This window comes from Mesorhizobium sp. M8A.F.Ca.ET.207.01.1.1 (assembly GCF_004794715.1).
Taxonomy (GTDB): domain Bacteria; phylum Pseudomonadota; class Alphaproteobacteria; order Rhizobiales; family Rhizobiaceae; genus Mesorhizobium.
The window spans coordinates 169,663-225,545 of record NZ_SRUS01000002.1; the positions used below are offsets into that span (position 1 = coordinate 169,663).

The 55,883-nt window shown below is 63.1% G+C and carries 52 protein-coding genes, 1 tRNA gene, 2 rRNA genes and 1 pseudogene (1 of these 56 running past the window's edge); 24 read left to right on the forward strand and 32 right to left on the reverse strand.

Annotated features, from left to right (window positions below; genetic code table 11):
* Nucleotides 1-351 precede the first annotated feature (351 nt).
* The 3 genes from EN850_RS05700 (at nt 352) to EN850_RS05710 (ending at nt 3,734) form a co-directional block, all read left to right on the forward strand.
* Nucleotides 352-3,161 (forward strand): 23S ribosomal RNA (locus EN850_RS05700).
* Between the two features lie 203 nt (nt 3,162-3,364).
* Nucleotides 3,365-3,479, forward strand: a 5S ribosomal RNA gene (rrf, locus tag EN850_RS05705).
* A gap of 178 nt (nt 3,480-3,657) precedes the next feature.
* Nucleotides 3,658-3,734: transfer RNA gene (locus EN850_RS05710), tRNA-Met, on the forward strand.
* 366 nt (nt 3,735-4,100) lie between these two features.
* Here the strand turns inward: EN850_RS05710 and EN850_RS05715 are convergent.
* Entirely contained in the window at nt 4,101-5,018 is a 918-nt protein-coding gene (locus EN850_RS05715; protein ID WP_127279803.1) for a LysR family transcriptional regulator, read from the reverse strand.
* A gap of 140 nt (nt 5,019-5,158) precedes the next feature.
* On the opposite strand from EN850_RS05715, the gene EN850_RS05720 reads away from it, so the two are divergent.
* Nucleotides 5,159-5,797: a DsbA family protein gene (locus EN850_RS05720; protein WP_136090808.1), complete on the forward strand. Its 639-nt coding sequence runs from the start codon at nt 5,159-5,161 to the stop codon at nt 5,795-5,797.
* Nucleotides 5,798-5,837: 40 nt separating this feature from the next.
* On the forward strand, nt 5,838-6,449 hold the full coding sequence (locus EN850_RS05725; RefSeq protein ID WP_127872303.1) for an NAD(P)-dependent oxidoreductase: 612 nt from the start codon (nt 5,838-5,840) through the stop codon (nt 6,447-6,449).
* Nucleotides 6,450-6,669: 220 nt separating this feature from the next.
* Here EN850_RS05725 and EN850_RS05735 read toward each other — a convergent pair whose 3' ends face one another.
* On the reverse strand, nt 6,670-8,115 hold the full coding sequence (locus EN850_RS05735) for an ROK family protein (protein ID WP_135914939.1): 1,446 nt from the start codon (nt 8,113-8,115) through the stop codon (nt 6,670-6,672).
* Nucleotides 8,116-8,149: 34 nt separating this feature from the next.
* Nucleotides 8,150-9,058, reverse strand: coding sequence for a tagatose-bisphosphate aldolase (locus EN850_RS05740; RefSeq protein ID WP_135914940.1), 909 nt, complete (start codon nt 9,056-9,058; stop codon nt 8,150-8,152).
* 280 nt (nt 9,059-9,338) lie between these two features.
* Here EN850_RS05740 and EN850_RS05745 point away from each other — a divergent pair, with 280 nt between their 5' ends.
* The 4 genes from EN850_RS05745 (at nt 9,339) to EN850_RS05760 (ending at nt 13,566) form a co-directional block, all read left to right on the forward strand.
* Nucleotides 9,339-10,244, forward strand: coding sequence for a sugar-binding transcriptional regulator (locus EN850_RS05745; protein ID WP_135914941.1), 906 nt, complete (start codon nt 9,339-9,341; stop codon nt 10,242-10,244).
* A gap of 431 nt (nt 10,245-10,675) precedes the next feature.
* The gene (locus tag EN850_RS05750) at nt 10,676-11,653 is read left to right on the forward strand and encodes an ABC transporter substrate-binding protein (protein ID WP_136090809.1); all 978 of its coding nucleotides are present in this window, start codon (nt 10,676-10,678) and stop codon (nt 11,651-11,653) included.
* A gap of 103 nt (nt 11,654-11,756) precedes the next feature.
* Entirely contained in the window at nt 11,757-12,818 is a 1,062-nt protein-coding gene (locus EN850_RS05755; RefSeq protein ID WP_127279899.1) for a ribose ABC transporter, read from the forward strand.
* A complete protein-coding gene (locus EN850_RS05760) occupies nt 12,811-13,566 on the forward strand; it encodes an ATP-binding cassette domain-containing protein (protein WP_127279898.1) in 756 nt (251 codons plus the stop codon). Before EN850_RS05755 ends, EN850_RS05760 begins: the two co-directional genes overlap by 8 nt.
* 37 nt (nt 13,567-13,603) lie before the next feature.
* On the opposite strand, the gene EN850_RS05765 is transcribed toward EN850_RS05760, so the two are convergent.
* From EN850_RS05765 to EN850_RS05790, 5 genes are all read right to left on the reverse strand, one after another.
* A complete protein-coding gene (locus EN850_RS05765; protein WP_136090810.1) occupies nt 13,604-14,380 on the reverse strand; it encodes an ATP-binding cassette domain-containing protein in 777 nt (258 codons plus the stop codon).
* Complete coding sequence (locus EN850_RS05770) at nt 14,377-15,225, reverse strand: ABC transporter ATP-binding protein (protein ID WP_189591010.1); 849 nt, start codon at nt 15,223-15,225, stop codon at nt 14,377-14,379. The genes EN850_RS05765 and EN850_RS05770 overlap by 4 nt, the downstream gene beginning before the upstream one ends.
* Nucleotides 15,222-16,052 (reverse strand): ABC transporter permease, encoded by an 831-nt coding sequence (locus EN850_RS05775; RefSeq protein WP_136090811.1) that lies wholly within the window; start codon nt 16,050-16,052, stop codon nt 15,222-15,224. Before EN850_RS05775 ends, EN850_RS05770 begins: the two co-directional genes overlap by 4 nt.
* On the reverse strand, nt 16,049-17,035 hold the full coding sequence (locus tag EN850_RS05780; RefSeq protein WP_136090812.1) for an ABC transporter permease: 987 nt from the start codon (nt 17,033-17,035) through the stop codon (nt 16,049-16,051). Before EN850_RS05780 ends, EN850_RS05775 begins: the two co-directional genes overlap by 4 nt.
* Before the next feature lie 262 nt (nt 17,036-17,297).
* Nucleotides 17,298-18,908 carry an ABC transporter substrate-binding protein gene (locus EN850_RS05790; protein WP_136090813.1) on the reverse strand — a complete coding sequence of 537 codons (1,611 nt, stop codon included), beginning with the start codon at nt 18,906-18,908 and terminating at the stop codon, nt 17,298-17,300.
* A 368-nt stretch (nt 18,909-19,276) separates the two neighbouring features.
* Here EN850_RS05790 and EN850_RS05795 point away from each other — a divergent pair, with 368 nt between their 5' ends.
* Nucleotides 19,277-20,467, forward strand: a complete 1,191-nt coding sequence (locus EN850_RS05795; protein WP_136090814.1) for a Xaa-Pro peptidase family protein — start codon at nt 19,277-19,279, stop codon at nt 20,465-20,467.
* 175 nt (nt 20,468-20,642) lie between these two features.
* On the opposite strand, the gene EN850_RS05800 is transcribed toward EN850_RS05795, so the two are convergent.
* Genes EN850_RS05800 through EN850_RS05810 form a run of 3 tightly spaced genes read right to left on the reverse strand, consistent with a single transcriptional unit; the run spans nt 20,643 to nt 23,138 of the window.
* Nucleotides 20,643-21,059 carry a cupin domain-containing protein gene (locus tag EN850_RS05800; protein WP_127279966.1) on the reverse strand — a complete coding sequence of 139 codons (417 nt, stop codon included), beginning with the start codon at nt 21,057-21,059 and terminating at the stop codon, nt 20,643-20,645.
* 6 nt (nt 21,060-21,065) lie between these two features.
* Nucleotides 21,066-21,932, reverse strand: a complete 867-nt coding sequence (locus tag EN850_RS05805; RefSeq protein ID WP_136090815.1) for a phosphoenolpyruvate hydrolase family protein — start codon at nt 21,930-21,932, stop codon at nt 21,066-21,068.
* Nucleotides 21,933-21,941: 9 nt separating this feature from the next.
* Nucleotides 21,942-23,138, reverse strand: a complete 1,197-nt coding sequence (locus EN850_RS05810; protein WP_136090816.1) for a Tm-1-like ATP-binding domain-containing protein — start codon at nt 23,136-23,138, stop codon at nt 21,942-21,944.
* Between the two features lie 100 nt (nt 23,139-23,238).
* Between EN850_RS05810 and EN850_RS05815 the strand changes: the two genes are divergently transcribed.
* The 7 genes from EN850_RS05815 (at nt 23,239) to EN850_RS05845 (ending at nt 29,946) form a co-directional block, all read left to right on the forward strand.
* Nucleotides 23,239-23,922 carry a TetR/AcrR family transcriptional regulator gene (locus tag EN850_RS05815; protein ID WP_136090817.1) on the forward strand — a complete coding sequence of 228 codons (684 nt, stop codon included), beginning with the start codon at nt 23,239-23,241 and terminating at the stop codon, nt 23,920-23,922.
* 359 nt (nt 23,923-24,281) lie between these two features.
* Complete coding sequence (locus tag EN850_RS05820) at nt 24,282-25,598, forward strand: ABC transporter substrate-binding protein (protein WP_127279271.1); 1,317 nt, start codon at nt 24,282-24,284, stop codon at nt 25,596-25,598.
* A 69-nt stretch (nt 25,599-25,667) separates the two neighbouring features.
* Entirely contained in the window at nt 25,668-26,573 is a 906-nt protein-coding gene (locus EN850_RS05825) for a sugar ABC transporter permease (RefSeq protein WP_015315632.1), read from the forward strand.
* 1 nt (nt 26,574) lies between these two features.
* On the forward strand, nt 26,575-27,534 hold the full coding sequence (locus tag EN850_RS05830) for a carbohydrate ABC transporter permease (protein ID WP_127279270.1): 960 nt from the start codon (nt 26,575-26,577) through the stop codon (nt 27,532-27,534).
* Nucleotides 27,531-27,761, forward strand: a complete 231-nt coding sequence (locus tag EN850_RS05835; protein ID WP_127279269.1) for a hypothetical protein — start codon at nt 27,531-27,533, stop codon at nt 27,759-27,761. The genes EN850_RS05830 and EN850_RS05835 overlap by 4 nt, the downstream gene beginning before the upstream one ends.
* Complete coding sequence (locus EN850_RS05840) at nt 27,758-28,861, forward strand: ABC transporter ATP-binding protein (protein WP_136090818.1); 1,104 nt, start codon at nt 27,758-27,760, stop codon at nt 28,859-28,861. The genes EN850_RS05835 and EN850_RS05840 overlap by 4 nt, the downstream gene beginning before the upstream one ends.
* Nucleotides 28,861-29,946 carry an ABC transporter ATP-binding protein gene (locus EN850_RS05845; protein WP_127872317.1) on the forward strand — a complete coding sequence of 362 codons (1,086 nt, stop codon included), beginning with the start codon at nt 28,861-28,863 and terminating at the stop codon, nt 29,944-29,946. Before EN850_RS05840 ends, EN850_RS05845 begins: the two co-directional genes overlap by 1 nt.
* Nucleotides 29,947-29,953: 7 nt before the next feature.
* Here the strand turns inward: EN850_RS05845 and EN850_RS05850 are convergent, their stop codons facing one another.
* Nucleotides 29,954-30,385 carry a DUF4437 domain-containing protein gene (locus EN850_RS05850; RefSeq protein WP_127279574.1) on the reverse strand — a complete coding sequence of 144 codons (432 nt, stop codon included), beginning with the start codon at nt 30,383-30,385 and terminating at the stop codon, nt 29,954-29,956.
* Between the two features lie 117 nt (nt 30,386-30,502).
* Nucleotides 30,503-31,474 carry an AraC family transcriptional regulator gene (locus tag EN850_RS05855; RefSeq protein ID WP_127872318.1) on the reverse strand — a complete coding sequence of 324 codons (972 nt, stop codon included), beginning with the start codon at nt 31,472-31,474 and terminating at the stop codon, nt 30,503-30,505.
* 182 nt (nt 31,475-31,656) lie between these two features.
* On the opposite strand from EN850_RS05855, the gene EN850_RS05860 reads away from it, so the two are divergent.
* A complete protein-coding gene (locus tag EN850_RS05860; RefSeq protein ID WP_136090819.1) occupies nt 31,657-32,871 on the forward strand; it encodes an MFS transporter in 1,215 nt (404 codons plus the stop codon).
* Nucleotides 32,872-32,911: 40 nt separating this feature from the next.
* Here the strand turns inward: EN850_RS05860 and EN850_RS05865 are convergent, their stop codons facing one another.
* On the reverse strand, nt 32,912-33,490 hold the full coding sequence (locus EN850_RS05865; RefSeq protein WP_245520978.1) for a TetR/AcrR family transcriptional regulator: 579 nt from the start codon (nt 33,488-33,490) through the stop codon (nt 32,912-32,914).
* 97 nt (nt 33,491-33,587) lie between these two features.
* Between EN850_RS05865 and EN850_RS05870 the strand changes: the two are divergent.
* A pseudogene (locus EN850_RS05870) lies at nt 33,588-34,495 on the forward strand (SDR family oxidoreductase).
* Between the two features lie 12 nt (nt 34,496-34,507).
* Here the strand turns inward: EN850_RS05870 and EN850_RS05875 are convergent.
* On the reverse strand, nt 34,508-34,855 hold the full coding sequence (locus EN850_RS05875; protein WP_136090820.1) for a GFA family protein: 348 nt from the start codon (nt 34,853-34,855) through the stop codon (nt 34,508-34,510).
* Between the two features lie 115 nt (nt 34,856-34,970).
* Here EN850_RS05875 and EN850_RS05880 point away from each other — a divergent pair, with 115 nt between their 5' ends.
* Nucleotides 34,971-36,260, forward strand: coding sequence for an amidase (locus tag EN850_RS05880; RefSeq protein ID WP_136090995.1), 1,290 nt, complete (start codon nt 34,971-34,973; stop codon nt 36,258-36,260).
* 21 nt (nt 36,261-36,281) lie between these two features.
* On the opposite strand, the gene EN850_RS05885 is transcribed toward EN850_RS05880, so the two are convergent.
* The 5 genes from EN850_RS05885 to EN850_RS05905 are packed head-to-tail and all read right to left on the reverse strand — an operon-like array spanning nt 36,282 to nt 40,537.
* Nucleotides 36,282-36,707 carry a hypothetical protein gene (locus EN850_RS05885; RefSeq protein ID WP_246689151.1) on the reverse strand — a complete coding sequence of 142 codons (426 nt, stop codon included), beginning with the start codon at nt 36,705-36,707 and terminating at the stop codon, nt 36,282-36,284.
* A complete protein-coding gene (locus EN850_RS05890) occupies nt 36,704-37,684 on the reverse strand; it encodes a hydroxyacid dehydrogenase (protein WP_136090997.1) in 981 nt (326 codons plus the stop codon). The genes EN850_RS05885 and EN850_RS05890 overlap by 4 nt, the downstream gene beginning before the upstream one ends.
* Nucleotides 37,685-37,698: 14 nt before the next feature.
* Nucleotides 37,699-38,418, reverse strand: coding sequence for a FadR/GntR family transcriptional regulator (locus tag EN850_RS05895; protein WP_127281234.1), 720 nt, complete (start codon nt 38,416-38,418; stop codon nt 37,699-37,701).
* Between the two features lie 2 nt (nt 38,419-38,420).
* Complete coding sequence (locus EN850_RS05900) at nt 38,421-39,590, reverse strand: mandelate racemase/muconate lactonizing enzyme family protein (protein WP_135881447.1); 1,170 nt, start codon at nt 39,588-39,590, stop codon at nt 38,421-38,423.
* Between the two features lie 59 nt (nt 39,591-39,649).
* A complete protein-coding gene (locus EN850_RS05905; RefSeq protein WP_136090821.1) occupies nt 39,650-40,537 on the reverse strand; it encodes a sugar phosphate isomerase/epimerase in 888 nt (295 codons plus the stop codon).
* A gap of 400 nt (nt 40,538-40,937) precedes the next feature.
* Between EN850_RS05905 and EN850_RS05910 the strand changes: the two genes are divergently transcribed.
* The 3 genes from EN850_RS05910 (at nt 40,938) to EN850_RS05920 (ending at nt 44,314) form a co-directional block, all read left to right on the forward strand.
* Nucleotides 40,938-41,993, forward strand: a complete 1,056-nt coding sequence (locus EN850_RS05910; RefSeq protein WP_127277894.1) for a sugar phosphate isomerase/epimerase — start codon at nt 40,938-40,940, stop codon at nt 41,991-41,993.
* Between the two features lie 50 nt (nt 41,994-42,043).
* A complete protein-coding gene (locus EN850_RS05915; protein WP_136090822.1) occupies nt 42,044-43,231 on the forward strand; it encodes a Gfo/Idh/MocA family oxidoreductase in 1,188 nt (395 codons plus the stop codon).
* A 231-nt stretch (nt 43,232-43,462) separates the two neighbouring features.
* The gene (locus EN850_RS05920) at nt 43,463-44,314 is read left to right on the forward strand and encodes a sugar phosphate isomerase/epimerase (protein ID WP_136090823.1); all 852 of its coding nucleotides are present in this window, start codon (nt 43,463-43,465) and stop codon (nt 44,312-44,314) included.
* Between the two features lie 162 nt (nt 44,315-44,476).
* Here the strand turns inward: EN850_RS05920 and phnE (EN850_RS05925) are convergent, their stop codons facing one another.
* The 12 genes from phnE (EN850_RS05925) to phnG form a co-directional block, all read right to left on the reverse strand.
* On the reverse strand, nt 44,477-45,844 hold the full coding sequence (gene phnE / locus EN850_RS05925) for a phosphonate ABC transporter, permease protein PhnE (protein WP_136090824.1): 1,368 nt from the start codon (nt 45,842-45,844) through the stop codon (nt 44,477-44,479).
* Between the two features lie 3 nt (nt 45,845-45,847).
* Nucleotides 45,848-46,804: a phosphonate ABC transporter, permease protein PhnE gene (gene phnE, locus EN850_RS05930; protein ID WP_136090825.1), complete on the reverse strand. Its 957-nt coding sequence runs from the start codon at nt 46,802-46,804 to the stop codon at nt 45,848-45,850.
* Nucleotides 46,805-46,859: 55 nt separating this feature from the next.
* The gene (gene phnD, locus EN850_RS05935) at nt 46,860-47,768 is read right to left on the reverse strand and encodes a phosphonate ABC transporter substrate-binding protein (RefSeq protein ID WP_136090826.1); all 909 of its coding nucleotides are present in this window, start codon (nt 47,766-47,768) and stop codon (nt 46,860-46,862) included.
* Between the two features lie 110 nt (nt 47,769-47,878).
* Nucleotides 47,879-48,736 (reverse strand): phosphonate ABC transporter ATP-binding protein, encoded by an 858-nt coding sequence (gene phnC, locus EN850_RS05940; protein ID WP_127277888.1) that lies wholly within the window; start codon nt 48,734-48,736, stop codon nt 47,879-47,881.
* Nucleotides 48,737-48,865: 129 nt separating this feature from the next.
* Nucleotides 48,866-49,576: a DUF1868 domain-containing protein gene (locus EN850_RS05945; protein ID WP_136090827.1), complete on the reverse strand. Its 711-nt coding sequence runs from the start codon at nt 49,574-49,576 to the stop codon at nt 48,866-48,868.
* Between the two features lie 146 nt (nt 49,577-49,722).
* A complete protein-coding gene (locus EN850_RS05950) occupies nt 49,723-50,340 on the reverse strand; it encodes a DapH/DapD/GlmU-related protein (RefSeq protein ID WP_135865817.1) in 618 nt (205 codons plus the stop codon).
* A complete protein-coding gene (phnL, locus tag EN850_RS05955) occupies nt 50,337-51,044 on the reverse strand; it encodes a phosphonate C-P lyase system protein PhnL (RefSeq protein ID WP_127277885.1) in 708 nt (235 codons plus the stop codon). The genes EN850_RS05950 and phnL overlap by 4 nt, the downstream gene beginning before the upstream one ends.
* 319 nt (nt 51,045-51,363) lie before the next feature.
* Entirely contained in the window at nt 51,364-52,140 is a 777-nt protein-coding gene (phnK, locus tag EN850_RS05960; protein ID WP_015315654.1) for a phosphonate C-P lyase system protein PhnK, read from the reverse strand.
* The gene (locus tag EN850_RS05965) at nt 52,137-53,048 is read right to left on the reverse strand and encodes an alpha-D-ribose 1-methylphosphonate 5-phosphate C-P-lyase PhnJ (protein WP_136090828.1); all 912 of its coding nucleotides are present in this window, start codon (nt 53,046-53,048) and stop codon (nt 52,137-52,139) included. The genes phnK and EN850_RS05965 overlap by 4 nt, the downstream gene beginning before the upstream one ends.
* Nucleotides 53,045-54,157 carry a carbon-phosphorus lyase complex subunit PhnI gene (locus EN850_RS05970; protein ID WP_136090829.1) on the reverse strand — a complete coding sequence of 371 codons (1,113 nt, stop codon included), beginning with the start codon at nt 54,155-54,157 and terminating at the stop codon, nt 53,045-53,047. Before EN850_RS05970 ends, EN850_RS05965 begins: the two co-directional genes overlap by 4 nt.
* Nucleotides 54,158-54,159: 2 nt before the next feature.
* Complete coding sequence (gene phnH / locus EN850_RS05975; protein ID WP_135865809.1) at nt 54,160-54,771, reverse strand: phosphonate C-P lyase system protein PhnH; 612 nt, start codon at nt 54,769-54,771, stop codon at nt 54,160-54,162.
* Complete coding sequence (gene phnG / locus EN850_RS05980; protein WP_127279888.1) at nt 54,771-55,232, reverse strand: phosphonate C-P lyase system protein PhnG; 462 nt, start codon at nt 55,230-55,232, stop codon at nt 54,771-54,773. Before phnG ends, phnH begins: the two co-directional genes overlap by 1 nt.
* A 109-nt stretch (nt 55,233-55,341) precedes the next feature.
* Here phnG and phnF point away from each other — a divergent pair, with 109 nt between their 5' ends.
* Nucleotides 55,342-55,883, forward strand: partial view of a phosphonate metabolism transcriptional regulator PhnF gene (gene phnF / locus EN850_RS05985; RefSeq protein ID WP_136090830.1) — the 5' portion only. 208 nt of this gene lie beyond the right edge of the window; only the first 542 of its 750 coding nucleotides appear in the window; the start codon lies at nt 55,342-55,344; the stop codon falls past the right edge of the window.

The window sequence follows — 55,883 nt, forward strand, 5'->3', positions numbered from 1 at the left end:
TAGAGATGGTGAGAAAAAGTCATTCGTAATAAGAGTTTGCGGCGAGCGTCATGCTCACCGCCTGTTCTGTTTGACATCGTAAAGAGAAGATTTGTTCGAACTTCATGATCTGAAAGGATCGTGATTTGTCGCAAGGGACGCTCAATCCCTTGCATATGATGGGTTTGCCTAACCGCACCCTCGAACCGATCTCGAGAAGCTGGTCTTTTTGTGCCAATGACATCGAATTGGATCCCGCACAGGATCCGGTTCAGGCGACAATTCCTTCGGAATTGCGCGGACGCTAACCCCTCAAGGGTGGCTGAAGCGACAATCCTTCGGATTGCGCGGGTGGGCATTGGCAATGAGAACGATCAAGTGTCTTAAGGGCAATTGGTGGATGCCTTGGCATGCACAGGCGATGAAGGACGTGATACGCTGCGATAAGCTACGGGGAGGTGCGAATACCCTTTGATCCGTAGATTTCCGAATGGGGAAACCCACCTAAGGTACTTGGAAAATCAGAGCAGCCAGAAGGTCGCAAGGCCGACTTGCTGCTGTGGTTTCCAAGTATCGTTAATAGGTAACTTATCCTGAATACATAGGGATAAAGTGGCGAACGCGGGGAACTGAAACATCTAAGTACCCGTAGGAAAGGACATCAACCGAGACTCCGGAAGTAGTGGCGAGCGAACCCGGACCAGGCCAGTGGCGATTGAGAGACAAGCGGAACCTTCTGGAAAGTAGGGCCATAGTGGGTGACAGCCCCGTACGCGTAATGCAATCAATCGTCCTCGAGTAAGGCGGGACACGTGAAATCCTGTCTGAAATTGGGGGGACCACCCTCCAAGCCTAAGTACTCGTGCATGACCGATAGCGAACTAGTACCGTGAGGGAAAGGTGAAAAGCACCCCGACAAGGGGAGTGAAAGAGTACCTGAAACCGATTGCCTACAAACAGTGGGAGCCCGCAAGGGTGACCACGTACCTTTTGTATAATGGGTCAGCGACTTAGTGTGACGAGCAAGCTTAAACCGCTAGGTGTAGGCGCAGCGAAAGCGAGTCTGAACAGGGCGTTCAGTTCGTTGCATTAGACCCGAAACCGAGTGATCTAGCCATGAGCAGGTTGAAGGTAAGGTAACACTTACTGGAGGACCGAACCCATAACTGTTGCAATAGTTCGGGATGACTTGTGGCTAGGGGTGAAAGGCCAATCAAACTCGGAAATAGCTGGTTCTCCGCGAAATCTATTTAGGTAGAGCGTCGACCGAATACCCCAGGGGGTAGAGCACTGGATGGGCTAGGGGTCCTCACCGGATTACCAAACCTAACCAAACTCCGAATACCTGGGAGTACTAGTCGGCAGACACACGGCGGGTGCTAACGTCCGTCGTGAAAAGGGAAACAACCCTGACCTACAGCTAAGGTCCCCAAGTTATGGCTAAGTGGGAAAGGATGTGAGGATCCCAAAACAACCAGGATGTTGGCTTAGAAGCAGCCATCATTTAAAGAAAGCGTAACAGCTCACTGGTCTAAATAAGGGTCTTTGCGCCGAAAATGTAACGGGGCTAAAGCCATACACCGAAGCTTAGGGTTCGTAGCAATACGAGCGGTAGCGGAGCGTTCTGTAAGCTGATGAAGCCATACCCGTGAGGGGTGGTGGAGGTATCAGAAGTGCGAATGCTGACATGAGTAACGTAAGGGGAGTGAGAGACTCCCCCGCCGAAAGACCAAGGGTTCCTGCTTAAAGCTAATCTGAGCAGGGTTAGCCGGCCCCTAAGACGAGGCGGAAACGCGTAGTCGATGGGAACCACGTTAATATTCGTGGGCTTGGAGGTAGTGACGGATCATTGAGGTAGTCCAATCTTATCGGATTGAACGGGCTGCTGCGTGGTTCCAGGAAATAGCTCCTCCTTATAAACCGTACCCGAAACCGACACTGGTGGTCTGGTAGAGTATACCAAGGCGCTTGAGAGAACTATGCTGAAGGAACTCGGCAAATTGCACGCGTAACTTCGGAAGAAGCGTGACCCTTTTCCACGCAAGTGGAGGAGGGTGGCACAGACCAGGGGGTAGCGACTGTTTATCAAAAACACAGGGCTCTGCGAAGTCGCAAGACGACGTATAGGGTCTGACGCCTGCCCGGTGCTGGAAGGTTAAGAGGAGGGGTGCAAGCTCTGAATCGAAGCCCCAGTAAACGGCGGCCGTAACTATAACGGTCCTAAGGTAGCGAAATTCCTTGTCGGGTAAGTTCCGACCTGCACGAATGGCGTAACGACTTCCCCGCTGTCTCCAGCATAGACTCAGTGAAATTGAATTCCCCGTGAAGATGCGGGGTTCCTGCGGTTAGACGGAAAGACCCCGTGCACCTTTACTATAGCTTTACATTGGCATTCGTAGTGGCATGTGTAGGATAGGTGGTAGGCTTTGAAACCTGGGCGCCAGCTCAGGTGGAGCCACCCTTGAAATACCACCCTTATTACTATGGATGTCTAACCGCGGCCCGTTATCCGGGTCCGGGACAATGTATGGTGGGTAGTTTGACTGGGGCGGTCGCCTCCTAAAGAGTAACGGAGGCGCGCGATGGTGGGCTCAGAACGGTCGGAAATCGTTCGCTGAGTGCAATGGCATAAGCCTGCCTGACTGCGAGACTGACAAGTCGAGCAGAGACGAAAGTCGGTCATAGTGATCCGGTGGTCCCGCGTGGAAGGGCCATCGCTCAACGGATAAAAGGTACGCCGGGGATAACAGGCTGATGACCCCCAAGAGTCCATATCGACGGGGTTGTTTGGCACCTCGATGTCGACTCATCGCATCCTGGGGCTGGAGCAGGTCCCAAGGGTATGGCTGTTCGCCATTTAAAGCGGTACGTGAGTTGGGTTCAGAACGTCGTGAGACAGTTCGGTCCCTATCTGCCGTGGGTGTAGGAATATTGAAAGGATCTGTCCCTAGTACGAGAGGACCGGGATGGACGGATCTCTGGTGGACCTGTTGTGGCGCCAGCCGCATAGCAGGGTAGCTATATCCGGACGGGATAACCGCTGAAGGCATCTAAGCGGGAAACCCACCTTAAAACGAGTATTCCCTGAGAACCGTGGAAGACGACCACGTTGATAGGCCGGGTGTGGAAGAGCGGCAACGCTTGAAGCTTACCGGTACTAATAGTTCGATCGGCTTGATCGTTCTCATTCCTTATGTCCATCTGACTTCGTCAGATGGTTTGTTCTCACTCACGCTTGTTCCGCCCTTCGGGCGGCGCTACGTGGGTGCGGCGCACAAGCGCCGACGGTCGGTCGACCTTGCGAAGCTTCGCTTCGAAAGGCGCCAGGCTAAAAGAACTCCAAAGGCACAAAAAACAGCTTCTCGAATAACGTGCGTTTTGCCGACCTGGTGGTTATGGCGGAGCGGCTGCACCCGATCCCATTCCGAACTCGGCCGTGAAACGCTCCAGCGCTGATGGTACTTCGTCTCAAGACGCGGGAGAGTAGGTCGCTGCCAGGTCTGCTAAACGCACGTTTTATGTGTCACATCCTACTTTCCAAAAATCGAAGCCGGTTTTTGGGTCGAGGCGATGAAATCTTCTCTGAACATGGCCCGCCAACGGGAAACACGGGCCGCGTAAGCGGCCCTTTCATTTGGCGGACAAACCTCTCGCAAGCTCTCGCTTGCAAATCGGTGGCGCGGGGTGGAGCAGCCCGGTAGCTCGTCAGGCTCATAACCTGAAGGTCACAGGTTCAAATCCTGTCCCCGCAACCAAATACAAATGAGCCCGCCATCGTGCGGGCTCTTTTGTATTTTGCCGTGGTCGCCGGCGATTCGAACCTGTCATCAGCGGCCCGCAAGCAGGCCTTGCCGACGCAGCAGGACAAAAAACCAAATCCTCTCCCCGCAACCAAATTAAACCGCCCGCCTGGATCAAACCCGGCGGGCCGTTTCGCGTTCGCACCAGAGATCAATCCGCCCCCCAGGCGAGAACAAGCCCGCGACGCACAACAAACAAATCCCACCGACCAAAACAATCCATACAAACGCCCGTAGCAATCGCCGCGGGCGTTTTGTTTTTGGGAGATGGCATAACCGCTTTAATGTAAGTCATTCCTGACCTTCCGCGGCGGTCACATCTCACAGCATCGCGCTGCCGCGCGATCGTTTTTTCTCGGCGGCGGCGAGCAGGTCTACAAATACGCGTACCTTGGCGGGCCTGAACCTTGCCGGCGGAAAGACGGCGTGGATGCCGCCGGTGGGCAAGGCCCATTCGGCAAAGACCGGCACCAGCCGTCCTTCGGCGATATCATCGCTGACGCTGTAGTCGGGAAACACACCCAGCCCTATGCCGGCAAGCACGCAGGCGTGGGCGGCCGGGCTCTTGTCGCATGTGATGACCGGATTGAGCTCGGTCAGCACCTTGTCACCATTCCTGGAAAACAGCCATTGGCCGACACCGCGAAGCTGGGCGTTTCCGACCCAGGCCAGCGATCGCGCCTGGCGCGGGCTCACACCCTGCGGCAGGCTCGCGGCGAGGGCAGGACTTGCCACCACGATCTGCCGTATCGTGCCCAGGCGCCGCGCCTGGTTCGAGGAATCGGCAAGCCAGCCGACGCGGATGCCGAGGTCGATCTGCTCGTCGACCAGATTGCTTACCGCATCGTCGAAGATCGCCTCGACGCGCATATGCGGATAGGTTTTCAGATAGGCGGCGATGACCGGCGCAACGATCTTCGTGCCGTAGTCGAGCGGTGCGGTCAGTCTCAGCATTCCCGCCGGTTCGACGCCACCGCGCGAAATCTCGCCATAGGCGGCTTCCGCTTCCCGCAGAATGATCATTGCACGGTCATAGAAGAGGCGTCCCTCTTCTGTCGGTGTGACGCGGCGCGTCGTGCGTCGCATGAGAGACGCGCCCAGTTCTTCCTCGAGCTTGCCAATCTGATGGCTGACCACGGCTTTGGCGACGCCAAGTCGGTCGGCTGCCGATGTGAAGGACCCGGTCTCCATCACGGTGGTGAAGTAAATGAGTCGATTGAGGTTCAGCAGGTCGGCCAAAGTGATCGCTTTTGTCTGATTGGATCAGACAGTTTGTATTATTGGTAGCCATTTATCGCAAGACCGCCCGCTGCCACATATGGGCCAGGACATTTGACGGTCAGGTCGCGGGGAGCCCCGCCAACGGACATCAGGCAATCATGCGCAACTCAGGCGTGACTTACCTTTTCGATCCGCTCTGCGGTTGGTGCTACGGCGCCACCCCAATGCTGGACAAATTGATGGCAGGCGGCGTGCGCGTCGAATTGCTGGCGACCGGCCTGTTTTCCGGCGCCGGCGCGCGTCCGATGGATGAGGGGTTTGCCGCCCATGCCTGGGCCAACGATCAGCGTATCGAACGTCTGACGGGACAGCCGTTCACGCAGGCTTATCAGCGCAACGTTCTAAACGTTCGTGGCACTCTGCGGGACTCCCATACCGCCACGCTCGCCATCAGCGCCGCAGGCCTGGAAGATCCCGGCCGGCGGCTGACCGCGCTGAAGGCGATCCAGCGGGCACGCTATGTCGACGGCCGCGATATCGTCACCGCCGGCGGTGTCGCCGAGGTGCTCTCCGCCGCTGGCATGGCGGATGCGGGCGAGTTGCTGGCGGCGCCAACGGAGCGGCTGCTGACGGCTCACCGCGAACTGGTCGGTCGCGGCCGCGCGTTGTTCCAGCGCTTGCATGCCAATGGCGTGCCTTCGCTGGCGGTCATCCGCAACGAAGCGCCCCGGCTCATCGGTTCGAACGCGCTGTTCGGCAGCTTCGACAATCTCGTCGCCCATATCGCTGCGGCCTGATCTCCACCCAATCAGCCTCCAACAGGAAATGGAAGAAGACATGGCAAAAGTTGCTCTTATCGGCGCCTCCGGCGCCGTCGGTTCGCGCCTGCTCAAGGAACTCTCCGACCGTGGCCATACGGTCACCGGCATCGCCCGCAGCCCGGAAAAGATCGCGGCGCTGCCCGGCGTGACCGCCAGAAAAGGCGATGTCTTTGACAGGCAAGGTCTCGCCGATTTGATCCGCGGACACGACGTGGTGATCAGCTCGGTGCATTTCCTGGACAGCGACCCCGATACGTTGATCGCTGCGGTGCGTGACTCCGGCGTGAAGCGGTATCTCGTCGTGGGCGGCGCGGGCAGTCTCGAAGTCGCGCCCGGCAAGCGGCTGGTCGACACTCCCGAATTCCCCGAGATCTACAAGGCCGAAGCACAGAAGGGCGCCGACTTCCTGGATAAGCTCAAGACGGTCGGCGATCTCGACTGGACGCTCCTGTCGCCTTCGGCCCTGTTCGTCCCAGGCGAGCGCACCGGCAAATACCGTCTCGGCAAGGACACGCTTCTCGCCTCGGACAAGGGCAGCAGCATTTCCTTCGAGGACTATGCCATCGTCCTGGTCGACGAGATCGAGAAGCCGGCGCATGTCAGGCAGCGCTTCACCGTCGGCTATTGATACAGCGCTGCGCAAGTGACGAGCGTCGCAAAGTGACCGCTCGTCATCTTCGCTAGTCCTCAGGCTGGAAACGCGGGCCGGCGATTGCCGTGATGACCGAGATCATGGATGCCATGAGGCTGAAGCGGCGGCGCGGCGGCATGTCGAATCCGCTTGGCAGATCGCCCACACGACGCTTCGGTTGCCGCCGGCGGTAACCGGCGCCAGTACGGGAAGTGGTTCAGGCGTCGCTGGCCAAGGTCGCGCGCAGCCATGCGGTGATGGCATCGAAGTCGATCGGCCGCGTGGTGTCGACGTCGAACAGCGGTCCGCGCCGCAGCGGTTCGGCGCGTTTGGCCAGTTCAATCAGTTCAGGGATATAGGCAGCGCCGGGATGGCCGGGGAGGCGCTGGCCGAGCCTGGCGCCATAACGTTCGGCCAGAACCTCGCCGGGCGCGTGGCACCAGATCTCGACGGTGTGTTCGACGCCGGCCTTGCGCAGATGATCCTCGAGCACTTGCCGGGGCTGGAAACCGAACCAGGCGTCGACGATGAAGGTGCTGCCGGCCGGGGCGTCGCCGACGACCGACCAGATTGCCTGGTAGCTGGCGCGGCCCAGCGTGCGGTTGAATTCGCGATCGGCGCCGCCGAGCACTTCGAGGAACGGGTTTTTGACCGTGTCGAGTGCAAGCAGCGGCCATCCCATGCGGTCGGCGATGCCGCGTGACACGGTGCTCTTGCCGCTGGCCGGGATGCCGTTGACGAGCACGGCGCGTCTGGCGCGACCAAGGTTAACGGAAAGCGATGTCGATGCCGGGGCCGAAAGCGCCTGGAGCCCGGCGCCGATCACACCGGCATCGTCGCCGAGCTGTGCCGGCTCGACCGGGCATTGGTACCAGGGCGCCAGCGCCGGCGCGTGGCCGAGCGCTCTGTGTGCCGCGAGGCCAAGCCCACCGCCAAGCAGAACGAGGTCGGGGTCAAACATGGCGACGGTGGTATCGATCGCCGCGCGCAGCGGCCTTGCCCAGGCTTCCAGTATGCTGCGCGCCTCGATATCGCCGGCCACGTCGCGAGCAAAGAGCTGGTCGACCGAAACGTCAGGCCCAAAGCCGGCGCGCGCGATGTGGCGGCCAAGCGCCGTGCCGGAACTGGTGGTTTCGACACAGCCGCGCCGCCCGCAGGCACAGACCTCGCCGTCGACGTCGACGGTGATGTGGCCAAGTTGTCCCGCCGTTGCCCGGCCGCGCATGATCCGTCGGTTCTGGACCACGGCGCCGCCAATGCCGGTGCCGATGGTGAACATGGCGATGTTGTCGTGGCCCCGGCCGGCGCCAAGAGCCATCTCTGCGGCCAGCGCCATGTTGCAATCATTGTCGAGGATAACAGGCTTGCCGGTCATGCTTTCCAGCCGCTGCGCCAGCGCGACCGAGGCAAGGTTGACATAGCCACCCGACAGGACCGTGCCGCGCCGCGCGTCGACGCGGCCGGGAACACCGACGCCGATGGCCGCCACGTCGGGCGTATCGAGAAGGCGCACCATGTCGGCGATCCGGCCAAGCACCAGTTCCGGGTCGGGCGCGCTCTTCTCGCTGAGGCGTTTGAGGATTTCACCCGTGCGCGATATGCGGGCGGCACGCAAATTGGTGCCGCCGATATCGATCCCTATGGCCATCGATTTTTGTGGCATGATGTCCTGCACGTGCCGGTGATCCAACGGGATATCAGGCGGCGGCCTTCTGCCGATAGTGCCCGATCACCGCCTGGATTTCTCGCAGTCGCGGCACCGCGATGGTCTTAAGCCTTTCGCGCTGAATGTCACGGTCGAGCGAGATGCAGTCCTTCCAGAGCGAACGGCCGGCGATCACACCGGAGGCGCCATTTTGCATGGCGATCTCGACCTGGCCGAGGAAGGTAGCGTGGTTGACGCCTGCCGAAAGCACCGCCCACGGCACTTCGCCAGCCATTTTTGTGATGTTGGCACAGGCTTCCGGCGTTCCGGGGTAGGGAAGCTTCAGCACCTTTGCGCCGCATTCCAGCGAAATCCTTGTGCCTTCCTCGACCAGCCAAGGCGTCTTGGCCGCATAGTCTTCCGGACTTTCTCCGTCGAGCTGATAGGTCAGGAACTCGACGACGAGCAGCAGATCCTCTTTGCCGAAGTCGGTGATGCACTGGCGCAGGATGGCGATGTTGTGCTCGTTGGCCTGCGGCTTGTCGGCCCTGAGATAGACCATGATCTTGCCGCCCGTGCCGCCGAGTTCGCGCACGCGCCGCGCGTCGATGCCGGGAACCAGCCGCGACAGGCGGTAGCCTTCCGGCGAAACGTCGAAACCGGAGGCGTCGAGGCCGATGAGGAGTGCGGTATCCCGGTTCAGCACGCCCTCGTCGACCACCCTCGGCACCGCGCAGAGCGGGTCGAGCAGCACGCAGGACGCAGCGCTTGCTAGGTAGCGCGTGATGTCGGCCTTGGTGTCGCCGAGCATGTCGTTGGTGATCCTGGCCTGGTCCGCGGGGTCTGATGCCAGCAAGGTGCGCATGCCGCCGCGCTGGTCGCAAGCGATGGCCACCATGGCGCCGTCCCTGCCGCATATCTGCTGGTAGCCGCGCAGTTCCGCGGTGGTCATCTTCGTCATGGTTTTCTGTCCGATGTTGGCGCTCTCTCGCCGAGGCGCTGATCCCGTGGAAACAATGGTCAGTTTGCCTGCCTGCCGGCAGGAAGATTTTGCCGCCTGATGCATCGCCGGCTGCCAGCACAAGCAGCCTTGCCGGCGCGTGGCCTGGTATGGCCCTCAAGTTGCGAGTTCACCCGATTTGCGCGATAACTCCCATCGGCGTATACGTGTGTAACACGTTGCTGAAAGGAATTGCAAGCTGTCTGTTCCCTCCGTCCAGGACGCGACCGCATCGCGCACGATGCTGCACACGGTTGCAAAGCTGCACTATGTGGAGGAGATGTCGCAGGTCGACATAGCGCGGCAGCTCGGTGTCTCCACCGCGACGATTTCGCGCTTGCTGCAGCGGGCGCGGGCCGAGGGCATCGTGCGCATCGAGGTCATCGACCTGGCGACGCCGGAGGATATCACCAGGCAACTGGTCGACGGGCTGAAATTGCGGGATGCCGCGGTTGTCGAGACGCCGGCGGCGGGTGGGTTGACGGCGCTTTCCGCCCCGCTTGGCGCTTTGCTCAGGCAGGCGCAGCTGGTGGCCGGCTCCGTGGTCGCCATCGGCTGGGGGCGCGCCGTGCGCGAGGTCATCCGCGCCGGCCTGCCGCGCATGCCGGGCGTGCTGACAGTGGCCGCAACCGGCGGCATGCAGCAGCACGCGGCGCATTTCCAGGTCAATGAATTCGTGCGGCTTGCCGCGGAGGAGTTCGGTGGCACGCCGCGCTTCATCCATGCGCCCTATTTGCCGTCGAGCGAGCTGCGCGAGGTCTTCCTGCGCGACGCCGCCATCCGCGACGCCGTCGCCTTGTGGGAGAGAACCGATGTGGCGATCGTCGGCATCGGCCTGCCGCACGCCATAAACGCGCCCGAGGCGAGCGCAGCCACGCCGAGCGAGCAGGCGCTGGTTCACGCGGCCGGCGACGTGCTGCGTCATTACTTCGATGCGGAAGGCGCCCTGATCGCCTGGGAAGGGGAGAGCCGGATGATCGCCATGTCGCCGGCGCAGCTTCGCGCCGTGCCGCTGGTGATCGGCGTCGCCGCCTCGCCTGAGAAGGCGACGGCAATCATCGGCGCCGTTCGTTCCGGGCTCATCAACACGCTGGTGACGGATACCAAGACGGCGCAGGCCATCCTCGCGGTTCTTGCAACGCGATAGCGGCAGATATGCCGGACGGATGCCGCGCCGTGGCGCGGAGAGAAGCCGTTGCGAAATCGATTGTATCGCCGGGGAGTCGGGACGATAGTTCGCCTGGGCTCCGAGGAGCAGTCGGATGGTGTCTGGAAAAGCCGGCGTTGCCGTCCCGGAAAAACCGGGTTGCAATTTATTTCTGCAAAGTGTTACAAAATACGGACCCGGCGTGCAGGCATGCCGGGCGCTGTGTTCCCTGACCTGGCGGAGGCGAGGAAAGCGAGCACGGCGATTGCGCCGGTCGGCTGGACCGGCTGACAGACTGGAGGGCGCTTGGGAGGAGCTGCCCGCGAAAGGCAAACAGGCGTTCCCGGCCGTCGGCATCCTGCCCCCGCGCGGATGACGGCCATTCCAATGTCACCGCAAACGGCAGAATTGCCAACAATGAGGAGGATGTCATGAAGAAGATCGTTGCCGCGCTCGCGGCGCTTGCCGTCAGCGCGACGGTGCTGATGGCGCCCGCGCAGGCACAGGACAAGAAATACACCATTGCGCTCATTCCGGGCCTCACCACCGATGGCTTCTACATCACCATGCGCAAAGGTGCTCAGGCGGCTGCCGATGCGCTCGGCGTGAACCTGGTCTTCCAGGGTGCTCCGGACTTCAATCCGGTCACCCAGGTGCCAGTGCTCGACGCGGTCATCGCCAAGAAGCCGGATGCTATCCTGATCGCGCCCACCGACAAGGTCCAGCTGGTGGAACCGCTGCGCAAGGCCAATGATGCCGGCATCCCGGTCATAACCGTCGATACTTTCATCGGCAGCAGCGCCTACCAGACGGGTGCCGGCGACGCCGATTTCCCGCTGGCCTACATTGCCTCGGACAATGTGCTGGGCGGCGAGATCGCGGCTAGGGCGCTGGCCACGTCCATCGGCGACAAGGGCAAGGTCTATGTGTCGAACGTCAAGCCCGGCATTTCGACCACCGATCAGCGCGAAGAAGGCTTCAAGAAGGAGATGGCCAAGCATACCGGCATCACCGTTCTGGAAACCCAGTTCAATGACGACGACGCCAACAAGGCGGCCTCGCAGCTGCAGGCTGTCTTCGCGCGCAATCCCGATCTCGTCGGCGTGTTCGGCGCCAACCTGTTCTCGGCGCTCGGCGCCGCCAACGGCGTCAAGCAGGCGGGGCAGACGGGGACCGTCAAGGTGGTTGCCTTCGATGCACCGACCAGCATCGTCGACAACATCAATACCGGCCTCGTGGACGTGGCAATCGCCCAGCATCCGGCCGAGATCGGCTATTACGGCGTGGTTTCGGCCTACGCCCACCTGACCGGCCATTCGATCCCGGTCACGATCGGCACCGGCTTCACGATCATGGACAAGTCGAACATCGCGGACCCGAACATCTCGAAGTATCTCTACTCCGAGTAAGCCCAGACGAGCTTGGCTCCCTCCCGGTTTTGCCGGGGGGAGTTCGCGCCGGGTCCCGCAAAAGGCGGGGCCTGTTTGAAGGCAGCCGCGCCGCGGAGTATTCATGACCTCGACATCACCAGCCCAGCCTGCCGAGAAGCATGTCGCCCCCCAGGCCGATCATGGCGATCCGGCCAGGAGCCTGATCGGACGCATCGCCGAAGGGCGCGCCTGGCTGTTCCTTGCCGGCCTGATCATCTGTTTCGAGATATGGTCGAGATACGCCTTCGGCGCGACGTTCGTGCTCAACCCGTTCAACCTGCAATCCATTGCGATCTTCGCGATAGCGCCGCTGCTGCTGGCGACCGGCCAGACCTTCGTCATCATTTCAGGCGGCATCGACCTGTCGCTCGGCTTCATCATGGGCCTTGCCGCAGTCGTTGCAGCGCATGCCACCAATATGGCGGGCGCCGCCATTCCCTTGCCGCTGGCCATGCTCGCGGGCATCCTCGCCGCCGTGATCGTTGCCGGTGTGCCCGGCATCATCAATGGTCTGCTGATCTCACGCCTCAGGGTGCCGCCGTTCATCGGTACGCTCGGCATGTTCGGCGTCGCGCGCGGCGTTGCCTTCCTGCTTGCCGGCGGCACCACGGTGCCGGTGCAGAATTCTTGGTTCGCGCTGCTCGGCAACGGCAAGTTCTATGGCGTGCCCTATCTGGTCATGATCGCTGCCGTCTTCGTCATCGGCATGCACTACCTGCTCAGCCAGACGCGGTTCGGCCAGCACAATTATGCCATCGGCGCCAATGTGCAGGCGGCGCGGCGCGCCGGCATCGATATCAGGGGCCACATATTGCGGCTCTATGTGCTGTCGGCGATGTGCGCCGGCCTTGGCGGGGCGCTCTACGCAGCGCGCTTCACCGCCGGTGCGGCACAAGCCGGCGAGCCGCTGCTGCTCGACAGCGTCGCGGCGGTGGTGATCGGCGGCGCCAGCCTGTTCGGCGGCTCCGGCACGATCCTGGGCACGGTCGCCGGCGCGCTGGTGATCGCGGTCATCCAGTACGGGCTGGTCTTCGTCAATGTCGAGCCGTTCTGGCAATTCATCGCCGTCGGCGTCGTCATCATCATTTCCGTGCTCATAGACCAGGCGCAGCGCCGGTTCAGTGGAGGCCGCCAGGATGAATAGCACCGACCAGAACACTCCCTTGCTCGAAGTCCGCAACCTGTCCAAGCATTTTGGCGCCGTGCGTGCGCTCAGCGATTTCTCCATGGCCGTGCGGCCGGGCGAAGTGGTGGCGCTTGCCGGCGACAATGGCGCCGGCAAGACGACGCTGATCAAGGCGATCTCGGGCGTGTTCCAGCCGACGGGGGGCGAAATCCTGCTCGGTGGCCAGCCAGTGGCTTTCGCGACGCCGCAGGAGGCGCGCGAAAAAGGCATCGAGACGATCTACCAGGATCTGGCTCTGGCCGACAATCTGTCGATCGGCGCCAACATCTTCCTTGGCCGCGAACCGATGCGCAAGGCGTTCGGCTTCCTGCCGGTGCTCGATCGCAAGGCGATGGCAGAGGCCGCCAGGGAGACGATGAAGCGGCTCGATTTCCATGTCAGCCGGATGAACGCCCCGGTCAGCAATTTCTCCGGCGGCCAGCGCCAGGCCGTCGCCATCGGCCGCGCCGTCTACTGGGATGCGCAGATCCTGATCATGGACGAACCGACGGCGGCATTGGGCGTGCCGGAGCAGCGCAAGGTGATTTCGCTGATCCACCAGCTCAAGGCGCAAGGACGCGGCGTGATCTTCATCTCGCACAATTTGCAGGACATCTTCGCGGTTTCGGACCGCATCGTCGTGCTGCGGCGCGGCGTCCAGGCCGGCGAGCGCAAGATCTCCGAGACCAATCATGACGAAGTCGTCAGGCTGATGGTCGGGGGATAGGCGGGTTCTCTCGGTGTGATCTTGCTCGAAGACCGGATCATGGTCTGCTTCTGTCCAATCTGGGCGCGGCCGCCACCAGCGCCTTGCCGACGGCCGATTGCGGTGCGTCGATAACGGTTCGGGCATCGCCGCTCTCGGCAATCCGCCCGCCATCGAGAAGGATGACGCGGTGGGCGATCGCGCGCACCACGCCGAGATCATGCGAAATGAAGAGATAGGCGATCCGTTCCTGGTGCTGCAGGTCGAGCAGGAGATCGAGGATCTGGCCGCGCACCGAGACATCGAGCGCCGACACCGCTTCATCAAGCACGATCAGCGACGGCTTGGTGGCGATGGCGCGGGCAATCGCCACGCGTTGCCGCTGGCCGCCGGAGATTTCATGGATGGCGCGCGGTGCAAGACCGGCCGCAAGGCCGACCCGCTCCAGCAAGGCAGCGATGCGGCGCGGCCGCTCGGAGCGCGAGGCGACGCCATGAATGCGCAAAGGGTCGTCGAGGACGCGCGCCACGGTGGCGCGTGGGTTGAAGGCGGCGAGCGGATCTTGGAACACCATTTGCAGGCGGGCGCGGCGCACACGCAAGGGCGCGCCGCGCAGCGCCAAGAAATCATCGCCTTCGAATTCGATGCCTCCGCCATCCGGCTCGATCAAGCGCAACACCAGTCGCGCGATCGTCGATTTGCCGCTTCCGGACGGCCCGGCCAGCGCCAGCGTTTCGCCGGGCTCGACATGAAAGGAGACATCGTCCACCGCAGCGAGGGTCTTGCCGGCGCGACCATAGCGTTTGGTGAGATTAGACACCGTCAGCAGGCTCATCCATTCAGCCCGCTTCGGTTCAGCAAGGGTTGGGCGTCGAGGCCGATATGGGCGTCGAGCAGCGCGCGCGTGTAGGCTTGGGCGGGTGCGTCGATCATCTGCGCCGTCTTGCCAAGCTCCACCAACTGGCCATGTCGGAAGACCGCGATGCGTTCGGCAAGTTCGGCGGCGAGCGCGATGTCATGGCTGATGAACAGCAGCGTCATGCCGTCCTCTGCCACCAGCCGTCGGATCAGCGCGACGATCTCGGCCTGCACGATGGTGTCGAGCGCGCTGGTTGCCTCGTCGGCGATCAGCAGTTTCGGCCCGGCGACAATCGCGGCGGCAATCGCCACACGCTGCTTCTGGCCGCCGGAAAGCTGGTGCGGGAAGGCGCGCAGGGCGGAGTCAGGGTCGGGCAAGCGGACGCGTTCGAGGAGGGTTCTGGCCTTGGCGTATGCCTGCTGCCATGTGAGGCCGAGATGGGTGCGGGCGACTTCGGCGATCTGCTTGCCGATGGTCATCACGGGATCGAGGCTTGCGGAGGGATCCTGAAAGACGAAGCCGATGTCGCGGCCGAGGAGGGGTGTCAGGTTTTGTCCGGAGTGAGACTTTGGCGTTCTGCGTTCTACGGCATCCAACGTTGGTAGAGAGAACCACTCGATGCTGCCTTCAATTTTCGAAGACAGTGGCAACAACCCCGCGATCGCCAGCGCCAGGGTGCTCTTGCCCGAACCGCTTTCACCGATGATCGCAAGCCGTTCGCCTGCGTGGAGATCGATAGTGATGTTCTTCAGCGCCGTCACCTCGATGCCATCGCCGCGGTAGGTCACCGAGAGATCGCGGATCGACGCCAGCGCGGTCACGACAGGCCCCTGCGCACGGCCGTCGTCTCGACGATGCCTTCGCCGGCGAGATAGACGCTCAATACCGTCAACACCAGCGCAATGCCCGGGACGATCGACAGGAACGGCGCGGTGCGCAGGACAGTGCGGCCTTCCGCGATCATGCCGCCCCAGGTGACCCGGTTGGGATCGCCGAGGCCAAGGAAGGACAGGGCCGCTTCGGTGAGGATCGCGGCGGCGACGATCACCGATGACATCGCCAGCACCGGCGGCAAGGCGTTGGGCAGCACTTCGCGAAAGGCGATCTCCAGTGGATGCATGCCGATGACGCGGGCACCGGCGACATAGTCGCGCTCGCGGATCGACAGCACTTCCGCGCGGGCAATGCGCGCCGGTCCAGTCCAGGTGCCGAGCGCTATGGCCACGACGACGACGCCGAGCGAGGGGCCAACCACGCTGACGAAGGCTAGCGCCAGCAGGAAACCAGGCACGGTCTGGAACGCGTCGGAAATGCGCATCAGCACTTCGTCAACGAGGCCGCCGGCAAAGCCGGCCAGCGTGCCGACGACCGCGCCGACGACAAGGGCCGCGGCGGCTGCAGCGAGGCCGACAGCCAGCGAGGTGCGGGCGCCGTGGAACAGTTCGGCCAGCACGTCACGGCCGAGCCGATCGGTGCCGAGCGGCAGCGACCAATCCTGGAATGGCGGCAGCAGCGCGGGGCCGGCAATGGCTTGCGGATCCCCGGGAAACAGTAGCGAGGCCGACAGCGCCATGGCGAACAGCACCGCCAGAAGGATAGTGCCGACAACCGCCTCGGGCGTGCGCAGGAAGCGGCGCAGACGGCTCATGCGCCGGCCTCGCTGGCGCCGACGCGCGGATCGAGGAAGGCATAGGCGATGTCGACGAGCAGGTTGATCACGATGACCAGCACGGCGCTGACGAGGATGATGCCGAGCAGCAGGGGCGTGTCGCGCGCGGCCACCGCCTCCTGCGCCAGCCGGCCGAGGCCGGGCACGGCAAAGACGCTCTCGATGACGACACTGCCACCGAGCATCTGCGCCGACTGCAGGCCAAGCATGGTGACCAGCGGCAGCAGCGCGTTGCGGGCAATGTGGGCGAGCACGATGCGGTGGCGCGAAAGCCCCCTGGCGCGGGCGGCCAGCACAAAATCCTGCCGCCAGACCTCGGCCATGCCGGCACGCATCATGCGCAGATAGAGCGCGAGATAGATGAAGCCGAGCGCGGAAACCGGCAGGACGAGATGGATGGCGATGTCGGCGGCGCGGTCGAGGCCGATCTTGTCCGAGGCCAGGGTTTCGATACCGCCGATCGGTAGCCAGCGCAGGTCGACGGCGAAGGTTACGATCAGCACCAGGCCGAGCCAGAAGCCGGGCACTGCGTAGAGCGCCAGCGAGGCGACAGAGAGAAAACGGTCGCGGAAGCTGCCGGGCCTTGCGCCGGCATAGATGCCGAGCGCCGAGCCGAGGCCGAAGGAGAGCGCGGTGGCGCTGACCATCAGGACGAGCGTGGTCGGCAAGCGTTCCAAGATGACATCGCGGATCGGCCGGGAGAAAGTGACGGACTGGCCGAGGTCGAGATGCAGCAATGCCCAGAGGTAGTTGGCGAGCCGCGTCAACTCCGACTGGTCAAGGCCCCAGCGATGGCGCAAGAGCTCGATCATGCCGGCGTCGCCGCCGGTCGAGACGATATAGGCGTCGACCGCGTCGCCGGGCGCGGCTTCAAGGAGAAGGAAGGTGCCGATGACGACGATAAGCAGAACGAAGATGCTGCCGATGAGGCGACGACGCAGGAGGACGAGGGCGCGAGTCATAATGATGGGACGCCGCTTGTAAACTTCTGAGGCCGTGCTCCACGGCGCCCCCCTCTGTCCTGCCGGACATCTCCCCCACTTGGGGGGAGATCAGTTGTCATCGCGGCTTTCGCCAATCGCCAACGTTGCAGGGAAGTGCGAGGCGCGGAAACCGCCAATCCCCCCCCTTGTGGGGGAGATGTCCGGCAGGACAGAGGGGGGTGCGAAGGAACTCTCATTCTCCGAATCTGAGCACCCCAAACTTCGATCCGCAAGTGCGGGATCAGCCCGCCAAATAGGTGTCCGCCCAGTTCGACACCGCCCAGCGCGGGTTGTTGGCGATGTTGCCCACCTTGTCACTGGCGACGCTGATAAAACTCCATTCGGCGACGTTGATCAGCGGCAGGTCGGCCGTGACTTGCCTCTGGAACTCCTTGTAGAGGTCGGTACGCGCCGTGGTGTCGAGCGTTTCCGATGCCTTGGTGATCAGCGCGTCGAGCGCAGGGTTTTTGTAGCCGCCCTGGTTGGAGAACGGCACGCCATCCGGAATGCCGCTCTGCACCAGGATGGTAGTCGAGATCGCCGGGTCGCCGCGGAAGACCGGCGGGCCGACCGCGAGGTCGAAGGCGTGGTCGGTGTAGACTGCCTTGATGTGGGCGGCCGAGTCGTTGTTGACCAGTTGCGCGTCGATGCCGATAGCCGCGAGCGCTTGGCGCAGATAGTCGCCGAACTGTTTGGTCTCGTTGAAATAGGGGGCCGGCAAGAGCTTGAGCGAGAAGCGGTTGCCGTCGGCGCCTTTCTTGTAGCCTGCCTCGTCGAGCAGGGCGTTGGCCTTGGCGACATCGAAGGCATAGGTCGGCACGTCGGCGGTGTAGAATTGCGGATCGTTCTTCGGCACCGGGCCGGTGGCGGTGGCGGCATAGCCGAGGAACACAGTCTTTACGACGAAATCCTTGTCGATGGCGTGCGCGATCGCCTGGCGCACCTTCACGTCGGCCAGTTCCTTGCGGCGATGGTTGATCTCGACGACGAGCTGGTAGGTCAGGCCCTCATAGCCCTTGGTGATGACCTTCAGGCCGGGAACCTTGGAGATGCGGTCGAGGTCGGCCAACGGCACGGCCGAGAAAGCCGCGAGCTGGATTTCCTGCGCTTCCAGCGCCGCAGCGGCGGAGGTGCGGTCGGGCAGGACCTGATAGATGATCTCGTCGAGATAGGGCTCGTCCTTGCCCCAATAGTCCGTGTTCTTCGTCAGCCGGTAATACTGGCCGGCCTTGTACTCGCCGAACTTGAACGGACCGGTGCCGATCGGCGCGTTGTTGGCCGGGTTGTCCTCGATCTTGCCGACCTCATAGACGTGCTTCGGCACAACGCTCGACAGCGCCGGCAAGGCGTTGCGGACCAGCTGGAACGGTGTCGGCTTGGCGAATTTGAACACGGCGGTCAGATCGTCTGGTGTGTCGACCGCGCTGAGGTCCTTGAACACGGTGCGGCCGAGATTCTGCAGCGGCTTCCAGATCTGCAGCGCCGAGAAGGCGACGTCGGCCGAGGTGAATGGCTTGCCGTCATGCCATTTGACTCCTTCGCGCAGCTTGAATGTCGCCGACAGTCCGTCGGCGGCCCCTTCCCAGCTCACCGCCAGCCGTGGCGCAAGCCCGTCCTTGCCGTCGAAGGAGGCTTCCGCCAGCGTCTCGACGATCTTGCTGGAGATGAAGAAAATGCCGTTCGAGGCGACGATCGCCGGGTTGAGATTGCGCGGCTCGGAGTCGGCGGCAAGCACGAGCCGGCCACCCTTCTTCGGCGTCTGTGCCCAACCCAGCACCGGCATGGCCGTGGAGGCCAGCAGCATCGCCGAGCCGGTAAGGATGGTGCGTCTGGAAATGGTGAAACCTGACATGATCGAACTCCGTCCTCTCCGCGCGACCCGACCCGGGCGCGACACCCCTAGAACGCCGGCGTGCATCGGCATCCTTGCGGCGGGGATTATGAGCCTTGCGAAGGGTTTCGCCAGAGACGGAATTGGCGCATCCTGCTTGGCTTTGAAATTTTCGTCCGCTGGACCAGTTTGGCATAAGTTCATTCAATTCCTTTGTCTGGTAGGACCAGATATCCGGATAGCTGGACCGAATACCGGCTTGATGCCGCATGGACGGGCATTCATAACGTTTCTGGCTGGACCAGAGTGAGCAAAATAGTGCAGATTTGATCGCGAGCCAGCGGATCGCTGCTAAACAGCGACGATCCCGGCAATTCAGGGAGAGAGTGATGAACATTGCGCCGGGCAAGGGTGCCGTCAGCAATATCCCGTTCGACCAGGCACGGGTCGACCGGCTGATGGAGGAGGCCGGCATCGACGTGCTGCTCGCGACCTCCAAGCACAACACGCAGTACCTGCTGGGCGGCTACAAGTTCATCTTCTTTGCCGCCATGGATGCGATCGGCCACAGCCGTTACCTGCCGATCGTCGTCTACGAAAAGGGCGGGCCGGATCATGCGGCCTATATCGGCAACCGCATGGAGGGCGGCGAGCACCAGAACCATCCGTTCTGGACGCCGACGCTGCATGCCGCCTGCTGGGGCACGCTCGACGCCGCGAACCTTGCCGTCGAGCATGTCAGGAAGATCGGCAAGGAGGGCGCGCGCATCGGGATCGAACCCGGCTTCCTGCCGTCGGACGCCTATGCGCTGATCCGCAAGGCATTGCCCGACGCGAAATTGATCGACGCGACCGAGATGCTGGAGCGCATGCGTGCCATCAAGACCGATGCCGAGCTCGAAAAGCTGCGCACCGCCTCCGAGTTGATCACCGATTCCATGCTGGCGACCATTGCCTGGGCGCATGAAGGCACGACCAAGGCCGAGATGATCGAGCAGGTCAGGCGCGAGGAGACCAATCGCGGCGCGCATTTCGAATATTGCCTGCTGACGCTTGGCTCCAGCCACAACCGCGCCGCCTCGCCACAGGCGTGGAAGAAGGGCGAGGTGCTGTCGATCGATTCCGGCGGCAATTATCACGGCTATATCGGCGACCTCTGCCGGATGGGCATTCTGGGCGAACCCGATGCCGAGTTGGAGGATCTGCTGGCTGAGGTCGAGACGGTGCAGCAGGCGGCGTTTTCGAAGGTCAGGGCAGGTGTGCTTGGCGGCGACATGATTGCTTACGCCGAGGGCGTGCTGAAGAAATCCAAGGTCGCGCCCTATACGGATTTCTTCGCCCACGGCATGGGCCTGATCACCCATGAGGCGCCGTTCCTGATGACCAACCATCCGGTGACCTATGAAGGCACCTATGCGGCCAAACCGCTTGAGAAAAACATGGTGCTGTCGGTGGAGACCACCATGCTTCACCCGACGCGCGGCTTCATCAAGCTGGAGGACACGCTGGCGGTGACCGAGGCGGGATATGTGATGTTTGGCGATCGCGGGCGGGGTTGGAATCGGGGTGGGATTTCATGATGCCCAAGGCTGGCGCTGCCCCTCATCCGCCTGCCGGCACCTTCTCCCCGTAGAACGGGGAGAAGAAGGCAGCTTCGGCGATTGGCGAAAGCGGCGATGACAGCATATTTCTCCGTCACTATACGGGGAGAAATGTCCGGCAGGACAATGAGGGGCGGCGCGACCCTCGAAGGGTTCACTCCCCCGCCGGCACCAGCCTGAAATCCGGAAGCTCCCTTAGCACCAGCTCCGGCCCGGCCGGCGAATAGACCACAAACAGCTGCATCGGCCCGTCACCAGTGTTGAGCGTCGAGTGGAACCGGCTTTCCGGCACATAGATTGTGCAGCCGGGGCCAACCTTTTCGACCACCGGATTGCCCTTCTCGTCCTCGACCATCTGTTCGCCGTGGCCCGAAATGACGAAGATGATTTCCTCGGCGCCCGGATGGTTGTGGCGGGTATGGCCCTTGCCCGAGGGCAGGTCGACGACGCCGCCGGAAAAGCGGGTCGCGCCATTCACTTCGGGCGCAACGGTCAGGGACAATTTCCCCCAGTCGAAGCCGAAGGCGCTGACGTCCTTCGGATAGACAAACACCTTGCTCTTGTCGGTCATCTCCCATCATCCCTTCTTTTTCTTCGCGGGCGCTCTGTCGTCGCCCAGTGTGACGGCCTTGAAATCCGCCGTCTGCCTGGCGATCGCGGCTTCCGCCGGCAGCCGTTCCATCGAGCTCGCGCCATAGAAGCCGTGCAGGCCCTTGGCCTGGGAGAGGATGTAGCGCGCATCGTCCGGCATCGAAATCGGGCCGCCATGGCAAAGCAGGATGACATCCTTGCGCACCGAGCGCGCCGCCTCGGCAATGGCGTCGATGGCAACGACGCAGTCGTCGAGCGACCTGGCCGAGGTGGCGCCGATCGAGCCGCCGGTGGTCACGCCCATATGGGCGACGACGATGTCGGCTCCGGCCTTGGTCATGGCACGCGCTTCTTCGGGGTTGAAGACATAAGGCGTGGTCAAGAGGCCGAGCTCGTGCGCCTCGGCGATCATGTCGACCTCGAGGCCGAAGCCCATGCCGGTTTCCTCGAAACTCTGCCGCATGCTGCCGTCGAACAGGCCGATGGTCGGAAAATTCTGCACGCCGGAAAAGCCCATCGTCTTCAGTTCCGCCAAAAGCAGCGGCATGATGACGAAGGGATCGGTGCCGTTGACGCCGGCCAGCACCGGGGTCTTCTTGACCACCGGCAAGACCTCGTAGGCCATCTCCTTGACGATCTCGTTGGCGTTGCCATAGGCGAGCAGGCCGGCGGCTGAGCCGCGACCCGCCATGCGGTAGCGGCCGGAATTGTAGATGATGATCAGGTCGATGCCGCCGGCTTCCTCGGCCTTGGCCGACAGGCCGGTGCCGGCGCCGCCGCCGACGATCGGCACGCCCTTGTCGATCATTCCCCTGAACTTCTTCAATATGTCCTTGCGCGGTATGGCTGGCATGTCTGGGTCTCACTGTCTGGCAATGTCGAGGAAGGCGGCGGTTGCCGCTTGGGCGAATTTGGGGTCGTTGATGTGCAGCGGCAGGCGGGTGACGCGGCGCGTCGCATTCGGCCTGATGGTGCGCTCGATGGCGTCGAACAGGACGGCGTCGGCTTCCGGATCGAAGAAGGCGCCGCCTTCGATGTCGAGCGCGGAGACGCCTTTTTCCGGGATCAGAAAATGCACCGGACCTTCGCACTGGGCGAGCCTGGTGCCGATCCATTCGCCGATCGCGCGGCATTCCTGCGCGGTCGTGCGCATCAACGTGACGTTGGGGTTATGCTCGTAGAACAGCCGGTCGCGATGCTGTTCCGGGATGGTCGAAGGCGCCCAGAAGTTGATCATGTCGAGGGCGCCGACCGAGCCGACATAGGGCAGGCCGGTGCGGGCGATGGCACCGAAACGATCCTGCGTCGCAGGCAGAACGCCGCCGAACAGCAGGTCGCAGACCTCCGTCGTGGTGATGTCGATGACACCTGACAGCAGGCTGCTGTCGGCCAATTTCTCCATGCTGCGGCCTCCGGTGCCGGTGGCATGGAAGACCATGCAGTCGTAGACGTCGCGCAATCGATCGGCGATTGCGGTCACGCAAGGCGTGGTGACGCCGAACATGGTGAGGCCGATCGACGCCTTGCCGTCCGCTGCCGGCGCTGGATTGCCTGCCATGCCCGCTATCGCCTGGGCGGCGTTGTGCAGCACGACACGCGACAGCCGGTTGAGGCCGGCCATGTCGGTCACCGATGGCATCATGACGATGTCGGAGACGTCGACATAGGGAGCGGTGTCGCCGGAGGCAAGCGTCGAGACCATGATCTTAGGCAGGCCGAGCGGCAGCGCGCGCATGCCCGCGGTGACGATCGAGGTGCCGCCGCCGCCGCCGATGCCGATCACGCCGGCAATGTCATTTCGCGACTGGATGAATCGGGTGAAGGCGACGCCCATGGCGGCGACCGCCGCGCCACGGTCATTGCCGCCGAGCACGGCCGTGCTGCCGCCGGGATGATGCGCCGCGACATCGGTGGCACCGATGTCGACAGATATTGTTGCCTCTCGCGTTCCGACATCGACACGGCAGACTACTGCGCCGGTGGCAGCGATGGCATCGGCCAGGAAGCCGAGTTCCTCGCCTTTCGTGTCGGTCGTGCCCACCACATAGACGCGCTTCATCAAGGGTCCCCAATCCTGGCGGCTGCGATGCGTGTGTCTCATCGCCAGGGTCGCGCTGGGCTGCCATTGCAATTTTTTGAGACGCGCGTATCGTATTGGTATGGATGTCTCACGTCAACAACCCGCAACGAACGACGATACCGGTGAGAGAGCCGAGCGCGGACCTCGTGCGCGTACGAAACGGCTGATGCTGGAGACGGCGACAAGGCTGATGCAGGCGGGTGTCACCCCCTCGGTCAGCGAAGTGGCGGAGGCGGCGCAAGTGTCCCGCGCCACCGCCTATCGCTATTTTCCGAGTCAGGCAGCGTTGGTGCAGGCGGTCGTCGACGAGGGGCTCGGGCCGATCCTCACCTGGAAATCCACCGCCACCGATGCCGAGCGCCGCGTGGCCGAACTGTTCGATACGGCCATGCCGCGCATCGAGGCCTTCGAGGCCACATTCAAGGCAGCGTTGAAGTTGTCGCTTGATCAATGGGCGCGGCGCCAGGCGGGCACGCTGGGCGGCGAACCGGCCTTCACGCGCGGCCATCGGGTCGAATTGCTGAAGGAGGCGCTGGCGCCACTCAAGGGCCGCTTGTCGCCGCGCGACTTCAAGCGGCTGGCGCAGGCGCTGTCGCTGATCTTCGGTGTGGAGGTGCTGATCGTGCTCAAGGATATATGGGGGCTGGACAGCCGCCGGACGATGTCGGTCGCGCAATGGGCGGCGCGTGCGCTGGTGCGCGCGGCGATCGCGGAGTCGGCCGTCGATACGGCCCGGATCATGCAGGCAACGACACAGAAATAGCGCTTATCTGGTTCTACCAGATTTGGGTGTCGACTAGCGATAATAGTTCCAATGCAAAAGTCCGAACAAGGCCAAAGCGTATCAATGAGTAGGAAAATATAGAGAAAACAGGTGGATAAGTCCGGAATTCGCCGACTTTGTCCGACATCACTGCTCAAGAAAGGGCTTGACGGGCATTCACAATTGGTAATACCAGATTTGGAAAGAAAAGCGGATCGAAAGTGAGGGCTGCGATCCATTTCCGGACAGGGCGAGGAGGCTCCGAATTCGGAAAGCGCGACCACGGGAGGAACTACCAGGGCCGGCTCCGTCGCCGGCTCGCAAGACAGGGTAGAATGCGCACAAGGGAGGAAATCATTATGCGCAAGTTAGTGACCAGCATGCTTGCTGGTATCGGCTTAACGCTTGCCTGCGGAACGTCCGTCTACGCGCAGGAAAAGTCGCTCACCATCTTCTGGGCGGAGTGGGATCCGGCCAATTACCTGCAGGAACTCGGCAACGAGTACGAGAAGGAAACCGGCGTCAAGATCACGGTGGAAACCACGCCCTGGTCCGACTTCCAGACCAAGGCCTTCACCGAGTTCAACGCCCATGGCGACGCCTATGACCTTGTCGTCGGCGACTCTCAGTGGCTCGGGGCCGGCTCCACCGGCGGCCACTATGTCGACCTGACCGACTTCTTCAAGAAGCATGATCTCGGCAACGTCATGGCACCGGCGACGGTGAAATATTATGCCGAGTATCCCGGCAACAGCGGCAAATACTGGGCGATCCCGCTCGAGGGCGACGCCGTCGGCTGGTCCTATCGCAAGGACTGGTTCGAGGATCCCAAGGAAAAGGAAGCCTTCAAGGCCAAGTATGGCTACGACCTCGACGTGCCGAAGGATTTCAAGGCGCTGCGTGACATCGCGGAGTTCTTCCACCGGCCGGACCAGAAGAGATACGGCATCGCCATCTACACCGACAATTCCTATGACGCGATGGCGATGGGCTTCGAGAACGCGCTGTTCTCCTATGGCGGTGAATTGGGCGATTACACGACCTACAAGGTCGACGGCCATATCAACTCCGACAAGGCGGTTGCCGCGCTCGATGCCTACAAAGAACTCTACAAGTTCACACCTCCGGGCTGGGCTAAATCGTTCTTCGTCGAGGACAACCAGGCAATCACGGAAAACCTGGCCGCGATGAGCATGAACTTCTTCGCGTTCTTCCCCTCGCTGATCAACGAGGCCTCGAACCCGAATGCCAAGAACACCGGCTTCTTCGCTAACCCTCCCGGTCCAAATGGCGACCAGTTCGCCGCACTGGGCGGGCAAGGCATCTCCGTCATCTCGTATTCGAAGAAGCAGGACGAGGCGATGAAGTTCCTCGAATGGTTCATCAAGGACGAGACCCAGAAGAAGTGGGCGGCCCTCGGCGGCTACACCTGTAGCCAGGCAGTGCTCAAGTCGCCTGAGTTCCAGAACGCCACGCCCTACAACAAGGCCTTCTACGAGACCATGTTCAAGGTGAAGGACTTCTGGGCGGTGCCGGAATACGCCGAACTGCTGCAGCAGCTCAACCAGCGCATCTACCCCTACATGATCGGCGGCAGTGGCACCGCCAAGGAAACGCTGGACGCATTGGCTGGAGACTGGAACGCGACCTTCAAGAAATACGGCCGCGTGCAATAATCCTTCATGTCCCGCGGAGGGGGCGGTGTCGCCTCCTCCGTTTCTTTTTCTTGAACCGGGAGCAGGGTCTTGGCGACCACGATGATCACCACCCTCGACAGATCCTCGCGCGCCGCGGCGCGCGGCCTGAGCGATATCTCCATCCGCAATCTCTTCATCATTCCGACGGTTCTGTTCCTGATCGTCTTCAACATTTTTCCGCTGATTTACTCGCTCGGCTATTCCTTCACCGATTTTCGCGCGTCGACCAATGCGCCGGCGAATTTCGTCGGGCTGCAGAACTATCGCGACCTGCTCAACGATCCCTACGTCTGGTCGAACTTCGCCATCACGGCGAAATACGTGATTGTCTCGGTCGTCGGACAGTTGCTTGTCGGCTTCGGCGTGGCGATGCTGCTCAACCGGGATATCCCGCTCAAGGGTCTTATCACCACGCTGCTGCTGCTGCCGATGATGCTGTCGATGGCGGTCGTCGGGCTGTTCTGGAAACTGCTTTACGACCCATCATGGGGTGTCATCAATTATGCGCTCGGGCTCGGCAATTTCGAGTGGCTGGCCGATCCCAAGATGGCGCTCTACGCCGTTGCGTTGACCGACATCTGGATGTGGTCGCCCTTCGTCATGCTGCTGTCGCTGGCCGGCCTGTCAGCGGTGCCGAAGCATCTCTATGAGGCCGCCGCGATCGACCGCGCCGGGCCGTTCTACACCTTCTTCCGCATCACCCTGCCGCTGGTCGCGCCGATCCTGATGATCGCGGTCATTTTCCGCACCATGGAAGCGTTCAAGACCTTCGACCTCGCCTACATCCTGACCAGCCAGCCGACGGCCGAGCTGATCTCGATCCGGCTCTACAAGATGGCGTTCCAGGAATGGCAGACCGGGCGCTCCTGCGCGATGGCCTACATCGTGCTGATCATGGTGCTGGCGATCACCAACATCTACGTCAAATATCTCAACAAGGTGAAGGAGCGCTGAGATGGCGGCCGTCCGCACTTCTTCCGAAATCACCTTCAACCGCGTCGCCATCGTCGCCGTGCTGCTGGTGACCATCATCTTCCTGGCGCCGATCTACTGGATCGCCTCGACCGCGTTCAAGCCGCGCAATCTTGCCACCACCATTCCGCCGACCGTCGTCTTCCAGCCGGAGATATCGCCCTTCGTGAAGCTGTTCACCAAGCGCTCCCAATTGCGCAGTCCGCCTTCGCCGGAAGAGTACGCGGCCGCCCCATGGTGGGAGCGCGTCGTGTTCGACGGCGGTGAAAAGATCGTGCGCGACGGCAAGGGCCAGGTGCAGTGGTCGGGCTATCCGAGCCGCTTCCTGAACTCGCTGATCATCGCCATCACTTCGACGGTGCTGGCTGTCGGTATGGGCACGTTCACCGCCTATGGCTTCTCTCGCTTCAAGGTGAAAGGAGAGGCGGACCTGCTCTTCTTCATCCTGTCGACACGCATGCTGCCACCGGTGGTGGTGGCGATCCCGATGTTCCTGATGTACCGCGCGGTCGGCCTCAACGATTCCCATATCGGCCTGATCATCCTCTACACTGCCTTCAACCTGTCCTTCTCGGTGTGGCTGATGAAGGGTTTCATGGACGAAATCCCGAAGGAGTATGAGGAGGCGGCACTCGTCGACGGCTACACACGCATGGAAGCCTTCTTCAAGATCGTGCTGCCGGAGGCCGCCACCGGCATCGCCGCCACAGCCGTGTTCTGCTTCATCACCGCGTGGAACGAATATGCCTTCGCGCTGATCATGACCAACCGCCGCGCCCAGACGGCGCCGCCGTTCATTCCCAGCCAGGTCGGCTCCGGCCTGCCGGACTGGACGGTGATTGCCGCCGGAACCTTCCTGTTCCTGCTGCCGGTCGCCATCTTCACCTTCCTGCTTCGCAATCATCTGCTGCGCGGCATGTCCTTCGGAGCGATCCGCAAATGAGCTTTCGCGCCATCAATCAGAAATATCTGGAGCCCGGTAGCCAAGTGCTGATGGTGCTCGGCATCGTCGCACTCTGCCAGCCGTGGAACATGCTGCTGCACAGCTACGGCCTGACCATCATCCTGATCGGGCTGATCGGTTTCAACATCACCTCGAAGATAGCGCCAGAGGAAGAGGCCGGCACCGGCCATGGCGCGGATACGCGAAATCCGGGAGCACAGCATTGACCCAGATAGAGCTTCGCGGCGTCCAGAAATTCTTCGGTGCCGTCCAGGTCATCAAGGACCTCAACCTCAAGATCGCGGACAATGAGTTCATCGTGCTGCTTGGACAGTCCGGCTGCGGCAAAACGACGACGTTGCGCGCCATCGCCGGACTGGAAACCATCGGCGAGGGCGACATCCTCATCGACGGCAAGCCGGTCCAGCATTTGAAGGCGGCCGACCGCGATATCGCCATGGTCTTCCAGTCGTTTTCACTCTACCCTCATATGAGCGTCTACGAGAACATCGCCTTTCCCTTGCGCGCCACGCGCAAGAGCAAAACAGAGATCGACCAGGAAGTACGCTCGGTCGCCAAGACGCTGCAAATTTCAGACCTGTTGGCCAAAAAACCGTCGGCGCTTTCAGGCGGCGACATGCAGCGGGTGGCGATCGGCCGGGCGCTGGTGCGGCGGCCGAAGGCGATGCTGATGGATGAGCCGATCGGCGCGCTCGACGCCAAGCTGCGCGAAGAGATGCGGGCCGAGATCAAGCGGCTGCACATCAAGCAGGGCTCGACCACCATCTACGTCACGCACGACCAGATCGAGGCGATGAGCCTCGCCGACCGCATCGTCATCATGCATGAGGGCGTGTTGCAGCAGGTGGGAACGCCCGACGAGGTCTATTCGCAGCCGGCCAATCTGTTCGTGGCCCAGTTCGTCGGCAGCCCGGTGATGAATGTCGCCGACGCGGCCGTGACCGAGAAAGCCTCGGCCGCATCGGTGACCCTAGGCGACGCGGCCAGCGGCTTCGAGTTTCCGAACACGTTGCTGTCGAAGCTCAACGGTCATGCCGGCGACGCGTTGGCGCTCGGCATCCGGCCCGAAGGGGTGCTCATTCGCCGTGATGCGGCCGACGGCTTCATGGCGGTCGAGACGCAGATCGTCGAACCGCTCGGCTCCTTCGACATCGTCGACCTCAAGGTCGGCTCCAATATGCTGCGCGCCCGCACCAAGAGCGGCTTCATTTCAGGTCCCGGCGAAAAGGTCTTTGCCAGGATCGATCCGACGCAGGCGCATTTCTTCGACAAGGCAAGCGGCAAGTCGCTTGAGGTGAGGCTCTGATGGCCCATATCCAGCTCAAGAACATCTCCAAGACGTTCGGTAACCACACGGCCTTGACCGGGCTCGACCTCGACATCGCCGATGGCGAATTCTTCGTCCTGCTCGGCGAAACGGGCGCCGGCAAGACGACCACGCTGCGGCTGATCGCCGGGCTGGAGAAGCCGAGCGCGGGGCAGGTCTTCATCGATGGGGTCGACGTTGCCGACTGGGGCGCGGCCGAGCGCGACGTGGCGCTGGTGCTGCAGCAATATTCGCTCTACCCGCGCTACACGGTGCGCGAAAACCTCGAATTTCCGCTGAAGCCGAAGATCCGCAGGTTGCCTGACGCCGAGATCAAGGACCGCGTCGACCGCGCCGCCCGCACGCTACGGATTGAGCACCTGCTCGACCGCAAGACCGACCGGCTGTCCGGCGGCGAAATGCAGCGCGTCTCCATCGGCCGCGCCATCGTGCGCAAGCCGCGCGTGTTCCTGATGGACGAGCCGCTGTCGGCGCTCGACGCCAAATTGCGCGAGGCGCTGCGCACCGAGTTGAAGAACCTGCAGATACAGCTCGGCGCCACTTTCCTGTTCGTTACCCACGACCAGATCGAGGCGATGTCGATGGGTGACAAAGTCGGCGTGCTCAACCATGGCCGCATCATCCAGACCGGCACGCCTCACGAGATCTACAACAACCCGCGCGACACCTACGTGGCGAGCTTCGTCGGCTCGCCGCCGATGAACCTCATCGACGGCAGGCTGGTGAACGGCCGCGCGGTGATGGCGCCATTGAATTTTGAACTGCCGTTTGCAGGGGGAGCCAAGGCGAGTGGGGCGACCGAGGGTCGCCCGCTCGTCTTCGGCATCCGTCCGGAGGATGTGTATCTGGAAAGCGGCGCACCGGTCGAGGCGCGCGTCCACGACGTCGAGAACCATGGCGTGGAAAAGATCCTGACGCTGCGGGTCGGCGATACAACCCTGCGCGCCACGGTGCCGGCCAGGACCGATGTCGCGATCGAGCAACCGGTGCGCTTTGCCTGGAACCCCGACAAGGTGGTGCTGTTCGACAAGGGCAGTGGAGTCAGCTTGCGGCACGCGTCATAAGGCGCGGCTATTTCGGCAGGTAGGTCTCGTAAGGCGTGTCGTTGATCAACAGGATCACGCATTCCGTCTGCGAGAGGCAGGCGTCGTCATGCATCTCATCGGCCTTCTGGGTCCAGTAGGATCCAGGTGGCAGTTCGACCTTGCTCGCCTCGCCGCCTTGCATCTGCCAGTGCGCCCATAGACCCTGGATGACCACGGCGCGATAGTCGGCGGTGTGTGCGTGCACGGGGGCGCGCCAGTTGCCTGGGACTTTCAGCAAGGTTCCGGCGGGCCCCTTGGCCCTTTCGCCCCACAGTGGTCCCAGGCGCTGCGGCTGGTCAAGCGCCTCGGCGACGTAAGGGATCTTGCCTGCCGGCAGATAGCTGTCCTCGAGAGCAAAGGCGCGTCCTGGAATGACCGACAGGACACCAAGCGCGAGCAGTACGAAATGATTGGCCATGGGATTTCCTCCACGGGCCAGCCTATCCGCCGGAAGCCGGCCGGCAATGACGCCGCGTCCAAAAGACCTGGCAATTCCTCCAGCCGGGAGGGATTGGCGTGATTTGGCTGCCTGACGTCAGGACGGCTCTTCGCCGGCACCAATGTGGCGCAGATGGCTCGGCGCCACGCCCATCACCCGCTTGAAGGCGCGGCTGAAGGATGCTTCCGAATCATAGCCCAGTCTCGCCGCCGCCACCGACACCCTCATGCCATCCCGGGCCAACCATTGCCTGGCCTGGTGCATGCGCACGCGCAGCACATATTTGGCCGGCGTCTCTCCGACCACCGTGGCGAAGCGCTTGGCAAAGGCGGAGCGCGAGGCTCCCATCATCCGCGCCAGCGCCTCGACGCTCCAATCGCGATCCGGCTGCAGGTGGATGGTCGCCAGCACCTTGCCGATGTCGGGATTGCGGACGGCCGCGATCCAGCCGGTGGCATCGCCACAGCCGTTCTCGACCCAGGAGCGGATGATCGTGGCGGCGAGCACATCGGCAAGGCGGGCAAGGATTCCGCCGGAGCCGACCCGGTCCATCGTCACTTCGCCGGCCATCGCGTCGAGCAGATGCTGAATGCCCGGTGCGTTCGCCATCAGCTTATGCGCCTGCATCAGGTTGGGCATCATGTCGAGCAGCGGGTGCGAGCCGTCGAGATTGAAATGCATGCTGCCGCAAAACAGCAAGGTCTTGGGGCCGCCACACTCGTTGGAGACGTCGTAGATGTTTTCGCACACCGGTTCGATCGTGTAGCGGCCGATCGGCACCGGGGGCACGCCGGGCGCGCTGGCCAGGACATGCGCGTCGCCGCGCGGGATCAAAAGCGCGTCGCCCACGGATAGTTCGATCCACTCCTTGGCCGGTGAGAACAGCCAGCAGCCCTGCTGGCCGATGAAATGAAACCGAGCCGCCTTCTGTGCGGGAAAGGAAACGGCCCAGGGCTCGCCCAACACGCAGCGGCCGTAGTCGACGCCGTCGAGCCGTAATCCACGCAGCATGTCGGTCAGCGGATCACCGGAAGTCGGCTGCGCCATTTTGGACGAATTGTAATTCATTCCGGCGTTTCTAGCATGGAAACTCCAACTCGTCACTCCCATGTTGCGGTGCAGCCAAATGCTGCGCTGCAAACAAATCGAAGACCGGCCGCATAGCCAAGCCACGACGGCAAGCATGTAACGGGTGGAGCCAGAGCCCGGTTGTTTTCTATGTGGCGCCGCAAACAGATCGGAGACTGACCATGGCCGAACCCGCGACAGGCGCCATTGACGCCGCACTTCTCGACCCCGCCGAATCCGATGAACGAACCGAACCGGCGTGGGGTGCCGTGGTCTCGCTCGCCCTCGGCGTTTTCGGTCTGGTCACCGCCGAATTCCTGCCCGCCAGTCTGCTGACGCCGATGGCGCGCGATCTCGGCGTAAGCGAAGGCGTTGCCGGGCAAGCGGTGACGGCGACCGCGATCGTGGGCGCCATCGCCGCTCCCACCATGGCCATCATCACAAGGCGCATGGACCGCAGGCTGGTGATGTGGATGCTGACGGCGTTCCTTATCCTGTCCAACCTTCTCGCCACCTTTGCCTCGTCGCTGCCCATGCTCCTGCTGGCCCGCGTCGTGCTCGGCGTGGCCCTTGGCGGCTTCTGGGCCATGTCGGCGGCCATGGCGTTGCGGCTGGTGCCGATGCGGCTGATGCCGCGGGCGATGTCGATCATCCTGACCGGCGTGTCGCTTGCCACCGTCACCGCGGCTCCGGTCGGCGCCTATGTCGGCGACATCTGGGGATGGCGCACGGCATTCATGATCGCGACCATCGTCGGGGCGCTGGCACTGCTGGTGCAACTGGCGACCATTCCGAAACTGCCGCCGGTGGGCGTCGCGAGCTTCCGCACCTTGCTCGAAGTGCTGGAGCGGCCGTCGATCAGGGTTGCCCTGCTGGTCGTGCTGCTGGTCGCGTCCGGGCACTTTGCCGGTTTCACCTATGTCCGTCCCTTCCTCGAGAAGGTGCCGGTGCTCAACATCGAGACGATCTCGCTGGTGCTGCTGGCCTACGGCATAGGCGGTTTCTTCGGCAACATCGCCGGCGGCATCCTCGCCGAACGCAACCTCAAGGCCGCCATCGCGCTGGCGCCTCTGCTGATTGCATTGGCGGCCGCCTCGATGCTGATCCTTGGCGCGTCGCCCGCGATCGCCGCCACTGCCGTCGCGGCCTGGGGCTTTGCCTTCGGCGCGGTGCCGGTCGGGCTGCAGAGCTGGCTGGTACGGGCAGCACCCGACCAGGCCGAGAGCGCCGGCGGTCTGATGGTTGCAACCTTCCAGGTGGCGATTGCGCTGGGCGCCGTCTTTGGCGGCCTGCTGGTCGACCATGCCGGCGTCGCCAGTGCCTTTGCCTATTGCGGCGTCGCCACGCTGCTGGCTGCCATCGTGGTGTTCCTGCGCGGCCCGAGGCAGGCCGAATAGTCTCTCCCAACAGCTACCATTGGCAACGGCCCGAGAACCACTACGGTTTTCGGGCCGTTGCCGTTGTGATGGCGGCGACGAAGCGGTTGAGACTGTCCTCGACATAGACGGCCACTTCGATGGTCGGATCAAAGCTCCACCATAGCAACGAACCTTGCCAGTGCGACGCCATCAGCAGGCCGACGTCTGGTGGCGGGTCGTCGATTTCAGCGAAGCAGGCCGCAAGAGCAGCGCACAGGAATGCCTTCCAGGTAGCGCCGCGCGCCCTGAGCACAGGATCGCGCAGATCCTCGCGCAAGACGAGCAGGCCCTCGGCATAGGACTCGATGCCGCCATAGCCCTGCGACAGCGCCACCAGCAATTCGATGGCACCGGCCGGGGTTCTAGCAACGCCGGTGGCCAGCGTTCTGGTCTTGTCGTCGAGATCATCCCAGGCATGCAGCAAGGTGCGCTGCTTCAACCGCGCCTTGTTCTTGAAGCGCTGCACCAGGGTTGCGCCGGACAGGCCGCAGGCTTTTGCCAGACGCTCGAAGGTAAGCGCCTCCGGCCCGTGCTCGTGGATCAATCGCAAGGCTGCTTCCAGCACCTGTTCGTCGGATCGGGTTTTGGGGCGGGTCATCTTGACATTCCAATATAACCGAATGATCATTTATATATGTTGCGAGCGGCGTTTGCCAGCTCGGATTTGATCGATGGTGCTGTTTTGGGAGAGTTCAATGACGTTGCAAGGGAAAGTTGCCCTGGTTGCCGGCGGCACACGGGGCGCCGGGCGCGGCATAGCGGTCGAACTCGGCGCCGCCGGCGCCACCGTCTATGTCACGGGCGGAGCACGCGCGGCCAGCAATCCGAGTATGCCCGGCCAGAGACCATCGAGGAGACGGCTGAACTGGTCACCGTGAACGGCGGCACGGGCATCGCCGCGAAGGTCGATCATCTCATCGCCGATGAAGTACGCAGGTTGGTCGAGCGCATCCGTGACGAGCAGGGTCGCCTCGACATACTGGTCAACGATATCTGGGGCGGCGAAAAGCTGTTCGAATGGGACAAGCCGGTCTGGGAGCATAATCTGGAGAACGGCCTGCGCATGCTGCGCCTGGCCATCGACACGCATCTGATCACCGCGCACCATGCCTTGCCGTTGATGATCGAGCGGCCGGGCGGGCTGCTTGTCGAGATCACCGACGGCACCGCCGAATACAATGCCCGGCATTATCGCCTGTCGCCTTTCTACGACCTTGCCAAGGTGGCGGTGAACCGCATGGCCTGGGCTCACGCCAAGGACCTTGCAAAACACGGCGCCACGTCGGTGTCGCTGACGCCGGGCTGGATGCGTTCGGAAATGATGCTGGAGATCTATGGCGTCGCCGAAGAAAACTGGCGCGACGCCACGGCGAAAGTGCCCCATTTCGTCATCTCCGAAACGCCGCGCTTCGTCGGCCGCGCCGTTGCCGCTTTGGCCACGGATTCGGATCGCTCGCGCTGGAACGGCCAGTCGCTGTCCAGCGGCGGGCTGGCGCAGGTCTATGGTTTCACCGATTTGGACGGCTCGCGACCCGATGCCTGGCGCTATGTTCCGGAGGTTCAGGATGCCGGCAAACCAGCCGATGCAACAGGCTACCGGTAGAGCTGAACTGCTTCAGGCCGAGCGCCCATCGAAGTCGAAGATCGACAAGGTGGACGGGTCGAGACCGGTCAAGCAGTTGATGTTGACGTAGGCGCTGCGTTCGCCGCTTTCGCTGGTGTCTTCGGCAAAGGGATGGATGCCGCAGGTTCGGCAGAAGCGGTGTGCTATTTTCGCTTCGCCGAATGTGTAGCGGCCAAGGTCATCGCCCCAGGCGACGAGTGTGAGCTTGTCATGTGGCACGGCCCACAGCAGCGCACCCTTGCGGGCGCAGATCGAGCAATTGCAGCGAACGACGCCCTCGAGCTCGCCCTCGATTTCGAACGCAACCTTGCCGCAATGGCAGCTGCCCTTGTACAGCATCAGTATCTTCCTGTCGCTGGCCGGTGCAAAGGCACGCTGGCCGGGTTATTCCTTCGGCAGACCTGGCGGCTGCTTGCCCGAAGGACGTTCTATCCTGGCGGAGTCCGACATCGACATGCAATCAATCCGCGACCGTCTCGAAAACATCCTGTCACGTCTTGCCAATCGTGCAGCCGACGAGAAGGTCTACACGAAGCTTTATGCCGAAGCCGCACGGGCCGCGGCTGACGCCAGCGATGCCCGCAAACGAGCCGGCGTGACGCTTGGGCCGCTCGACGGCACCATTGTCTCGATCAAGGATCTGTTCGATGTCGCCGGCGAAGCGACCACGGCGGGCTCGCTGATGCGCAAGACCGCCGCGCCGGCTCAGCGCGATGCGGCCATCGTCGGCCGGCTTCGGCAAGCCGGTGCGGTCATCATCGGCAAGACCAACATGACCGAATTCGCCTTCACCGCGATCGGCGACAACATGCATTACGGAACGCCCGGCAATCCCGTCGACCCAGGGCGCATTCCAGGCGGTTCGTCCTCGGGCGCCGGCGTGTCTGTCGGCGAGGGGACGAGCGACATCTCGATCGGGTCCGACACCGGTGGTTCGATCCGCATTCCGGCGGCGCTCAATGGTGTCGTCGGCTTCAAGCCGACAGCACGGCGCGTGCCGCTGACCGGCGCCTTTCCGCTTTCGGGCACGTTGGACTCTATCGGGCCGCTCGCCCGAACCGTCTCGCAATGCGCAGCCGCCGACGCGGTGATGGCCGGCGAGGCGTCGAACGAATTGGCCGCCATTCCACTCGCCGGGCTTCGCATTGGCATTCCGCGCGGCGTTCTTTTCGGCGACATAGAAGGCGGGGTTGCCGCGGCCTTCGAGCATTGTCTTGGCAGGATCGAACAGGCCGGCGCGCACATTGCGGATCTATCGATCGACGACATGATCGCGGAGTTTCGTGCGGCCACCAAGCGCGGTTCGATCGCCGCCATGGAAGGCGCCGAGGTGCATGCCGACTGGCTGGCGGCAGGCGCGCCGGCGCCGGTCGACCCGCATGTGAGTGGACCCTTGTCGCGGGCGGCGCTGCTGCCGGCGCCCGTCTATATCAGGGCGCTGCGCCGGCGCGCCGCACTGGTCGCTGCCATGGACGAGCGGCTGGCGTCGGTCGATCTCCTGGCTCTGCCGGCCATACCGGTGACCGCCCCGACCATCGCCTCCATGGCCGAGGACGCCGAGCTGCGCGACCGCACCGAAGGACTGCTGCTGCGCAACACGCAGGTCGCCAACCAGTTCGACCTCTGCGCGATCTCGCTGCCAATGCCGGGCACGGCGCTGCCGGCTGGCCTGATGCTGGTCGCGCGCAACGGCCACGACCATCGTCTGCTGCGGATAGCGGCTGAAGTGGAGAGGCTGCTGTGACGAGCAGCGTGCCCACGGCAATCAGTGCGCCGCGCAGCGCCTGCGCTCGGCTTTGCCAGAGGCGCGTTCGATACGCGTAACGACCAGCATGGGCGGCTCGTTCGGCTCACCGCGATGCTGGATCGATCCTCTGACGACGAGCTGTCCCGCGTGGAGTTTGTCGGAAGTGTCGGTTGCGGCCCTGTCTTGCAGCGCCAATTTGGTGGTGTTGAGCGCCACGCCTTTGATGACCTTGCCGGTGGCCAGATCCAGCGCGTTACCCGAGGGACAAGGGTCTCTGAAGCAGACGATTCCATTGCTGCAGTAGACATAGTCGCTGCCCTCTGCCGCAGCGAGTCCAGGCAAGGTCGCGGTCGAACACGCGGCGAGAACCAAGGATGCCAAGCGACGATACAACATGACTTTCAGCGTCACCAACAATTGAAGCGAAACCGCGGTATATTTCACGTGTCGGCCGGAAACCGCCGCCGGTAATGATCGACCACTTCGGGATTGCGCAGATTGACAGGCAGCTTGCCGGCCAGCACCAGCAGGGTCTCGCCGGCCGCGCCGACGCCCATGCGCATCATCGATTCCTCGGTAATCCCTGCCATATGCGGGGTGATGATGACATTGTCGAAGCCGAAATAGGGATGATTTGCCGGTAGCGGCTGTGTCGAGAAAACGTCGAGCGCGGCGCCGCCAATGCGGCGCTCCCGCAAGGCCTCGATCAGCGCGTCGTCGTCGACGACCGGCCCACGCGACACGTTGATCAGCAGTGCGTTGGGTTTCATGCGGGCGATGCGCTCGCGGCTGATCAGGCCGCGCGTCTCCGGCGTCAGCGGGCAGCAGAGCACGATGATGTCGCTCTGCTCGACCAGCGCGTCGATCGACAGGAAGCCGACTTTTTCCGGCGCCGGCTGCATGCTGCGCGTCGTTGCCACAACCTTGAGGTCGAAGCCGTGCGCGGCGATATGCCCGACGCCTTGCCCGACTGCGCCGAGGCCGACGATGCCGATGGTCTTGCCGGCGAGTTCGATGTTGGAGTTGGCATGCTCGCGGCCGGCAAGCCAGCCCTTGGCGCGCAGGTCGCGGTCGACCCTGCGGAATTGCCGCAGCAGCGCAAGCGCGGTGAACATGACGTGTTCGGCGACCGAGCGGGCATTGACCGCCGGCACGTTAGCCACCAGCACGCCGGCCGCCGCGGCTGCTTCCATCGGGATCATGTCGAGCCCCGCGCCATGGCGAATTGCGGCCCTCAGCTTCCAGGCGCCCTCGAACAGCGCCGGCGGCAGCGGCGCCCGCACGATGACGATGTCGGCATCCTTGGCCTCCCTGGCCAATGTGCCGGCGTCCAGCGCCGAAGCGATCACCAGCTGACCGGCGCCGGCGAGCTTGGCCGAGGCGCGCGGGTGCAGCGGATGGGTCGACAGGATCTTCGGCACGGTCTGGGTCACGGTCAGGCCTTTTCGAGCGCCGCGCCTGCCGGCGAAGCCGCCATGCCGCCCTCGATCAGGCCCTTCCAGTAGCTTTCGGCGCCTTGCAGATGGGCGCTCATCAGCGCCTGGGCGAGATTGCCGTCGCGGCGCAGCAGCGCCTCGTAGATCTGCACGTGCTCGGCATGCGAGCGCACGCTGCGTTCGGGATCGTTGAAGTAGATCGGCAGGCGCTGCTCGCCCATCAGATAGTAGACGCTGCAGATGTTGTGGAAGACGCTGTTCTTGGTGGCGCGCACGATTTCGAGGTGGAATTCGCGGTCCTCCTTGGCCAAGCCTTCGCCAGCGGCGATGCGCTCCTCGGAGGCCTTCAGGATTTCGCGCAGCCGTTCGAAATTTTCCTCGGTGGCGCGCGAGCAGGCAAGCTCCGCGGCCTTGATCTCATGGATCTTGCGCAACTCGACCGTTTCATAAATCTGCAGGGGATCGAGCGGCAGGCCGGCGCGTGCGAACAGCGCCAGCGCCTCCACGCTCGCCTGTTTGGTGTCGATGTAGATGCCTGATTTGGCGCGGCGCTCGACGATGCGCATGGCTTCGAGGATGGCAAGCGCTTCGCGGATCTGCCCGCGGCTGACGCCAAAATGCTCAGCCAACTCGCGTTCGGAAGGCGTGCGGCCGCTCTCCTTGTCCGAGTGGGAGAACAGATAGGCGGCGAGTTCCGCGAGAAGGTTGTTTTCTTTCATCGTCAATTGCGTTGCGCGTGCGCCTCCAGGAATCGCTCCGAAATGGTGAATCCCAATCCGGGCTTTTCCGGGATCGCTATCATACCGTCCTTCGCTTCGACAGTCTCATCGACCAGATCGTGGATCATCGGGTTGGCGCCGAGCGAATATTCGACCGTGAAACTCGAAGGCGATGCGGCACAGACATGCAGTCCGGCGAAGAAGCAGGGCGCGCCGGCCCATAGATGCGGCGCAAAGCGCAAATTGAAGGCGCTGGCGATGGTGCCGATCTTCATTGCCTCGCTGATGCCGCCGCAAAAGGCCGGATCCGGCTGGAAGATGTCGGCGGCCTTGAGCACGGCGAGGTCGCGAAAGGCATAGCGCGTCGCCTCGCTTTCGCCGGTGGCGATCGGAACGGCGCCGGCGGCGCGCACTTCGGCCATGCCCGGCTTGTCGTCGGCGATCACGGGCTCCTCGAACCAGGCGAGGTCGAGATCGCCGACGAGGTGGATGAAGCGCTTGGCTTCCGCCACGGTATAGGTTCCGTGGGCATCGACCATCAGATCGACATCGGGGCCGAGCGCCTGGCGTGCCGCGCGCACGCGAGCCGCGGAAATATGCGCGGCGCCATCCATGGCGCCCACCCGCATCTTCAGCGCCTTGAAGCCGCCCCTGGCGATATAAGATTTCAATTGCTCGCCGATGGCATCGGCCGACGCCCAGCCACCGGAGGCATAGGCCTGCATGCGATCGACCTTACGGCCACCGAGAAGCCGCCAGACCGGCTGGCCCAGCGACTTGCCCAGGATGTCCCAGAGCGCGATGTCGACGGCGCTGATGGCGGCGACGCTCATGCCGCGCCGCGCCAGCTGCGGCATGGCGTGGCCTGCGTGGGCGGCACTCTGGTGGCGCACGCCGTTGTAGAGCATTTCCCAGATGACGCCGATATCGGCCGGATCGCGGCCGATCAATTGCGGCCCGACTTCTTGGTTCAGCATATGGACGAGGGCGCCATAGCTGCCGGCACTGCCGGCCGCATTCTTGCCTTCGCCCCAGCCGACCAGCCCGTCATCGGTTTCGATGCGCAGGATGGCCGCGTCGAAGGTCGTCACCTGGCCGAAGTCGCTGCGATGCTGCTTCGCGGCTTCGATCGGGACGCGGACCCACCAGGCCTGGACTGTCTTGATGCGCATATTTTTCCCCAGCCCTGCCGCCGGCCAAGGCGGAAGGGCAAATTCCCAGAGGCGGTCGACTACTTGATCAGCGGCAACAGCGTTTCGGCGGTGATGCGCATCTGGTCGGTGTAGAATTTCTCGGTCAGTACGCTGGAGCCGTGATCCTGGATGAACTTCAGCTGCTCGGGCGAGATATCGACCGGGTGGCGCTCAACCATGTCGGGATAGGGTGCCGCCGGCGTGCGGTCGACCGGGGCGACGAACTCGTTGGTCAGCGCGCCGTCATAGCCGACTTCCTTCAAGGTCGCGACGATCCTGGGCCAGTCGATCTGGCCGAGGCCGGCGGCGAAGCGGTTGTTGTCGGCGACATGGAAGTCGAACAGGCGCTTTCCGACCTGCCGGATGGCGTCATGGACGTTAAATTCCTCCATGTGGAGGTGGTAGGCGTCGAGGCAGACGCCGCATTCGGGGCTCACCGCATCTGCCAGCGCCAGTGCCTGTGCGCCGCGGTTGAACAGATAGGTCTCGAAGCGGTTCAGCGGTTCGACGGCAATCTTGACGCCGACCTTCTTGGCGTGGGTGAAGCATTCGCGGGTCGCGTCGACGACCCACTTCCACTCCTCTTCCTCGGTGCCGTCCGGCACCACCTTGCCGACGGTTGCCGGAACCAGCGTGATGATCTCGCCGTCGAGTTCGCTGACCATCGTCAGCACGTCCTTGACGTATTGCACGGAGCGCTCGCGCTGGCCCTGGTTCCTGGCGGCGAGGTTGCGTTCGCCCAACATCAGGGTCACCGCGCCCCAGCAGCGGATGCCATGCTCCTTCAGCAGCGCCCGCGTCTCGTTGGTCTTGTACTGCGCGGGCTCGCCGGAAATCTCGATCGACTCATAGCCGAATTTCTTGATGCGCCTGAGCGTCGTCTCAAGGGGTTCCGCACGCATCCAGTTGTGCGTCGAAAGATGCATGGTCTGTCCTTCCCAGATTCGTCCGTATGGTTTGCCTGCGACATGCATCGCCGGAAGACGACGCAAGGGTTCCTCCCCAAGGCATCCCCAGCCTTTTCCCGCAAACTGGTTCGACCAATTGGGCCTGAAGCGAGGTCTACAGCAAATTCCCTGGAACGGCAAGAAGCGTGGAGACGCTACTTCCTGTGTGAATTATAACATTGATTGTATTGCGTTATGTGCCGATATTTTGGATATGCGGAGGGCTTCGCCGTGACATTGTCGGGCTTGACCAAAATCCCCCATTTGGTAATACCAGAATGGCCGTGCCTGTAAGGCGCCTGGTTCGAAAAGACCAAAATGGCTGGCCCTGCTTCCAATCGGCGCTATGCTTGGTCGCGACAAAATGAGGAGGATGCCGATGCCGACGACAATGAAGGGCCCTGGACTGTTTCTGGCGCAGTTCGCGGGCGACGCCGCGCCGTTCAATTCGCTGGCGTCGATCACCAAATGGGCCGCCGGTCTCGGCTACAAGGGCGTGCAGATCCCGACCTGGGACGCGCGCCTGTTCGACCTCAAGAAGGCGGCGTCTTCCAAGGCCTATTGCGATGAGGTGAAGGGCATCTGCACTGACGCCGGGGTCGAGATCACCGAACTGTCGACGCATCTGCAGGGGCAATTGGTAGCGGTGCATCCGGCCTATGACGCGCAGATGGATGGTTTCGCGCCGCCATCGGTGCACAACAACCCGAAGGCGCGGCAGGAATGGGCCGTCGAACAGATGAAGTTCGGTGCCAAGGCATCGCGCAATCTCGGGCTGAATGCCTCGGTGTCGTTCACCGGCTCGCTGGCTTTCCCTTACCTCTATCCCTTCCCGCAGCGGCCCGCAGGTCTGATCGAGGAAGCCTTCGGCGAACTCGGCAAACGCTGGAAGCCGATCCTCGACGCCTATGAGGACAATGGTGTCGATGTCGGCTACGAAATCCATCCTTCAGAGGACGTGTTCGATGGGGCCACCTTCGAGATGTTCCTCGACGCCGTCGGCGGCCACAAGCGCTGCAACATCAATTACGACCCATCGCACTTCCTGCTGCAGCAGCTCGACTATCTCGAATTCATCGACATCTATCACGAGCGTATCAAGGCGTTTCACGTCAAGGACGCCGAGTTCAACCCGACCGGCCGGCAGGGCGTGTACTCCGGTTACCAGAGTTGGACCAACCGTGCCGGCCGTTTCCGTTCGCTGGGCGACGGGCAAGTGGATTTCGGCGGCATCTTCTCCAAGCTGACGCAGTACAATTACGATTCCTGGGCGGTTCTGGAATGGGAATGCTGCCTGAAGCATCCTGAGGACGGTGCGGCCGAAGGGGCACCCTTTATCCAGCACCACATCATCCGGGTGACCGAGAAGGCATTCGACGATTTCGCCGCGGGCACCACGGACAAGAAGCTGCTGCGCGCCATGATGGGAATTTGACGCGGCTTTCGCTCCCTTTGGGGAGGGTATTTCATACGAGGGAGAAAAATATGGTTGGCGCATCGAAGTCGGAAACGGGAGGCGGCCCGATCCGCTACGGCATGGTCGGCGGCGGGCAAGGCGCCTTCATCGGCGCGGTGCACCGGATCGCGGCGCGACTGGACAATGATTTCCTGCTCGTCGCGGGCGCCCTGTCGTCCGATCCGGCACGCGCCAAGGCCTCGGCCGCTGAACTCGGGCTCGATCCCTCGCGCAGCTATGCGTCCTACGCGGAAATGGCCAAGGCCGAGGCGAAGCGCCCGGACGGCATCGAGGCGGTGGCCATCGTCACTCCCAACAACGTCCATGTGCCGGCGGCCAGGGCTTTCCTCGAAGCAGGCATTCACGTGATCTGCGACAAGCCGCTGGCAACCACGCTGGCCGAGGCGAAAAAGCTTGCGGCGATAGTCGAAAAGACCGGCAAGGTGTTCGTGCTCACCCACAATTACACCGCCTATCCGATGGTGCGGCAGGCGCGCGAAATGGTGGCCAAGGGCGTGCTTGGCGACATCCGCATCGTGCAGTCGGAATATCCGCAGGACTGGCTGACCGAGGACCTCGCCGCCACCGGCCAGAAGCAGGCGTCGTGGCGCGGCGATCCCAAGCAGGCGGGGGCCGGCGGCGCGCTCGGCGACATCGGCACGCATGCCTACAACCTCGCCCGCTTCGTCTCCGGGCTTGAGCTCGACTCCCTGTCGGCCGATCTCGATGCCTTCGTGCCGGGGAGGCTGCTCGACGACAACGTCAACGTCATGCTGCGTTTCAAACCGGCGGGAAAAACGCATCCGGCCAAGGGCATGATCTGGGCGAGCCAGGTGGCGCCCGGTCATGAGAACGGCTTGAAGCTGCGCATCTACGGTTCGAAGGGCGGGCTGGAGTGGGTGCAGGCCGATCCCAACTATCTCTGGTACACGCCGTTCGGCCAGCCGAAACAGTTGATCACCCGTAACGGCGCCGGCGCGTTGCCGGTGGCAGGCCGCGTCAGCCGCGTTCCGTCAGGCCACCCCGAGGGCTATCTCGAGGGCTTCGCCAACATCTACCAGGAGGCCGCACGCGCCATCCGCGCGGCGCGCCGCAAAGGTGGCAAGCCGGCAAAGGATGTCGTCTTCCCGACCATTCAGGACGGCGTCGAGGGCATGGCCTTCATCGAAGCCTGTGTGAAGTCGTCGAAGAAGAACGGGGCGTGGACGAAGCTGTAAGGGTGCCTGGCGAGCGCGGAATTCCCCCTCACCCGGATCGCCAACCGAATTGCGAAGGGCAATTCCGGGCAATCCGGCCTCTCCCCGAGGGGAGAGGAGGGTGCCGGTGCCGACGCTAATTTTCTCTTCTCCCTCCCGGGGGAGAAGGTGGCCGCGTAGCGGCCGGATGAGGGGGGCTTGGCGCGAAGTTGGGGGGAACAACCAGCCGGCCTTAAAATGGGGAGGGCGTCGATGAAAATCGGCATGTGCATGTTCTTGTGGACGACGGCGGTGTCGAAGAAGCACGAGCCATTGCTTCGCGACATCAAGGCAACCGGCTTTGACGGTGTCGAGATACCGATCTTCGTCGGTACGCCGGACAACTACAGGAAACTGGGCGAATTGCTCGACCGCATCGGGCTGGAGCGGACCGCTGTTTCAGCCATGGGCGATCCGGCGATGAACCTGATCTCGGCCGATGCGGCAACGCGCAAGGCTGGTGTGGATTACATGAAATGGGCCATCGATTGCGCCGATGCGCTTGGCGCCCGCACGCTGAGCGGACCGCTGCATTCGACGCTGGGCGCCTTTTCCGGAGCCGGGCCGACAGCCGCCGAGAAAAAACGCTCCGTCGCCTCGCAGCGCGCCATTGGTGACCATGCCGGCAAGCGCAACGTCACCATCGGGCTCGAGGCGCTGAACCGCTTCGAATGCTATCTTCTCAACACCATGGCCGACCTGTCGGAGCATGTCGACGTCATCGACCGGCCGCACATCAAGGCGATGTACGACACGTTCCACGCCAATATCGAGGAGGCCGACCCGATCGGCGCTTATACGAAGCACCGCAGGAATGTCGTGCATATCCACATATCGGAGAACGATCGCGGCGTGCCGGGGCGCGGCAACATTCCCTGGAAAGAGACTTTCGCGGCGATCCGCAAGAGCGGCTATGACGACTGGCTGACCATCGAGGCGTTCGGGCGCTCGCTGAAGGATCTGGCGGCGGCGACGAAAGTGTGGCGCGATTTTTCCGAGACGCCGGAAGCGGTCTATCGCGAGGGATACAAGCATATCAGGGACGGGTGGAAGAAGGCGGCTTAGGCTTAGGGCACGTCGATATTCGGGTGAGGCCGGTCTGCAAATGCAGGGTTCCTGCGCTTCCGGTGCTCACCTACCCAAAAAGTACGCTCCGCTCCGGTTCTCGTAACCCTGCATTTTCGACTCGGCCTGACCCGAATCTCAACATGCCCTGAGGCGAGATCGTTATCCCTGCTGGGCCTGGATCCTATTGTAGTCGTGGATCGTCCGGCTCAACCTGCGGCGCAGGAAGTTGGATATGTTGTCGAAGATGAAGACGACGAGCAGGATCAGCAGAACCATGTAGAAGACGTTGGCCCAGTTGGAGTTGGTGCGCATCGCTTCCCACAGTTTCAGGCCAATGCCGCCGGCGCCGACCGCGCCGATGATGGTGGCGCCCCTGGTGTTGGATTCCCACTGGTAGAGGGTCTGACTGATGAAGATCGGGATCACTTCGGGCATAACGCCGTAGCGCTGCACCAAAAGGCCGTTGGCGCCGGTCGAAAGCACCCCTTCACGTGGCTTGTCGTCGATGTTCTCCAGACCTTCCGAATAGACTTTGCCGAGCGTGCCGATCTCGGTGAAGAAGATCGCGGCACTCCCGGCCAGCGGGCCGGGGCCGAAGGCGCGGGTGAAGAACAGCGCCCAGATCAGCATGTCGACCGAGCGCATGAAGTCGAAGAAGCGCTTGAGCCCCTGGCTGAGCACGCCGCTTGGCGTAATGTTGCGCGCCGCGAAGAAGGCAAGCGGGAAGGCGACGATGCCGCCGAGCAGCGTGCCGAGGAAAGCCATGACGATGGTCTGCAGGAGCTTCGTCCAGACGTCGCCGTGCTGCCATTGGGCGTTGTTCCAGATGTTGTCGCCGGCCAGCGCGAGGTTCGAGGTGCCTGGTTTCAGCTCGGGTCCCGATATGATCAGCGAAATCACTTGCCCCACTGATTTGCCGAAGAAAGGCGAGCGTGTGTCGAAGACGAAGTTCGCCCAGCCGAGGAAGCGCTTGCGCACCTTGACCCGGTCGACGGTGACGCGCACCTCGCCGACAAAGCCCATCTTGGCGACCACCTCGTCATCGTGAACCGTCATCCAGTCGGGCACCGGACCCGAGACCACCGGCTTGCCGCTGGTCAGCGCCACCGGCACTGTCTGTCCATTGGCGACAATCGTCGCATAGGTCTTGTCGAAGGTGACGGATTTGGCCTGGCCGTCGATCCGCACGGTGAAGGACCCGTCGGCATTCTTGATTACCCAATCCGGATTGGGATTGTCGCCCAGTGCGGAGAAACGCGGATATTTGGGCATGATCTCCGGCTGGTCGAGACGGAATTCCGGCTGCAGATCGTAGCTGATCCACTGCGTCAGGAAGAGTGGCAGTCGCTCCCAATGCGATTCACGCAATACCTGCGGCAGGCTGAAGAACCACAAGGCATAGACCAGATAGAGGAGAGTGCCAACGAACAGGAGCAGCGGACCGAAGCGCTTGTATGCGGGGCGCCGGAAAACCTGCGGGTGGCGCGCCTCGATCGACAGCATCTCCTCGGCGGTCATGGTTGCCATGATCTATGCCCCCATCATAAAGGCTTGTTCGCCGACCAGCTTGCGGCGAAGCCAGGCGGAAAACTGATCGATGATGAAGATGGTCGTGAACAGCAGCAACACCAGCGCCAGCGTCTTGGCGCCGAAGCCGCGCGAGATGGACAGCTTCAGCTCTTCGCCGATGCCGCCGCCGCCGACGGCGCCGATGATGGTCGAGGCCCGCACGTTGATCTCGACCCGCAGCAGCGTATAGGACACGAAATTGGGCAACACCTGCGGAAGGTCGGCGAAGCGCACCCGCTCGAACCAGTTGGCGCCGACCGCCGTCAGGCCTTCCTCGGCGCGCATGTCGATGTTCTCGTTGATCTCGTAGAACAGCTTGCCGAGTGCGCCGATCGAATGCAGGCCGATGGCGATTATGGCGGCGATCGGACCGGTCGAGACGATTGCCGCGAAGAGGCCGGCGATGACGATTTCCGGAAAGGCACGCAGCAATTCCATGAAACGCTTGACCACCAGCCTCAGTGCCGGATGGGGCGTCAGGTTGCGCGCCGCGATGAAGGAAAAAGGCACCGCGAAGATGAAGCCGATGAAGGTCGAAACCAGCGCCACGTTCACCGTGGTCAGCATCAGCTCGAAATATTCGGGGACGTAGAAACCGCCCCAGATATAGATGCGGCCAAGCGGGAAGTTGAATTCCTGGGTGCCGGTATCATGCGGCGAGGCGATGTCGAACAGCGCTCGCCAGACGTCGTTCCAGTCTTTCGGGACCAGCCAGCTCAGGAAATCCAGTATGTGCGGCAGCCGGTCGAAGAAATGCCCGGCATTGGCTTCGTCGGCGAACCACATGCTGGAAAGCATCGCGGCAAGCAGGAGGCCGACGCCGAGCACGGTATAGAACCGGCGCAGCGACGTCTGGCGTCGCCAGGTATCGGCCGTCTGGTGAATGCCGTCGGAGGGGGCTGTCACGGAAAGGGTCATGATCGGAGATGCAAAAAGGGCGGTGTTTTGAACACCGCCCCTTCCGATTTCGCCGTTAGCCGCCGATGGCTGCCTTACGGGCTTCGACGATGACGTTGTAGAAGTCGGGCTTCACCGGAACGTAGCCGGTAAAATCGCCGCCTTCGACGCCTTCGAAGCAAGCCTTGTCCTTCTTGGGCAGATCAGTGAAGAAGGCGGTCAGCTTGGCGGTCATGTCGTCGCCGAGCGCGGTGCGCACGACCAGCGGGCCGTTCGGGATCAGGCCCGAGCGCCAGACTTCGACGAAGTCGTTGGGGTCGACGGCGCCCTTGGCGACTTCCTTGTGGAAAGTGCCGGAGGTGTAGCCGTTCTTGAAGTCGCCGATGCCCGAGGAATCGTCAACCGCGACGTCGACCTTGCCATCACGCACGGCCAGAACGTTGTTTTCGTGGCCGCCATTGAACTGGGTCGAAGCGAAGAAGGTCTCGTTCGAAGCGCCGGTGTCCTTCGGAATCTGGGTCAGCGGGATCAAATAGCCGGAAGTCGAATCCGGATCGGCATAGCCAAGCTTCTTGCCCTTGGCCGACTTGATGTCGGTGATCCCCGAGGTCTTCAGCGCCAGGCCGATCGAATAATAGCCGGTGGCGCCGTCGGTCTGCTTGGTGGTGAGGATCGGGGTGACGGCTTTCGGGTCCTTCAGGACAACGCTGGCATAGCCGGAGGCGCCGAGTTCGGCGAAGTCGAGCGTGCCGCCGAGCAGGCCCTGGATGACGCCGTCATAGTCGGCGGCGGGAAACAGCGAAACCTTCTCGAAGCCGAACTCGGTCTTCAGGTGGTCGGCCAGGCACTGGTAGTTGCGCAGCCGGTCGGTTTCGTTTTCGCCGCCGAGAATGCCGACGCGAAATTCCTTCATGTCGGCGGCGTGGGCAATGCTGGTGGCCATGGCGAGCACCGAAACGGCGCCGAAAACCATCTTCCTGAACATTGATGTCTCTCCTGTAAGTTCCGGCCCCGCGCCGGCAGCGTTCTTGATCTTGACAAGTGCCCTTGACGCGGGCGGACGATCCAGGCGCTCGCTACTGGCCCGTAACGGGCTCAGTATCCCGGGAATGCGGGTTCGAGCGGTCCGGCGGATGCGGCGATTTTCTGCTTGAAGGCAGCGCTGGTGGAGGTGATGGTCTCCGATATCTCGCCGCCATTGCTGTCAGCGCCGTAGACAAGACGCACAGCTTCGCGGTTGAGCTCTTCGGGCGGCCCGTCGAAGACGACCTTGCCGGCAGCCATGCCGATGATGCGGTTGCAATAGGTGCGGGCGGTATCGAGCGTATGAAGATTGGTGACGACGGTTATGCCTTCGCGCAGATTGATGTCCTGCAACGAATCCATCACCACCTTGGCATTGAGCGGGTCGAGCGAGGCGATCGGCTCGTCGGCCAGGATCACCCTGGGCTGCTGCATCATGGCGCGGGCGATGGCAACCCGCTGCTGCTGTCCGCCCGACAGGGTGCCGGCGGGCTGAAGTGCGGTGCGGGCGATGTCGAGCCGCTCGAGCGCGGCGACCGCTTCCGCGCACTCGGCGCGCGAAAACATGCCGAGAAGGTTGGACAGGGTCGAACGGTGGTTCAATTTGCCGAGCAGTACGTTGGTCAGCACGTCGAGGCGCGGCACCAGGTTGAATTGCTGGAAGATCATGGCGCAGTCGCGCTGCCAGCGGCGCAGCGGCGACCCGCGCAACCGGGAAACCTCGGCGCCGTCAAAAAAAATCGACCCCTGGCTGGGGTCAACAAGACGGTTGATCATGCGAAGCAGAGTTGATTTGCCCGCGCCCGAACGACCAATGACACCAACCATCTGCCCCTGCGGGATCGAGATGTTGACGTCGCTGACGGCGGTGTTCTTGCCAAATCGTCGGCTGACACCGCGGATTTCGAGCGTGGCAGAGCTTGCTGACATGGGCTGGTTCCAGTCCGGTCCATATTGATCGTCAGGCACTCGCCTAACGCAGCCACATGAACCTGCCATGTCGCCAGCATGTCAGTTTTGTTACGCTCCACAGATACGACGGCCGCGTCCTGCTGGCGATCAGCCGAGCACCAGCAATTCCTCGAAATGCTTCATGTCGCGGAATGCGCAGAAGGCGGGCGGCTTGATCTCGATCACCGGGGCCTCCCGGCCGAAAAGCGCCAGGCTCTCATCGAACAGCGCCTGCCAGGCAGCAGCCCTGTCGTCGGCGAGACGCTGGATCTGATAGGCGAAGGTGACGTGGAAGACGTAGGCCTCATGGTCGGGGTGCCGGTAGCCGAACGGCACAGCCAGTGCATCGCGCCATGCACGCATGATGCGCACATCCTCGTCGGTCGCGCCGGCAACGGTGAGGCCGGTCGGCACGATCTCGACCACCTTGATATTGAACGGGCCGGCGCCCTGGAAGCCTCTCAGGCGCTCCAGATAGAGGCGGGTCATGGCGTCGATGCCGGTGTCGAGCGGCACGTCCCGCGGCCAGAAGGGCAAGCGGCGGCGATATTCGATGATACCCTGAAACAGCGTCATGTGCAGGCTGGAAACCGGCGTGAAGGCGAGGCGGTCGGCGTCCGGCATCGCCATCATCCGATCGCGCACCGCAAGCACAACGGCTTCCGATGGTGAGCCGCTGACCAGATGGCTGACGACGGTATTGCCGGGTTCGATCAGGAAATTGCCGGAAGTGTCATAACGCGTGCCGAGATGTGTCGGCGGCATCGGATTGGAGCCGGCAAAGAATCCAGCGAGCGAGGGTCTGACAGTGTCGGGCATGGCGATCTCCTTGGGAGATGGCGTCCTGTCCGAGTCCTGTGTCAGGGATATGAACAGGGCCGCCATATGACGATGATGTGGGCGGCTATGTCTCTTCACCTGACACAATTCCAGGAAAACCGGTTCTCCCTTTTCCTGGAATTGTCCTATCCCTCGTACTTCTCCAGGAACGCCTCGGCGGACAGTTCGCGGAAATCGTCGAGCGAGGCTCGCAGCCTGGCATGGTCCCAATCCCACCAGGCAAGCGCCTGGTAGCGTTCGGCGGTGCGGCGGTCGAAGCGTTCGCGGATCGGTTTGGCCGGCACACCGGCGACGATGGTGTAGGGCGCGACGTCCCTGGAGACGACCGCTCCGGCGCCAACCGCGGCACCGTCACCGACGGTCACGCCAGGCAGGACGGTCGAGCCGTGGCCGAGCCAGGTGTCGTGGCCGATGGTGACGCGCTTGGCGCGACGCTCAGCGAAGAATTCGCTCTCATGCTCGGCGTCATCCCAATAGTCCGACGCGCGGTAGGTGAAGTGGTGCAGCGTCGGCCGCCAGGTCGGATGGTTGGTGGCGTTGAGGCGCACGCTTGCCGCGATGTTGGCAAACTTGCCGATGGTCGCGCACCAGACGGCGCAGTCCTGCATCATGTAGGAATAGTCGCCGAGTTCGCTTTCCGACACCCGGCTGCGGTCGGCGATCTCGGTCCAGCGGCCGAGCGTCGAGTTGTGCACCTCCGCTGAGGGGTGGACCAGCGGCGTCTCCGACAATTTCCTGGTCATGCGGCGAGTTTTCCCGGGGCGAAGGCGGTGACGTCGATGATGCGGTCGGCCACCGCCTCGCGCACATCGTGGTCGTGGAAGATGCCGAGCAGGGCGACGCCGGCCAGCTTCTTGGCGGCGATGAGTTCGATCACCACGTCGCGGTTGGTGGCGTCGAGCGATGCGGTCGGCTCGTCGAGCAGCAGGATCGGATGCTCGGTGATGAAGCCGCGCGCGATGTTGACGCGCTGCTGCTCGCCGCCGGAGAAGGTTGCCGGCGGCAGCATCCAGAGTTTTTCCGGCAGGTTCAGCTGGGCCAGCAAGGCGCGGGCCTTGGCTCGGGCGGCCTCGCGCTGCTCGCCGCGTTCGACCAGCGGCTCGGCGACGACATCGAGAGCCGAGACGCGCGGCACGGTGCGCAGGAACTGGCTGACATAGCCGATCGTTTGCCGGCGAACGGAAAGCACGGTGCGCGGGCTGGCATGGGCGAGATCGATCAACCCGTCCTCGTGCGTGACGATGATCTGGCCTTCGTCGACGGCGTAGTTGCCGTAGAGCATCTTCAGGATCGAGCTCTTGCCGGCACCGGAGGGGCCGCCGAGCACGGTGCATTCGCCCGCCTTGATGGAGAAGGAGACGCCGGAGACGACAGGCAGCTTGATGCCGTCGCGAAGATGCATGGTGAAGCTCTTGGCGACGTCGGAGACAACGAGAGGGGTCGGCATCAGAAGGTTCTCCAATTGTCGTCGGTCGGCGGGAGGATACGGCTCTTTCTCCCCGTCACTATACGGGGAGAAATGTCCGGCAGGACAATGAGGGGCAGCGCCGAGGTCCGGTTGAGAAGTTGCTTTGGGCAGGGCGAGGCTAACGGGACAGCATAAGCGTCCACAGCGCGCGTTCCCGCCACGTCAGCGTCGCCCCTCATCGCCCTGCCGGGCACTTCTCCCCGTATAGTGACGGGGAGAAGGGGCGGTGTCGGGCGGTTTCGCCAATCTCCAACGTTGCAAAATGCGCCTGGCAGATGGGGGTGACCTGGTGCCATCGTCACACCTGAAGTATCGAGGAAACGAGCAATTGCGTGTAGGGCGCGCGCGGATCGTCGAGCACACGGTCGGTGAGGCCGCTTTCGACCACGCGGCCGTCCTTCATCACCATCATGCGCTGTGACAGAAGCCGCGCCACGGCAAGGTCGTGGGTGACGACGATCGCGGCAAGACCAAGGTCGGTGACCAGACCGCGCAGGAGATCAAGCAGGCGGGCCTGCACGGAAACATCGAGGCCGCCGGTCGGCTCGTCCATGAACACCAGCCGTGGCCCGGTGACGAGATTGCGGGCGATCTGCAGGCGCTGGCGCATGCCGCCGGAAAAGGCGCGGGGTTCGTCGTCGATGCGGTCTTCCTCGATCTCGACGCGCGACAGCCAGTCGACCGCAGTGGCGCGGATCTTGCCATAATGGCGGTCTCCGACCGCCATCAGACGCTCGCCGACATTGGCGCCGGCCGAAACCGTCATGCGCAGGCCATCGGCGGGGTTCTGATGGACAAAGCCCCAGTCGGTGCGCATCAGGAAGCGGCGCTCGGCCTCGCTCATGCGGTAGAGTTCGCGGAACTGGCCGTCACGCATGCGGTAGCTGGCGGTGCCGGAGGAAGGCAGCAGCCGCGTCGACAGGCAGTTGAGCAGCGTGGTCTTGCCGGAACCGGACTCGCCGACGACAGCCAGGACTTCGCCGGGCCACAGGTCGAAGGAGACGTTGTCGCAGCCAACGCGCGAGCCGTAGAATTTGGAGAGCGCCGAGACGCGCAACAGCGGTTCGTCGGTCATTGGGCCGGCTCCATGTTTGCTGGCGCCAGATGGGTCTCGGGGGCAAGGTGGCCGCGATGGCCCTCTTCGCGCCTCTTCTCGCAGTGGTCGGTGTCGGAGCAGACGAACATGTGGCCGCCATGGTCGTCGAGGATGACCTCGTCGAGATAGACGTTCTCGGCCGCACAGAGCGCACAGGGCTGGTCGAAAGTCTGCACCTGAAACGGATGGTCCTCGAAGTCGAGGCTCACCACATCGGTGAAGGGAGGCACCGCGTAGATGCGCTTTTCGCGGCCGGCGCCGAACAGCTGCAAGGCCGGCGAGCGGTGCATTTTGGGATTGTCGAACTTCGGCGTCGGCGAGGGGTCCATGACATAACGGCCCTCGACCTTGACCGGATAGGCATAGGTGGTGGCGATGCGGCCGTGCTTGGCGATGTCCTCATAGAGCTTGACATGCATGAGGCCATACTCCTCCAGCGCATGCATCTTGCGCGTTTCGGTCTCGCGCGGCTCGAGGAAGCGCAGCGGCTCGGGAATGGGTACCTGGTAGACCAGCACCTGGCCGGCGGTCAGCGGATGCTCGGGGATGCGGTGGCGGGTCTGGATGATGCTGGCGGTGGCGGTATCGGTGGTGACAGTGACATTGGCGACCTTCTTGAAGAAGGCGCGGATCGACACAGCATTGGTGGTGTCGTCGGCGCCCTGGTCGATGACCTTCAGCACGTCGTCGGGGCCGATGATCGAGGCGGTGACCTGGACGCCGCCGGTGCCCCAACCGTAGGGCATCGGCATTTCGCGCGAGGCGAACGGCACCTGGTAGCCAGGAATGGCGATGCCCTTGAGGATCGCGCGGCGGATCATCCGCTTGGTCTGTTCGTCGAGATAGGCGAAGTTGTAGGTGGCGATGTCGGTCGGTTGCGCAGTCATTCCGCTGCCTCCTTCGTTTCTTCCGCCTTCGCTGGATTTTCGCGGGCCTCATACTCGGCGCGCATGCGGCGCACGAGGTCGAGTTCGGCCTGGAAGTCGACATAATGCGGCAGTTTCAAATGCTCGACGAAGCCGGTCGCCTGGACATTGTCGGAATGCGATATGACGAACTCCTCGTCCTGCGCGGCGGCAACGACGTCCTCGCCCAACTCGGAGGCGCGTAGCGCCCGGTCGCAGAGCGCCATGGCCATCGCCTTGCGCTCGCTCTGGCCGAAGACGAGGCCATAGCCGCGGGTGAATTGCGGCGGCGCCTTGGCCGAACCCTTGAACTGGTTGACCATCTGGCATTCGGTGACCCGCACCGTGCCGAGCGGCACCGCGAAGGGCAGTTCGGGAACGTCAAGCTCCAACTCGACCTCGCCTATGCGGATCTCGCCGACAAAGGGATGGTTGCGGGCGTAGCCGCGCTGCGTGGAATAGCCGAGCGCCAGCAGGAAACCCTCGTCGCCGCGTGACAGCGCCTGCAGGCGGATGTCGCGCGCCATCGGGAATTCCAGCGGCTCGCGGGTGATGTCGCCGGGGATGTGATCCTGCGGCATGTCGCCATCGGGCTCGATCAGGCCTTCGCGGGCGAGGATGGCCGAGACACGCGGCATGGGCTCGGCGCTGCCGGCGCGCTGCAGCGGTTCGGCGACATCGGCGCCGGCGGCAAGCTCGGGGTCGAGCAGGCGGTGCGTGTAATCGAAGGTCGGGCCAAGCAGCTGGCCGCCAGGCAGGTCCTTGTAGGTCGCCGAGACGCGCCGTTCGACCAGCATCGCGCTGGTGTCGATCGGTCTGGTGTAGCCGAAGCGCGGCAACGTGGTGCGGTAGGCACGCACCAGGAAAATCGCTTCGATCATGTCGCCGCGCGCCTGGACGATGGCGAGTGCGGCGAGTTCACGGTCATAGAGCGAGCCTTCGCTCATCACCCGGTCGACGCCCAGCGCCAGCTGCTCGACGATCTGGTCGAGGCGGAGCGCGGGCACCGAGCGGTCACCGCGCCGGCGGTCGGCAAGCAGGCCGTGGGCGTTGGCAATGGCGGCTTCGCCACCTTTTACCGCGACATACATCTTCAAGCCTCCATCGTCTTGATGCGCGTCGTGCGCGGCAGGCAGGCTACGCCTTCCGATGTGGCGAGGACGATGTCGACGCCGCGCGGAAAGCGCTTGTTGTTTTGCTTCCACTGCTCGACGAAATGGCGCGGCATTTGTGCCGGCGCGATCGTGGCGCTGGTTTCGATGCCGGGGCCTTCGAGCAACAGCGGGGTTCCTGAAGTGAGATCGCCGACCTGCAGGATCAGCGTCGTCGATCGATCGGGATAATCCTGCGTGCCTTGTGAAAAACCGTCGAGCGCCATCATCTCGGCCGGTGTGGCAACAAACGCGAAATGCGCGTCGGCCGGTGTGTTGGCAAGCGGCGCACCGGTGTGGAAACCAAGCCAGGAGCCGATCGCTGCGGAGGCGTGCAAGGCCGGGTCGAGCCAGAGCGGCGTGTCGTTGTCGCAGAGCGCCAGTGCAATGGCGCCTGATGTTGCCGAAAGCGGCGCCGGCGGGCGGGCCAGGCCCGGCAAGGGCTGGACGCTGCCCGGCCGCGCCATGGCGTCCATGACTGCCCGAAACACGGTCTGTGCGTTGAAGACCGGATCGGCGAAACCGCCCTCGATCGATTGTGCCGCGATATCCATCAATCTTCTCCGCGAACCATGGTGAAGAAATCCACTTTCGTCGCCGCCGTCTCGGCACGGCGTTTTTCGTGGGCAACGGTCAGAGCCGAGCGTAAGGGCGCAATGAGCCTGGTCTCGACCTCGGCGCGGCGGGCAGGGTCCTGCCAGAGCGCGTCGGCGATGGCCGCCAGCTTCGCCTTCTGCTTGTCGCGGCCAAGCGCGTAGCAATGACCGACCTGTCCTGACGGCAGCCGGACCGTGGCGCGGGTGACGGTCGCTTCGCCGACATTGAAGGGGGCGCCGCCGCCGCCGATGCGGCCACGCAGCGTGACCAGGCCAGTCTCGGGACCGCGCAGCAGCTCGGCTTGCGAAGGCAGGCCGGCCTCGTTCCAGAGCCGGACGATGTCGTCGCCGCTGGATTGCGCCAGCGTCGCCATGGCGGCTTTGCGCTCGGCCTGGTCGCGGGCTTCCTGTCCTCGCATCGGCAACTTTCCTCTTCGCAGATTTGTCTATTGATATAGACAACTATACAAATTATACATATTACCTAACGCGAGTCCATGACGGGTGCGTGACAGGCCGGGGGCAAACATGATCGGGCAGCAAGTGGCCGACAGCATCGAGCGGCGCAGCGGTGTTTCACTATGGCGCCAGATCGCCGACAGGATCCTGCAAGCGATTGCCATTGGCGATTTCGCCGAAAATGCCGCGCTGCCGCCCGAAGTCGCGCTGGCCGAGCGCTATGGCGTCAACCGTCACACCGTACGAAGCGCCATATCGGCCCTCGTGCAGGAGGGGGTGCTGCGGGCCGAGCAAGGGCGCGGCACGTTCGTCTTGTCGCGCAAGCGGCTGTCCTATCCGATCGGCGCGCGTACGCGCTTCTCGGCGGGCCTGCAGGGGCAGACGTCGGAACGACACATCGTGCTGTTCTCTTCATCGATCGAGCCGGCCAGCCAGCGTGTCGCCGAGGGTCTTGGCCTTGCCAGGGGCGCTGACGTGATGCGGCTGGAAACACGCGGCGAGGCCGACGGACGGTCCGTGTCGCGTGCTGCCAGCTGGTTCGATGCCAGACGCTTTGCCGGCATCGACGAGGCGATGGCGCAGACCGGTTCGATCACCGCGTCGCTCGCGCG

Excerpts from the sequence above, each read along its gene's own strand:
- EN850_RS05860 (WP_136090819.1), top strand. The coding sequence starts at position 31,657 with ATGGCCGAACCCGCGACAGGCGCCATTGACGCCGCACTTCTCGACCCC.
- EN850_RS05760 (WP_127279898.1), top strand. The coding sequence starts at position 12,811 with ATGAATAGCACCGACCAGAACACTCCCTTGCTCGAAGTCCGCAACCTG.
- EN850_RS05845 (WP_127872317.1), top strand. The coding sequence starts at position 28,861 with ATGGCCCATATCCAGCTCAAGAACATCTCCAAGACGTTCGGTAACCAC.
- EN850_RS05910 (WP_127277894.1), top strand. The coding sequence starts at position 40,938 with ATGCCGACGACAATGAAGGGCCCTGGACTGTTTCTGGCGCAGTTCGCG.
- EN850_RS05720 (WP_136090808.1), top strand. The coding sequence starts at position 5,159 with ATGCGCAACTCAGGCGTGACTTACCTTTTCGATCCGCTCTGCGGTTGG.
- EN850_RS05820 (WP_127279271.1), top strand. The coding sequence starts at position 24,282 with ATGCGCAAGTTAGTGACCAGCATGCTTGCTGGTATCGGCTTAACGCTT.
- EN850_RS05855 (WP_127872318.1), bottom strand. The coding sequence starts at position 31,474 with ATGAATTACAATTCGTCCAAAATGGCGCAGCCGACTTCCGGTGATCCG.
- EN850_RS05865 (WP_245520978.1), bottom strand. The coding sequence starts at position 33,490 with ATGACCCGCCCCAAAACCCGATCCGACGAACAGGTGCTGGAAGCAGCC.
- EN850_RS05900 (WP_135881447.1), bottom strand. The coding sequence starts at position 39,590 with ATGCGCATCAAGACAGTCCAGGCCTGGTGGGTCCGCGTCCCGATCGAA.
- phnE (WP_136090824.1), bottom strand. The coding sequence starts at position 45,844 with ATGGCAACCATGACCGCCGAGGAGATGCTGTCGATCGAGGCGCGCCAC.
- EN850_RS05795 (WP_136090814.1), top strand. The coding sequence starts at position 19,277 with ATGAACATTGCGCCGGGCAAGGGTGCCGTCAGCAATATCCCGTTCGAC.
- phnE (WP_136090825.1), bottom strand. The coding sequence starts at position 46,804 with ATGACCCTTTCCGTGACAGCCCCCTCCGACGGCATTCACCAGACGGCC.
- EN850_RS05850 (WP_127279574.1), bottom strand. The coding sequence starts at position 30,385 with ATGGCCAATCATTTCGTACTGCTCGCGCTTGGTGTCCTGTCGGTCATT.
- EN850_RS05800 (WP_127279966.1), bottom strand. The coding sequence starts at position 21,059 with ATGACCGACAAGAGCAAGGTGTTTGTCTATCCGAAGGACGTCAGCGCC.
- EN850_RS05970 (WP_136090829.1), bottom strand. The coding sequence starts at position 54,157 with ATGTATGTCGCGGTAAAAGGTGGCGAAGCCGCCATTGCCAACGCCCAC.
- EN850_RS05765 (WP_136090810.1), bottom strand. The coding sequence starts at position 14,380 with ATGAGCCTGCTGACGGTGTCTAATCTCACCAAACGCTATGGTCGCGCC.
- EN850_RS05880 (WP_136090995.1), top strand. The coding sequence starts at position 34,971 with ATGCAATCAATCCGCGACCGTCTCGAAAACATCCTGTCACGTCTTGCC.
- EN850_RS05835 (WP_127279269.1), top strand. The coding sequence starts at position 27,531 with ATGAGCTTTCGCGCCATCAATCAGAAATATCTGGAGCCCGGTAGCCAA.
- EN850_RS05830 (WP_127279270.1), top strand. The coding sequence starts at position 26,575 with ATGGCGGCCGTCCGCACTTCTTCCGAAATCACCTTCAACCGCGTCGCC.
- EN850_RS05805 (WP_136090815.1), bottom strand. The coding sequence starts at position 21,932 with ATGCCAGCCATACCGCGCAAGGACATATTGAAGAAGTTCAGGGGAATG.
- EN850_RS05745 (WP_135914941.1), top strand. The coding sequence starts at position 9,339 with ATGCTGCACACGGTTGCAAAGCTGCACTATGTGGAGGAGATGTCGCAG.
- phnG (WP_127279888.1), bottom strand. The coding sequence starts at position 55,232 with ATGCGAGGACAGGAAGCCCGCGACCAGGCCGAGCGCAAAGCCGCCATG.
- EN850_RS05965 (WP_136090828.1), bottom strand. The coding sequence starts at position 53,048 with ATGACTGCGCAACCGACCGACATCGCCACCTACAACTTCGCCTATCTC.
- EN850_RS05750 (WP_136090809.1), top strand. The coding sequence starts at position 10,676 with ATGAAGAAGATCGTTGCCGCGCTCGCGGCGCTTGCCGTCAGCGCGACG.
- EN850_RS05740 (WP_135914940.1), bottom strand. The coding sequence starts at position 9,058 with ATGACGAAGATGACCACCGCGGAACTGCGCGGCTACCAGCAGATATGC.
- EN850_RS05905 (WP_136090821.1), bottom strand. The coding sequence starts at position 40,537 with ATGCATCTTTCGACGCACAACTGGATGCGTGCGGAACCCCTTGAGACG.
- EN850_RS05950 (WP_135865817.1), bottom strand. The coding sequence starts at position 50,340 with ATGACCAGGAAATTGTCGGAGACGCCGCTGGTCCACCCCTCAGCGGAG.
- EN850_RS05725 (WP_127872303.1), top strand. The coding sequence starts at position 5,838 with ATGGCAAAAGTTGCTCTTATCGGCGCCTCCGGCGCCGTCGGTTCGCGC.
- EN850_RS05780 (WP_136090812.1), bottom strand. The coding sequence starts at position 17,035 with ATGACTCGCGCCCTCGTCCTCCTGCGTCGTCGCCTCATCGGCAGCATC.
- EN850_RS05810 (WP_136090816.1), bottom strand. The coding sequence starts at position 23,138 with ATGAAGCGCGTCTATGTGGTGGGCACGACCGACACGAAAGGCGAGGAA.
- EN850_RS05775 (WP_136090811.1), bottom strand. The coding sequence starts at position 16,052 with ATGAGCCGTCTGCGCCGCTTCCTGCGCACGCCCGAGGCGGTTGTCGGC.
- EN850_RS05920 (WP_136090823.1), top strand. The coding sequence starts at position 43,463 with ATGAAAATCGGCATGTGCATGTTCTTGTGGACGACGGCGGTGTCGAAG.
- phnL (WP_127277885.1), bottom strand. The coding sequence starts at position 51,044 with ATGCCGACCCCTCTCGTTGTCTCCGACGTCGCCAAGAGCTTCACCATG.
- phnD (WP_136090826.1), bottom strand. The coding sequence starts at position 47,768 with ATGTTCAGGAAGATGGTTTTCGGCGCCGTTTCGGTGCTCGCCATGGCC.
- EN850_RS05735 (WP_135914939.1), bottom strand. The coding sequence starts at position 8,115 with ATGCCACAAAAATCGATGGCCATAGGGATCGATATCGGCGGCACCAAT.
- phnH (WP_135865809.1), bottom strand. The coding sequence starts at position 54,771 with ATGGATATCGCGGCACAATCGATCGAGGGCGGTTTCGCCGATCCGGTC.
- EN850_RS05875 (WP_136090820.1), bottom strand. The coding sequence starts at position 34,855 with ATGCTGTACAAGGGCAGCTGCCATTGCGGCAAGGTTGCGTTCGAAATC.
- EN850_RS05945 (WP_136090827.1), bottom strand. The coding sequence starts at position 49,576 with ATGCCCGACACTGTCAGACCCTCGCTCGCTGGATTCTTTGCCGGCTCC.
- EN850_RS05790 (WP_136090813.1), bottom strand. The coding sequence starts at position 18,908 with ATGTCAGGTTTCACCATTTCCAGACGCACCATCCTTACCGGCTCGGCG.
- EN850_RS05915 (WP_136090822.1), top strand. The coding sequence starts at position 42,044 with ATGGTTGGCGCATCGAAGTCGGAAACGGGAGGCGGCCCGATCCGCTAC.
- EN850_RS05895 (WP_127281234.1), bottom strand. The coding sequence starts at position 38,418 with ATGAAAGAAAACAACCTTCTCGCGGAACTCGCCGCCTATCTGTTCTCC.
- EN850_RS05815 (WP_136090817.1), top strand. The coding sequence starts at position 23,239 with ATGGATGTCTCACGTCAACAACCCGCAACGAACGACGATACCGGTGAG.
- EN850_RS05755 (WP_127279899.1), top strand. The coding sequence starts at position 11,757 with ATGACCTCGACATCACCAGCCCAGCCTGCCGAGAAGCATGTCGCCCCC.
- phnK (WP_015315654.1), bottom strand. The coding sequence starts at position 52,140 with ATGACCGACGAACCGCTGTTGCGCGTCTCGGCGCTCTCCAAATTCTAC.
- phnC (WP_127277888.1), bottom strand. The coding sequence starts at position 48,736 with ATGTCAGCAAGCTCTGCCACGCTCGAAATCCGCGGTGTCAGCCGACGA.